Here is a 57671-nt window from a genome sequence, read left to right on the forward strand (position 1 = left end):
CCAGACGCAGGTCGCGGATGATCTCCATACGTTCCACCGTATCGATATCGGAGTGCAGATAGCGCACCTTCTCGCCATGCTCTGTCAGGTATTCGGTGAGATCTTCCGCCATGCGTTTGGTCAGCACCGTCACCAGGATACGTTCGTTGGCCGCCACGCGCTGACGGATCTCCGACAGCAGATCGTCAACTTGGGTGCCGACCGGACGCACTTCGATGATCGGATCGAGCAGACCGGTCGGACGCACCACCTGATCGACCACTTCATTGCCCGATTTTTCCAGCTCATATTTACCCGGCGTCGCCGACACGTAGATGGTCTGGGGCGCCAGCGCCTCAAACTCTTCAAACTTCATCGGACGGTTATCCAGCGCCGACGGCAGACGGAAGCCATACTCCACCAGCGTCTCTTTACGCGCCCGGTCGCCTTTATACATGCCGCCAATCTGCGGAATGGTGACGTGGGACTCATCCACCACCAGCAGGCCATCGGCAGGCAGATAGTCAAACAGCGTTGGCGGCGCTTCGCCCGGCCCGCGGGCAGAGAGATAGCGTGAGTAGTTTTCGATGCCGGAGCAGTAGCCCAGCTCGCTCATCATCTCCAGATCAAACTGGGTACGCTGGGTGATACGCTGCTCTTCCAGCAGTTTGTTGTTCTCCAGCAGCACCCGCCGGCGATCCGCCAGCTCCACTTTGATCTCTTCCATCGCCTGCAGGATGCGCTCGCGCGGCGTGACGTAGTGGGTTTTAGGGTAGATGGTGAAGCGCGGCACCACCGACTCGATCTGGCCGGTCAGCGGGTCGAATAGCGACAGCCGCTCAACCTCTTCGTCAAACAGCTCTACGCGCAGCGCAATGTCATCCGACTCCGCCGGGAAGATATCGATCACCTCGCCGCGCACCCGGAAGGTCCCGCGCTGGAACGCCTGGTCGTTTCGGGTGTATTGCAACTCTGAGAGACGACGCAGAATACTGCGCTGATCGATGATCATGCCGCGGGTCAGGTGCAGCATCATTTTCAGATAGAGATCGGGGTCGCCCAGACCGTAGATCGCGGAGACGGACGCCACCACGATCACATCCCGCCGCTCCAGCAGCGCCTTGGTGGCCGACAGACGCATCTGTTCGATGTGCTCATTCACCGAGGCATCTTTTTCGATAAAGGTGTCGGAGCTGGGCACATAGGCTTCAGGCTGATAGTAGTCGTAGTAAGAGACGAAGAACTCCACGGCGTTATCCGGGAAAAACTCTTTCATTTCGCCATAAAGCTGGGCGGCCAGCGTCTTATTGGGCGCCAGCACCATGGTCGGACGGTTGAGGTCGGCAATCACGTTGGCGACGGTAAAGGTTTTACCGGAGCCGGTTACCCCTAATAAGGTCTGATGGGCCAGTCCATCCTCCAGTCCCTCTTCCAGGCGACGGATCGCCTCAGGCTGATCGCCTGAAGGTTTAAAGGCAGAGTTTAATTTAAAGGCTTTGCTCATGAATGCATTTCCTGCTGGAGAAGTCGGCGGGCAGGCACTTATTTTACTCGGCTATGGTGATTTTGCCAGAAAATAATACTGGATATAAAAACAGTAATGGTGCAATGTTAACCCTGTTGCGGTTCCGCTCCCCTCTCTGGCGCGCGATGAAAATCCAGGCGAAGCGTGTTGCGCAAGGTTATCCCCAGGCAGAGATCGGATTTAACATTTGTCAATAGAGCGTCACAAAATTACAGTCTGGTTACCTGACAGAGAAATCGCAGGCTTGTTTTTTAATAAAATACTGATTTTACTGGCTTTAGCTTATGAGGCCAGAATCTCGTCATTATGTTACCAGGCCCCGTATTTCCTCGCTTCCAACTGGTTTTCATTACCTAATGCACAAGGTTATCCACAGGAATAGTGGATAAGTGATGGCAGCCCCGCCGCCATCAGCTGTGTATAGTTTTTCCCTGCCCTTCTGACACCGCGAAAATAATTTTTTTTCCGTTAAATTTCGCGCCCGCGGCTGGCGGAATAGTCTGCATTTTTAATCCTTCCCCCCGCTGGCCAGGCAAATTTCCCGGCGCCGACTAGAATTCTTAATCAGATTCGTTGCCTTCTCAGAGCACGCCTGCACCAGGAACAGCGCCGCCAGGCACTGCAAAAGTGCAGGTGCGTAATGACCGTGGGGAATTGATAAGTTTTTCTCACCTTTCCTTCCCCTAAAGCAGGCACAGCAGCAGAAAACAGGGCCGTTTTAAGATCTGGCCTGGGAATTGCAGGACTCTCTGGCACCAACGCGCACCAGGCGCACTGAGCTGCAACGGCGACAGGGCCGCTGCTGATGACTTGTTTGCCAGACGACAGAGAGCGGAAGCATTCAGGCTAATGATCGGGAAGGAGAGTGTCAGATGCTGAGTTTACGTTCGGTGAATCAATTTTATGGTCAGAACCACATTCTCTGGGATGTGGACCTCGATCTGGCGCCTGGCACCTGCACCGGCGTTCTGGGCCGGCCTGGCATGGGCAAAACCACGCTGGTGAACTGCATCATGGGCAGACTGCCTATCAACAGCGGCTCTATCTCCTGGAAGGAAGATGGCTCCCCGCCGGAAGATCTGCTGCTGCAACCGGCTGAACAGCGGGCACAGATGGGGATCGGCTACGTGCCGCAGGGCCGCCACATTTTTACCCAGATGAGCGTGGAAGATAACCTGCTGATCGCCCTGCTGGCGGGTGCCAGTCAGCACGATCGCCATCGCGCCATTCCTGAAATGGTCTTCGATCTCTTTCCGGCACTCTATTCGCTGCGCCAGCAGCGCAGCGGCGATCTGCCTGTCGATCAGCAGCAACAGCTGGCCCTGGCGCGTGCGCTGGTGCTGCAACCTAAACTGCTGATTCTCGATGAACCCACCGACGGCATGTCGCCGTGGCTGGAGGAGGAGATGGGCAATCTGATCCGGCGGCTTAACCTCGACTACGGGCTGACCATTCTCCTGCTGGAGCAGCGCCTGTCGCTAATCCGCCGCGTGGCAGACTACTTTCTGCTGCTGCACCGCGGTCGCAATGTGGCGCACGGCAGCATGGCGCAGCTTGACGACTACACCGTCGATAAATGGCTGACGGTGGCCTGAAGGCAAAACCGGATGCGGCGGGCAGAGCCGCCGCTGGCCGCAGTGACTGCCGGGCCGGGTCCGCTTATTCAGGCAGCGTCAGGTAGTGTCCACAGGCAGCCTGCTGCGCCTCATCCGTGAGATAGGGGATCGTGCCCAGACAGGGGGCAGGCAGGCGCTGTTTCAGGCTGGCGAGATAGTGCTGATAACGTTTGCCCGGTGGCTCGATGGTATTCGCGATCCAGCCTGCCAGGGGTAGCCCGCGCGCCCGTACCGCCTCTGCGGTGAGCAGCGCATGGTTGATGCAGCCCAGCTTAATCCCCACCACCAGAATCACCGGCAGCTGTTCGCTGACCACCCAGTCCGCATAGGTGTGCGTTTCCGACAGCGGGGTGTACCAGCCCCCGGCCCCCTCGACCAGAATCCAGTCCGCCAGCGGCTCCAGTGCCGCCAGACCGGCCGACAGCGCCAGATGGGTAATCGGTCTGCCCTCTTCCGCGCTGACGATGTGCGGCGATGTCGGTTCCATAAAGGCCAGCGGATTGACCTGCTGGTATGTTAACGCGACGCTGCTGTAACGCTGCAGGGCCAGCGCATCGCTGTTGCGGATGCCCTCCGGCGTCATCTCACAGCCCGACGCCACCGGCTTATAGCCCGCACAGCGGAAGCCTGCGGCGGCGGCGGCCTGCAACAGCGCGCCGCTGGCGACCGTTTTGCCGACTTCGGTGTCGGTGCCAGTGATAAACAGGCGTTTCATGATGCACTTACTCCATAAATTAAATGATAACTCAGGCGGTAGCCGTGCCGGTCGCACGGCCAGTGCGCCTCTAACCGGCTGAGGCGTTGCCGGGTTAACACCTGGCCGTCACGCCCCTGATGCAGATGGGTCGCGCCAATGCCCTTCAGTGAGCGCATGGCGCTGAGCGCATCGGGAAAATGGATCGTCACCCGCTCCGAGGTGCAGCGCAGCGGCCAGGCATGGCAGGCGGCGGCAATCTGCGCCTCGCTGAGAAAGCGATTGGCATGCGGCAGTGCGTCCAGATGTGACCAGGCTTCATGCACCTCCTGCAGCGAATCATCCCCCAGGGTGGAAAAGAGCAGCGTGCCGCCGGGCCGCAGCACCCGCCGGAACTGGGCCAGCGCCTGCGGCAGATCGTCACTCCACTGCACCGCCAGGTTGCTCCAGACCAGGTCAAAGCTGTTGTCCGCCAGCGGCAGCGCATCAATGTCCCCCGCCAGATAGTGCTGCGCCGCGTCGTTGCGGCGTGCCTGTTGCAGCATCTGCGGGGAGAGATCCAGCGCCGTAACCTGTTTGCCGCGCGCGCGCCAGAGCCGGCTGTACCAGCCGGTGCCACAACCGGCATCCAGCAGGTGCAGACCACTGTCGACCGGGGCGTGTGCCAGCAGGGCATCGCCGCTCAGACGCTGCAGGGCGGCATGCGCATCGTAGTGGCTCGCCGCCCGGCCAAAAGCGCGTGCGACCGCCTGTTTGTCAACCTGCAGCGTCATGCAGTGCCTCCAGTAGCCGATCGATATCCTCAGGGCGATGTGCCGCCGTCAGGGTGATGCGCAGCCGGGCGGTACCCGGTGGCACGGTAGGCGGCCGGATAGCGCTCACCCAGCAGCCCGCCTCAGCCAGCCGCGCAGAGAGCGCCACCGCCTCGCTGTTTTCACCCACCAGCAGGGGCTGAATCGCACTCTCTGAATCCATCAGCTGCCACGGCAGCGGCGCCGCGCCGCGCCGGAAATGGCGGATATTCTGCTGCAGGCGCTGGCGCAGCGCCTCGCCCTGCTGAACTTCATGCAGCGCCGCCTGCAGCGCAAAAGCCTGGGCCGCGGGCATGGCGGTGGAGTAGATCAGATGACGGCTGAACTGCAGAAAGTAGTCGGCGGTGTCGGCATCGCACAGCAGGGCCGCGCCGCTGACGCCAAAGGCTTTGCCGAAGGTGATCACCTGCAGTTCCGGCCGGACGCCCTGCTGCCAGCAGCTGCCGCGCCCCTGCTCACCCACCACGCCAATGCCGTGCGCATCATCCACCAGCAGCCAGCCTCCGGCCTGACGCGTCTGCTGCGCCAGTGCGGCCAGCGGCGCGCTGTCGCCATCCATGCTGAAGATGCCCTCGGTCACCACCAGCGTCTCCCCCTCACAGGGTAAGGCGAGCCGCGCCGCCAGACTCTCCGGCGCGTTGTGGCTGAACCGGCGCAGCTGCGCCGGGCTGTGGCTGGCCGCGTCAAGCAGTGAGGCGTGGCTGAGCTTATCAGCCAGGATGCGATCGTTTTTCTCCCCCAGCAGATGGATCACCGCCTGGTTGGCCGCGAAACCGGAGATAAAGAGCAGCGCACGGTCATAGCCGAGCCAGTCGGCCAGTTGCGCCTCCAGATCGGCATGCTGCCGGTGATAGCCGGTCACGTGCCCTGAGGCCCCCGCGCCCGCGCCGGTCAGCGCCGCCCCCTGCTGCCAGGCCGCGATTACCGCCGGATGGCGGGTCAGGCCGAGATAATCATTGCTGGAGAAGTGGTGATAGCAGCGACCGCCGCTGTGCAGCGTGCGGGTCGTCTGTTCGTCAATAATCCGTCGCTGCCGCCAGCCGTCGGCCGCACGACGCTGATCCAGCGCCTGCCGGAATCGTTGCTGCCAGCTCATTACAGCGCCGCGTTGTAGAACTGTTCCGTGTCGGCATGGAACAGCTGCTCGCTGAGATGCTCTTCCTGCTGCTGATCGCCGTGCTGCGTGTGCGTATGCTCCGGGTTCAGCCCCAGTTTGCGGAACAGCACCCGGTCGGTATCCTCTTCCGGATTGGGCGTGGTCAGCAGTTTGCAGCCGTAGAAAATGGAGTTCGCCCCGGCCATAAAGCACATCGCCTGGGTCTGTTCGTTCATCTGCTCCCGGCCTGCTGAGAGACGCACATGGGAGGTCGGCATCATGATGCGCGCCACCGCGATGGTGCGGATAAAATCGAACGGTTCCACATCGTCGTTATCCGCCAGCGGTGTGCCTTTCACCTTCACCAGCATGTTGATCGGCACGCTCTCGGGTGGCGTCGGCAGATTGGCTAACTGCACCAGCAGACCGGCGCGATCGTTCACGGTTTCCCCGAGGCCGACGATCCCGCCTGAACAGACTTTGATCCCGGCGTCGCGCACTTTGCCCAGCGTATCCAGGCGCTCCTGATAACTGCGGGTGGTGATGATGGAGCCGTAAAACTCCGGCGAGGTGTCGAGGTTGTGGTTGTAGAAATCGAGCCCCGCGACCGCCAGTCGCTGCGCCTGCTGCTCGCTGAGGGTGCCCAGCGTCATGCAGGTTTCCATTCCCATCGCCTTGACGCCTTCAACCATCTTTTCCAGATAGGGCATATCGCGCTCGTGCGGATTTTTCCACGCGGCCCCCATGCAGAAGCGGGTCGAACCCGCGGCTTTGGCCTGACGGGCGGAGGTCAGCACCTCTTCCACTTCCATCAGGCGTTCCGACTCCAGGCCGGTCTTGTAGCGCGCACTCTGCGGGCAATATTTGCAATCCTCCGGGCAGGCACCGGTTTTGATCGACAGCAGGGTACTGACCTGCACCTGACGCGGGTCGAAGTGCTGACGGTGCACCTGCTGCGCTTTAAACATCAGTTCAAGAAAGGGTTCATCAAACAGCGCTTGCGCCTGTGCAATTGTCCAGCGTTGAGCCATTACTTACTCCAAAAAGGGTGTCATCCCGACAGAAAGCAGGGGTATACTTGTAAACTATATTTTTTTATTTTGGTTTACAACTCCGATGACCCTCACCGCGTTCACCTCTGAAGATGCCCGTTTTGACCGCCAGCATATCTGGCACCCCTACACCTCCATGCAGGATCCCCTGCCCTGCTACCCCGTGGTGGCCGCCCACGGGGTTACGCTGCAACTTGCCGATGGCCGTGAACTGGTGGATGGCATGTCCTCCTGGTGGGCCGCGATCCATGGCTACAACCATCCGCGTCTGAACCAGGCGCTGACCGCGCAGGTTGCACAGATGTCCCACGTCATGTTTGGTGGCATCACCCACCCGGCAGCGGTGGCGCTCTGCCGCCAGCTGGTGGCGATGACGCCTGAGGCGCTGGAGTGCATCTTCCTGGCGGACTCCGGTTCGGTGGCGGTGGAAGTGTCGATGAAGATGGCGCTGCAATACTGGCTGGGCCGCGGTGAGACGCGCCAGACCTTTCTGACGCTGAAGCGCGGCTATCACGGCGATACCTTTGCAGCGATGTCGGTGTGCGATCCTGAGAACTCCATGCACAGCCTGTGGCGCGGCTATCTGCCGGAACATCGCTTTGCAGCGGCACCGGCCTGCGGCTTTGACGATGCGTGGCAGAGCCAGGACTTTGAGGATTTTGCCCGGCTGATTGAGACACACCATCAGCAACTGGCGGCGGTGATTCTGGAGCCGATTGTGCAGGGCGCTGGCGGCATGCGTTTTTATCATCCGCGCTACCTGCAGCAGGTGCGGGAGGCGTGCGACCACTACGGCGTGCTGCTGATTGCCGATGAGATCGCCACCGGATTCGGCCGCACCGGCAAGCTCTTTGCCTGCGAGCACGCGGGCATCACCCCGGATATTCTCTGCGTCGGCAAGGCGCTCACCGGCGGCATGATGACCCTGGCGGCCACCCTGACCACCCGCGAAGTGGCGGACACCATCAGCCGCAGTGCGGCAGGCTGTTTCATGCATGGCCCGACCTTCATGGGCAATCCGCTGGCCTGCGCGGTCGCGTCGGAGAGCCTGAAGATGCTGGCGGAAGGAGAGTGGCAATGCCAGGTGGCAAACATCGAACGGCAGCTGCGGGCTGAACTGCTGCCGCTGCGCCACTCGCCGCAGGTGGCCGACGTGCGCGTGCTGGGCGCGATTGGCGTGGTGGAAACGCATCAGGCGGTCAACATGGCGGCGCTGCAGCAGTTCTTTGTGGAACAGGGGGTCTGGATCCGCCCGTTTGGCCGCTTAATCTACCTGATGCCGCCCTACATCATCACGCCACCGGCGTTAAGCCGGCTGACCGCTGCTATTGCCGGCGCGCTGGATCATCCGCACCATTTTGTCTCCTGAGCAGGCTGACCGCTGGCACTGGCTGCGCTTTTGGTTATGATGAAAGGCTATTCATCGACAGTTAAGGAGATGTGATGCGCGTTTTTAGTCAGGATTTTAATGACGGCGAGAAGATGCCTGAGAAGCATGTTTTCAACGGCATGGGTTATCACGGCGAGAATATCTCTCCGCATCTGGCCTGGGAAGCGGCACCGGCGGGCACCAAAAGTTTTGTGGTGACCTGCTACGATCCGGATGCCCCGACCGGGTCCGGCTGGTGGCACTGGGTCGTGGCGAACATCCCGGCCAGCACCACCTCCCTGCCGCAGGGTGCCGGTTCCGGTAAAGCGGAGCTGCCTGCAGGCGCCGTGCAGACCCGAACCGATTTCGGTCAGGCGGGTTACGGTGGCGCAGCACCGCCGCAGGGCGAAACCCATCGCTACATTTTCACCGTGCATGCGCTGGATGTGGAGACGATTGAAGTGGATGAAGGCGCCAGTGGCGCGATGGTCGGCTTTAATGTGCATTTCCACGCTCTGGCGAGCGCCTCGCTGACCGCGAACTATCAGTAACAGAGAACGCTTCCCTCTTCTGACCGTGTTCCCTGCATGCTCTGAGCGGATTCATTGCGGTCAGAGGCACCCGGATTTGCGTTTTTCCGCCCTCTGAATGCCTCTCCTGCTCAGGAGAGGCGTTTTTCAGGAGGAGTTACGCCTGCAGCGGATGGATCACGACCCACATCGGACCCTGGCCCACGGCATAACGCCCCAGCGGCTTTAACAACCCTTTCGGTTCATTAATGGCATAGACTTCAATGTGATGCGACTTCTGCCCTGCCGCCACCAGATAGCGTCCGCTGTGGTCGATATTAAAGCCGCGCGGCTGCGTTTCGGTCGGCTGGAACCCTTCCAGCGTCAGCTCATCACCCAGTTCGCTGACGCTGAAGATCGCCAGCGTGCTGCTGGTGCGATCGCAGGCATAGAGGAAACGGCCATCCGGCGTCAGATGAATATCGGCTGCCCAGCGCGTGCCACTGAAGTCCGGCGGCATCATGTCCAGCGTCTGCACGCTCTCGGCCTCTCCCCCGCCCTGATTTAACGCCCAGACCTCAACCGTGCTGTCGAGTTCGTTCACGCAGTAGGCGTACTGCCCGCCCGGATGGAACTGCATGTGACGCGGACCGGCACCCTCGACCGTCGTCACCTGCGCCTGCTCACGCGGCGTCAGCTGACCGTCTGCGCCCAGCGCAAACAGACAGATGCGATCCTGCTTCAGGGCCGGCACGTAGAGCGTCTTATTGTCATTGTCGATGTTGGCGGAGTGACAGCCCTCCAGTCCGTTAATCACCTGCAGCGGCGCCTGCGGAATCCCATCCTCACCAATCGGGCTGACGCTGACGCAGGCATCGTTGTAGGAGCCACAGAAGAGGAATTTCCCCTGATGATCGGTGGAGATGTGGGTCGGACTGCCGGGCAGCGGAGCCTGGCCCGCTTCCGTCAGCGTGCCGTCTGCGGCAATACGGAATGCCAGCACGCGAAAATTGGGACGAACACCGACATAGAGAAAATCGCGCTTCGGACTCACCACCATCGGCTGAACCTGGCCGGCGACATCGGTCACCTGAAGCAACGTCAGCCCACCCTCATCATTCATCTGCCAGACGTGGATCTGCTGGCTCTCGGGACTGGCGGTGTAGACAACTTGTTTCATGCATTCTCCTTTTTTGCTGCCTGATCATGAACTGTCAATCACTGTAGCGCGTTTTATTGCCGGACGCTGGAATCATTTGTGCCCTGTTTTTTGTCTCCGGGCCGCGGTCAGGTGTAGACTTTAGCCCTCGCAAACCCGGATGAATGGAAGGATTAATGAGCTACCGTGTAATTGCCCTCGACCTCGACGGCACACTGCTGACCCCCGCCAAAACGATTCTGCCGCAGTCCATCGAGGCGCTGAACCAGGCACGCCAGGCGGGTATTCACGTCGTTATCGTGACCGGACGCCATCACTGCGCCATCCATCCTTTTTATCAGGCGTTACAGCTGGATACACCTGCGATCTGCTGTAATGGCACCTATCTGTACGATTATCAGGCGAAAAAGGTGCTGGCGTCCGACCCGCTCGATCCGCAACTCGCCCTTGAGGTGATCGACAGGCTGAACGCGCAGCGGATTCACGGCCTGCTCTATGTGGATGATGCGATGCTCTATCAGACGGCGACCGGACACGTGACGCGCACCCTGAAGTGGGCCGAATCACTCCCTGCCCACCAGCGCCCGCTGTTTCGTCAGGTGCCTGACCTCGCTCAGGCGGCGCGCGACGCCGGTTCGATCTGGAAGTTTGCGCTGTCGCATACCAACATTCCGGAACTGCAGCAGTTCGCCAGCCAGGTGGAAACGGAGCTGGGGCTGGCCTGCGAATGGTCGTGGCACGATCAGGTGGATATCGCTCGCGGCGGCAACAGCAAAGGCAAACGACTGGCGCAGTGGGTTGAATCACAGGGCCTGAGCATGTCGGATGTGATCGCCTTCGGTGACAACTACAACGATCTCAGCATGCTGGAAACGGCCGGACTGGGGGTGGCGATGGGCAACGCCGACGAGGCGATTAAAGCACGGGCGAAGAAGGTGATCGGCACGAACCTTGAAACCGCCATTGCCGATACCCTCCATCAGTACGTGTTGTAATCAGGGCGTCACCGAGACGCTTTTAATCTGGGCATAGAGCCACTGATCGGGCCGGATGCCCAGCTCATCCCGCGCCCACGGCGTGATGCGCGCCCAGAGTTCGCTGATGCCGATGCGCAGCTTCACCTCAACCTGATCGCCGACCTCCACCAGCTCCACCACCTGCGCGGGCAGAATGTTGCGGATGGAGCTGTGCTGGGGTGGCTGCAGCGCCAGCGAAACGTCGGCCGAGGCGATGCGAATGCGCAGCGGGGTCTTCACCGGCTGATTCACCCGGCTGACCCAGATATGCTGATCGCCCAGCGACAGCGCGGTCATCGGGTAGTCGGGATGCTGCTCCAGCACCTGCACCCGCAGCACGCTGGTCAGTTCACTCATCGGCAGCCAGGGACGCATCGCGCTGCTGCTCCAGACCCGCTCCAGCGGTCCGAAGGCTTTAACCCGCCCCGCATCCAGCACCAGCACGTTATCGGCCAGCTGCAGGATCTCCTCCAGGCTGTGCGAAACGTAGAGCATCGGAATATCGACCTGCTTTGCCAGCTTTTGCAGATAAGGCATCAGTTCGCGTTTGCGCGGCAGATCCAGTGACGCCAGCGGCTCATCCAGCAGCAGCATATCCGGTGCGGTCAGCAGCGCACGGCCAATGGCGACCCGCTGCTTCTCGCCGCCCGACAGCGACAGCGGAAAGCGTGGCAGCAGCGCCTCCAGCCCCAGCAGTGACACCAGGGTGTCGAACTGCGCTTTCATCGCGGGCGCCATGCCATATTGCAGGTTGCCGCGCACCCGGTAGTGGGGAAAGAGCCGGGCATCCTGAAAGACATAGCCGATACGCCGCTTTTCCGGCGGCAGCGATATCCCCTGCTCCGCATCGAACAGCAGCCGGTCATTCAGCGCTATCCGTCCGCGCTGGGGCTGAGTCAGGCCGCTGATCGCGTTGATCAGCGAAGTTTTACCGGCCCCGGAGACGCCGAAGATGGCCGTGATCCCGCTGGCCGGGATCTGCAGGTCGACCTCTAAGTGATGATCGCCCTGCTGCTGCATAAAATTGAGTGACAGCATCAGCTTCCCATCCGCTTACGACCGGCACGGGCCAGCCATTCCGACGTCAGCAACGACGCCAGCGCCAGTACAATGGCGATCACGCAGAGGCGCGCCGCCGCCCCTTCTGCACCCGGCGTCTCGATCAGGGTAAACATCGCCAGCGGCAGGGTGCGGGTCTCGCCCGGTATATTGGAAACAAAGGTGATGGTCGCGCCAAACTCACCCAGCGAGCGGGCAAAGGCGAGCACCGTCCCGACAATCACGCCAGGCAGGGTCAGCGGCAGCGTAATGGTGAAGAATACCCGCCAGCGTCCGGCCCCCAGCGTGCGCGCCGCCTGCTCCAGCCGGCTGTCGACCGCCTCCAGCGCCAGCCGGATGGCGCGCACCATCAGCGGAAAAGCGATCACCGCGGAGGCCAGTGCGGCCCCCCGCCAGCTGAAGGCGAAGCTGAAACCGAACCAGTCATAGAGCTTTTCGCCGATGATGCCGCGCCGGCCCAGGCTTATCAGCAGCAGATACCCCACCACCACCGGCGGCAGCACCAGCGGCAGATGGATCAGGCTGTCGAGCAGCGCTTTGCCGGGAAAACGGCAGCGCACCAGAATCCAGGCCATCAGGATGCCAAACGGCAGGCTGCCGAGCACGGCAATGCCAGAGACTTTGAGGCTGAGCAGTACCGCCTGCCATTCGGGATCGCTGAGTATCATTTCGTCGGTGTGAATCCGTAGTGTCTGAAGATAGCCGCCGCTTCCGGCCCTTTCAGGTAGTCATAAAACGCCTTAACGGCGGCGCGGTTGTGATCGTTAACGATCGCCATGGGATATTCCACTGGTTTGTGGCTGCTGGCCGGGAAATGCCCCACGACCTGCACTTTTTGGCTGGCCACGGCGTCGGAGCCATACACTATGCCATACGGCGTTTCGTTGCGCTCGACCAGCGCCAGCGCTGCCCGCACGTTGTTAGCCGGGGCTAATACCGGTGCGACCTGCGGCCAGGCCCCCAGGTTCTGCAGCGCCTCTTTGGCGTAGAGTCCCGCCGGCACATGATCCGGGTCGCCGACAGCCAGACGTTCACCGTGCAGCAGGTTTTTCCAGTCCGTCTGCTTGTCCAGCGTAACCGCTTTTGCCGCGGCGCTGCGCGGGGCGATTAACACCAGATCGTTGCCCAGCAGCGTATAACGGCTGCTCTTCATCATGCTGTTTTTAGCGACCGCATCGTCCATCCACTGCTGATCGGCAGAGATAAAAAGATCGGCAGGGGCCCCCTGTTCAATCTGGCGCGCCAGCGTGGAAGAGGAGGCGAACGAAGCGACGACGTTCACGCCCTTCTCCTGCTGATAACGGCTGGCAATATCCTGCAGGGCATTGGTCAGTGAGGCCGCCGCAAACACGGTAATATTATCGGCGGCAACCGCCTGACCGGCCAGTGAAAAAGTGACCAGCGCCGCGACGCCCCAGCGAGTGTAATGGTGTGACATGATCTTCTCCGGCTATTCGTTGTGTAGCGGATAATATAACGCATTATCACGGCATCCCGATAAATTATCGGCAGCGGAGAGAGAAGGATGAAGGGGGGCGGGATAAAAATGACCGCGCCCGCGCAGAGAGGCGGGCGGGGCAGAAATCAGTTGTGCGAACGGGCGGAGGATTTTTCGCGATGACCAAATTTTGAGATGACGTTAAACACTTCACCCAGGCCATAAATGATACCCAGCATCAGCGCCATCACCACAGGCACCATCAGGACGGCTACGGCGAGGCTTTTCAGTAATTCCAGCATCGGGAGTCTCACTCTGAGAATAAAAAAGTGATTGTAACGGGTCAGGAAAATTTTGCGCAGCCCTTTTCGTGCTTTTACTTTGGTCACGAAACGCCGCTATCATCGGCCTCCACACGCGTTAACCCTTTGCCGGAGCTGTCATGGAAGCCGAACTGTCCCTTCACATCCGTTTACAACAGAAACTGTTTGCCGATCCCCGTCGTATCGAGCTGCTGAAACGGGTCCGGGAAACCGGCTCAATCAGTCAGGGAGCAAAGCTGGCAGGCATCAGTTATAAAAGCGCCTGGGATGCGATTAACGAGATGAACCAGCTGGCGGATGAGACGCTGGTGGCGCGGGCCACCGGCGGCAAAGGTGGCGGCGGCGCGACGCTGACCCGCTACGGTGAACGCCTGATCCAGCTGTTTCAGCTGATGGAGCAGATCCAGCAGAAGGCCTTTGATGCCCTGCAGCAGGATGCCCTGCCGCTCGACAGCATGCTGGCGGCGATCGCCCGCTTCTCCCTGCAGACCAGCGCCCGAAACCAGCTGTTTGGCACCGTGATGAGCAATGACGCGCAGCAGGTGGTGCAGCATCTGCTGATTCAGCTGGCCGATGGGGTCACGCAGCTTAACGTGGCGCTGACGCAGCGCAGCGCCGATCGTCTTCAGCTGGCGGCGGGTAAAGAGGTGCTGGTGCTGATCAAAGCCCCCTGGATTCACATCAGCCGGGATGCCACCGGAGATGACAACCAGCTGGCGGCCACCGTCAGCGCTATTGAACCGGGCGACGGCAAAAGTGAAGTCCTGCTGCAGATCGCCAGCGGCGAAACCCTGTGCGCCACCCTGACCCGCGAGCGGCTTCAGCAGCTGAAGCTGCAGCCGGGCGACGCAGTGACCGCCAGCTTTAATGCGGAGAACGCCATCGTCGCCACCCTGCTCTAGCGGGGAATTTGACATCACTACCGGCAGAGGTTACAACGCAGTAACACGATGCAAAAAACGGAACAGATTATGGCTTCATTGCATATTTCGCAAGGCACGTTTCGTCTTAGCGATACCCGGTTACTGCGACTGAATCAGGTGGAACTGCAACGCGGCGAGAGCTGGGCGTTTGTCGGCGCCAACGGCAGCGGCAAATCCTCTCTGGCGCGTGCGCTCTCCGGGGAGCTGCCGCCGCTCTCCGGTTCGGTCAGCAGCACGTTCAGACGACCGGTCAGGCTGTCGCTGGAGCAGTTGCAGTCTCTGGTCGCACAGGAGTGGGAACGCAACAACACCGATATGCTCAGCGAAGGCGAAGAGGATACCGGGCTCACGGTGGCCGATGTCATCCAGATAGAGGGGCAGCAACCCGGACGGTGCGAACAGCTTGCCCGCCAGTTTGGCATTGAACCCCTCCTCTCACGTCGCTTTAAATATCTTTCTACCGGTGAAACCCGCAAGACGTTGCTCTGCCAGGCGCTGATGAGCCAGCCTGACCTGCTGATTCTGGATGAGCCGTTTGACGGGCTGGATGTGGCGTCGCGCGCCAGCCTGACCGACACCCTGCGCAGCCTGCAGCAGCCCGATTTCACGCTGGTGCTGGTGCTCAATCGCTTTGATGATATTCCCGATTTTATCGGGCAGGTGGGCGTGCTGGCGGAGTGTAATCTGACCCACAGCGGCGCGCGCCAGACGATTCTGACGGAAGCGCTGGTGGCACAGCTGGCGCACAGTGAACAGCTGCTGGGTATGGCGCTGCCGGAGGCGGATGTGCCGGATGCTCTGCCCGCCCTGGCCGATGATGCGCCGCGCGTCATTCTGCGCAACGGCACCGTCTCTTACCACGATCGGCCCATCATCAGCGGGTTGAACTGGCAGGTCAACCCAGGCGAACACTGGCAGATCACCGGTCCGAACGGTGCCGGTAAATCGACCCTGCTCAGTATGGTGACCGGCGATCATCCTCAGGGCTACAGCAATGACCTGACCCTGTTTGGCCGGCGCCGTGGCAGTGGTGAAACCCTCTGGGACATCCGGCAGCACATCGGCTATGTCAGCAGCAGCCTGCACCTGGATTATCGCGTCAGCACCAATGTGCGCACGGTGATCCTGTCGGGCTTCTTCGACTCTATCGGTCTCTATCAGGCGGCGTCTGACCGGCAGAAAGCGCTGGCCCAGCAGTGGCTGGCTCTGCTCGGCATGGACAACCGTCTGGCTGATGCCCCCTTCCACTCCCTGTCGTGGGGACAGCAGCGGCTGGTGCTGATCGCACGCGCGCTGGTTAAACACCCGACGCTGCTGATTCTGGATGAGCCTCTGCAGGGACTCGATCCGATTAACCGTCAGCTGGTGCGGCGCTTTGTCGATGTCCTGATTGGCGAAGGACGTACCCAGCTGCTGTTTGTTTCGCATCACGCCGAAGATGCGCCGGCCTGCATCACGCATCGCCTGAGTTTTGTGCCTCAGGAGGATGGCTATCGCTATCAGCAGGAAACGCTGCGCTAACGTTCTCTCCTCAGCCCTGACGCCGCGACAGCGGCGTTTTACAGCCCTCCTGTGTAAGCGTTACCATTCCTTCTCACCTTTCACCCTCCTGCACCGCACGCAATGCCACCAAATAAGAATTTTCAGCTTGTGTAAACGATACCATTTATCCAGACTTGATCACGCTTTCGGGCGCGCTGATGTGCTAATTTTTACCGATGCCTCTTTGGCTTTTGACGCTTACCAGGACCTCACATGGACAAATTCAACCCGGTCGATCATCCGCATCGCCGTTACAATCCACTGATTGATCAATGGATTTTAGTCTCTCCTCACCGGGCCAAACGGCCGTGGCAGGGCGCGCAGGAAACCCCGGCGGTTAACACGCTGCCGTCCCATGATCCGGACTGCTTCCTCTGTGCCGGAAATACCCGTATCACCGGCGACAAAAACCCGGACTATACCGGCACTTACGTCTTTACCAATGACTTTGCCGCGCTGATGACCGACACCCCCGACGCGCCTGAGAGTGACGATCTGCTGATGCGCTGTGAAAGCGCACGCGGCACCAGCCGGGTTATCTGCTTTTCGCCCGATCACAGCAAAACCTTGCCGGAGATGTCGCTGAGCGCGCTGGAAGAGGTGGTGCGCACCTGGCAGGAGCAGACCGCTGAGCTGGGTCAGCACTATCCCTGGGTGCAGGTGTTTGAGAACAAGGGCGCGGCGATGGGCTGCTCCAACCCGCATCCGCATGGTCAGGTCTGGGCCAACAGCTTCCTGCCGAATGAAGCGCAGCGTGAAGATGACCACCAGCGCGACTACTTCGCGAAAAAAGGTTCACCGATGCTGGTCGATTACCTGGCGCGTGAACAGCAGGATGGCAGCCGCACCGTCGTGGAAACCGAACACTGGCTGGCCGTGGTGCCCTGGTGGGCCGCCTGGCCATTTGAAACCCTGCTGCTGCCGAAGGCGCACGTCAGACGTCTGACCGATCTCAGCGCAGCACAGCGCACCGATCTGGCGCTGGCGCTGAAACAGCTCACCAGCCGCTACGATAACCTGTTCCAGTGCTCCTTCCCCTACTCTATGGGCTGGCATGGCGCACCGTTTAACGGCGAAGCCAACGATCACTGGCAGCTGCATGCCCACTTCTATCCGCCGCTGCTGCGTTCAGCAACGGTACGCAAATTTATGGTCGGCTATGAAATGCTGGCCGAAACCCAACGCGATTTAACGGCGGAACAGGCGGCGGAACGTCTGCGTTCTGTCAGCGACGTTCACTTCCGTGAGGCACAACAATGAGCTTAAAAACCATCACGCAGCAGCTTTTCTCAGATACCTTCGGTTACGCCGCCACCCATACCATTCAGGCACCGGGTCGCGTCAACCTGATTGGTGAGCACACCGATTATAACGACGGCTTTGTGCTGCCCTGCGCCATTGACTACCAGACGGTGATCGCCTGCGCCCGCCGTGACGATCGCCAGATTCGCGTGGTCGCGGCGGATTATGAGAATGCCCAGGACACCTTTTCGCTCGATGAAGAGATCGTCAGCGTGCAGGAGCCGATGTGGGCGAACTATGTGCGCGGCGTAGTGAAACATCTGCAACGGCGTCATGCCGATTTCGGTGGCATCGACATGGTGATCAGCGGCAACGTCCCGCAGGGTGCGGGCCTCAGCTCCTCTGCCTCGCTGGAAGTGGCGGTCGGCACCGTGGTGCAGCAGCTCTATAACCTGCCGCTGGATGGCGCGGCGATTGCGGTTAACGGTCAGGAAGCAGAAAACCAGTTTGTTGGCTGTAACTGCGGCATCATGGACCAGCTGATCTCCGCGCTGGGCCAGAAAGATCACGCCATGCTGCTCGACTGCCGCACGCTGGGCACCCGTCCGGTGTCGATGCCGGCAGATATCGCCGTGGTGATCATCAACTCCAACTTCCGCCGCACTCTGGTCGGCAGCGAATACAATACCCGTCGCGAGCAGTGTGAAGCGGGCGCGCGCTTCTTCAACAAAAAAGCGCTGCGTGATGTTGAGCTGGCGGAGTTTGAAGCGGCAGAGGCGAAGCTGGATCCGCAGGTGGCTAAGCGGGTGCGTCACGTTCTGACCGAGAATGCCCGCACGCTCGAAGCCGCCGATGCGCTGAGCCGGGGCGACCTCTCCCGTATGGGTCAGCTGATGGCCGAGTCGCACGCCTCCATGCGTGACGATTTTGAGATCACCGTGCCGCCGATCGACATGCTGGTGGAGATCGTAAAAGCGCAAATTGGTGAGCACGGTGGCGTTCGCATGACCGGCGGCGGCTTCGGCGGCTGTATCGTCGCGCTGATGCCGCTGGATCGGGTGGATCAGGTGAAAGCCGCCGTTGCGGAGAAGTATGAAGCGCAGACCGGCATCAAAGAGACCTTCTACGTCTGCAAAGCCTCTGAAGGAGCCGGTCAATGCTGAATGACGTCAACTCTCACGCGCCCGACGGTCAGCCGTGGCGCATCACGGTGCTGCGCAATGCCAACGGCATGCTGGCGACCTTTATGGACTGGGGCGCAACCTGGCTCTCCGCCCGCGTCCCGATGCAGGATGGCACGGTACGTGAAGCGCTGCTTGGCTGCGCCACCCCCTCTGACTATCTGCACCAGGATGCTTATCTCGGTGCCACGGTGGGCCGTTACGCTAACCGCATCGCCGGTGCAAAACTGACCACACTCAACCGTCAGCTGGTGCCGAACCAGGGCGCGCATCAGCTGCATGGCGGTCCGGAAGGGTTTGATAAACGTCGCTGGCAGATTGTCAGCCAGTCAGACAGCGACGTGCACTACCGCCTGGATTCGCCGGATGGCGATCAGGGCTATCCCGGTAACCTGATTGCCGACCTGCACTATCATCTGGACGATCAGAACTGCCTGAGCATCCGCTATGAAGCACGCTGCGACCAGCCCTGTCCGGTCAACCTGACCAACCACGCTTACTTTAACCTTGATGCGCATCATGGCGACGCCCGCCAGCATCGCTTACAACTGCACGCAGATCACTATCTGCCGGTCGACAGCGAAGGGATTCCCAATGCGCCGCTGAAAGCCGTGGCCGGCACCAGCTTTGATTTCCGGCAGGCGAAAACGGTCGCGCAGGATTTCATGACAGAGGACGACCAGCGGGCGGTGAAGGGGTATGACCATGCGTTTCTGCTCAACAGCGCAGGCGATGACAGCCAGCCTGCCGCAGAACTCTGGTCAGAAGATGGCAGACTGCAGCTCAGCGTCACCACCTCCGCTCCGGCCCTGCAGTTCTACTCTGCCAACTATCTGGCCGGTACCCGTGCCCGCGAGCAGGAGAGCTATACTGCATTTCAGGGCATTGCGCTGGAGAGTGAATTTTTACCGGATTCGCCCAATCATGCTGAGTGGCCTCAGCCCGATTGCTGGCTGCAACCGGGAGATCGCTGGGAATCGGTGACGCGCTATCGCTTCACGCCACGCTGATCTTCTGGCTGAAAAACGCGCAGTGCGTCACACACAGGCTTACGCGCTGCCCGCTTTTCCGCTATGGTATGGCGCAATCCGCTCGCGTGTCAGGCGGGCAGCAGCAGGTTTCCAATCTCACAGAAACATCACAGTATTAAGGAGTTAAGCTATGGCTGTAACTAAGCTGGTTCTGGTGCGACACGGCGAAAGCCAGTGGAACAACGAAAACCGCTTTACCGGTTGGTATGATGTTGACCTTTCTGAGAAAGGTCGTGGCGAAGCCAAATCAGCGGGTCAGCTGCTGAAAAAAGAGGGCTTTGTTTTCGATTTCGCTTACACCTCTGTACTGAAGCGCGCGATTCACACGCTGTGGAATGTGCTGGATGAGCTGGATCAGGCCTGGCTGCCGGTCGAGAAAACCTGGCGTCTGAACGAGCGTCACTACGGTGCGCTGCAGGGCCTGGATAAAGCGGAAACCGCGGCCAAATATGGCGATGAGCAGGTTAAGCAGTGGCGTCGCGGTTTTGCCGTTACCCCACCTGAGCTGGATCGTGCTGATGAGCGCTTCCCTGGCCATGACCCGCGTTACGCGAAACTGACCCCGGAGCAGCTGCCGACCACCGAAAGTCTGGCACTGACCATCGACCGCGTGATCCCTTACTGGAACGACACCATTCTGCCGCGCATCAAAAGCGGTGAGAAAGTGATCATTGCCGCACACGGCAACTCACTGCGCGCACTGGTTAAATATCTGGATAACCTGAGCGAAGATGAGATCCTCGAACTGAACATCCCAACCGGCGTGCCGCTGGTGTATGAGTTCGATGAAAACTTCAAACCGCTGAAACGCTACTACCTGGGCGACCAGGACGAGATTGCCGCGAAAGCCGCAGCCGTTGCGAATCAGGGTAAAGCGAAGTAATTTTTCGCTGAGAGGCAAAAAGGCCAGACAGAAGTCTGGCCTTTTTTATTGGGCTGCGTCCGGCAATGCTGTGTGTCATCTTTAATTGTCAGAGTAAAAGCCTGAATGTCCGTTCGTCCCGGACGAATCACATCGTCAAAGCCGTCTGAGTATGGCAGCAATAAATCAGCTCAATGTGCAGGGAACATGGTCAGAAGAGGAAAGCGTCCCGCGCCAGGGATGGCGCGGGCAGAGCGTGCCATGGATGGCGGTTGTTGCGTCTTTCCGATCTGACTGTGTTCCCTCAGCAGGCTCACTCTCCACCGCGTATTCAGACAGATCCGGCCAGTCGTCACGCCAGACAGCCAGCACTCAACCGCGGCGCTGTTTAACCGCTGCCGCCAGCTGACGCAGCACCTTGTCGGTATCATCCCAGCCGATGCAGGCATCAGTGACACTCTTGCCATAGACCAGCGGCTCACCGCTCTCCAGGCTCTGATTGCCCTCTACCAGATGACTCTCGATCATCACGCCGACAATCGCCTGCTCACCGTTGATGATCTGCTGCGCGACATCGTCCGCCACGACCATCTGACGCTGGAACTGCTTGCTGCTGTTGGCATGGCTGAAATCGATCATAACCTGCTGTGGCAGACCCGCTTTTGCCAGACCCTCTTTGACCTCAGCCACATGCTTCGCACTGTAGTTCGGCTCTTTGCCGCCGCGCAGAATAATGTGACAGTCGCCATTGCCGCTGGTTTCAACAATCGCGGAGTGGCCATATTTGGTCACTGACAGGAAGCAGTGCGGCGAACCGGCAGCGTTGATGGCATCGATGGCCACCTTGATGGTGCCATCGGTGCCGTTTTTGAAACCGACCGGACAGGAGAGACCGGAGGCCAGCTCACGGTGCACCTGGGATTCGGTAGTGCGTGCGCCAATCGCGCCCCAGCTCATCAAATCCGCCACATATTGCGGGGTGATCATATCCAGAAACTCGCCCGCCGCCGGTAAACCGCTGTCATTGATCTCCAGCAGCAGTTTACGCGCCAGACGCAGACCATCATTGAGCTGGAAGCTGTTATCCATGTAGGGGTCGTTGATCAGCCCTTTCCAGCCTACGGTAGTGCGCGGCTTTTCAAAATAGACCCGCATGACCACTTCCAGTTCGCCTTTCAGCTCATCCCGCAGCGCCAGCAGACGGCCGGCATACTCTTTGGCGGCCTCAGGATCGTGGATTGAGCAGGGACCAATCACCACCAGCAGGCGGTCGTCCTTGCCCTGCAGGATCTGATGAATCGCCTGACGCGCCTGGGAAACGGTCTGTGCAGCACGATCGGTCGCCGGGAATTTTTCGAGCAGCGCAACCGGGGGTAACAGCTCTTTAATCTCTTTGATGCGTAAGTCATCGTTCTGGTAATTCATACTGATTCCATATTATTTCTGGCCCGGCGCCCGCCGGACACAACCTGCCCAATGTAGCCCGAAGCGCCAGGGGTGTAAATTCCCGCTGCGGGTTAAATGTGCGGGTCATATTTGCATTAATCAGGTTAGCGACTAGACTTTTTAATGGTAAGCACTGAGGAACGTCCCGCTTACATGATTAAATCACCCTGTTTAAGCCAACTGGCGAATTTTATTTCGTCCGGGACTTTTTTATCCCCAATTTCACCTCTGGGCTTAAAACGTCTTCATTTATTAATGGGAGTATAATGATGAAAAAGTTTGCCTTACTCTTTTTGACAGCAGCAATGACATTAGGCAGTGGCGCGGCGCTGGCGGAAGGCAGCAACAACGGCACAGCTAACCAGGCAGCCAGTGCAGGTGCGGTCGCACCCGGCGCAAAAGAGAACCTGCCACCGAATAATGTCGATAACAGCAAAATTAATAACACCGGCACCAATACTAATCCGGCCACTTCTGGCAGCACCACCAGCAGCGGAAATATGTCTGCTAACGAAATTGACCAGAACAGCCAGTGTAAAGATGGCAAATGTCCGAACATCAACAAAAAAGTTGAAACGAAAGTGGGCGGCGGTGACGTTAATACTAAAACCGACGGCACGACCCAGTAATTCTGTCTGACCCGGAGAGCATCCGTTCTCCGGGTTTTTCTCCCCTCTGCCCCACTCTTCCGCTATGCTCATCCTGTGAAATTTACAGGGAAACCGTTCATGGCCGTTTTGCTCTTGATTGACGATCATCCGCTGGTCGAAGTGGCCCTTGAAGCCGCGCTCAGCCAGTCGCCCATTCCGGTTCAGCTCCTCTCTGCCAGTAGTGAACACGCCGCCCGTCCTTTTCTTCAGCAGCCGCTGGACATTATCGTGCTTGATATCGGGCTGCCGGAGAGCGACGGGCTGGAGATCCTGCGCCGCCTGAAAATCCATCGTCCCCACTGTCCGGTGCTGATCTATTCGGCCCAGCAGACCCGTCACTATATCCGGCGCGCTCAGGCGTTAGGGGCGTCCGGTTATGTGGTGAAAAGCCAGCGCATGACGCAGCTGCTCAGCGCCATTCTGGCCGTGCTCGGCGGACAGACCGCGTTTCCGGAAACCGAAGAGGAGCCTGAGCTGCCGCTGACGCACAAAGAGCGTCAGATTCTGGCGCTGCTCGCCAGCGGCCTCTCTAACCTGCAAATCGCCGCCCAGCTGCACATCAGCAACAAAACGGTCAGCACCCATAAAAAGAACATTCTGGAAAAAACCGGTGCCCGCTCTGTGGTTGAGCTGGCTGACCTCTGGAAGGCGCAGCAGTGAGATATGCGCTGCTGATCCTGCTGTGGCTGTGGGGCAGCGCGCTGGCTGAGGTGCGCCCGGTCAGCAGCCTGAACCTGCCGATGATGCTGCCGGTCACGCATGCCGAAACCATGCAGGGAAAGAGCCTGCGCGTCGGACTGCTGGAAGAGAACCACGCGCCCTGGACGATGCGGATCGGCAACGACCTGTATGGCATCAATGCCGACTATCTTGCTGCGCTGCGACAGCTGACCGGGGCGCAGTTTACCCTGCGCCTCTACAACGACGCGCCGCAACTGATGCAGGCCCTGAACCGCGGAGAGATCGATTTTGCGCTGGGCATGTGGAACACCCCGCTGCCTCAGGGCACGCTGAGTAGTGAAAGCTGGTTCAGCAGTCCGCTGCGGGTCTATCGCAATCAGCAGAACCAGCGTGCCGTGATGTTCAACAGCCAGAATGCGCAGCTTGCGATCAGCGACAGCACCCTGGCGCAGCTGCCACCCGCCCTGGCGGCCCGTCACCACTGGCGACGCTACAGCAGCGACCTGCAGGCGCTCTATACCCTGCTCAATCAGCAGAACGACTATGTGGTGGCGGACGAGACCAGCGCCGGTTTTCTGCTGAGTCAGCTGCAGCAGGGGCAGATTTATCAGATCGCCTCACATATTGAAGCGGGACAGCTTAACCTGCGTGCGCTCTCCCGCGATCCCGCGCTGATTGACTGGATAAATCAGAGCCTGCGTCAGTTACCGGCGGAACTGATGAACAGCCTGCAGGCGCGCTGGAGCAGCACGCTGCCGCGCTATCAGGATACGCAGACCCTGATGCTCAGCCCCGCTGAACGCGCGTGGATTGCCGACCACCCTCGCATTACGTACACCGCCGAGCCTGACAATTATCCCTGGAGCTATCGCGACGCCAGCGGTACCGCCAGAGGCTATGGCGTGGATTTACTGAAAGCGGTCGCCCAGAGCACGGGCCTGCAGTTTGAACCCGTGTGGGTCAGCAATCCCCATCAGGCCAGTGCGCTGATTCAGCAGCAGCAGGCGATGCTGCAACTGATGCAGCCCCTTAATGGCGATGCGATGCAGAGCACCTCACTGCCGGTATGGCGGGCGCTGTGGGGGATCTACAGCATTCACTCTGCCCCGCTGTCGCACTGGCAGGATCTGCGCGGCAGGCGGATCGGCGTATTGCAGGATGACCTGGCGCTGCGCCTGCTGCCGGAGGATCTGCATCCGGTGCCATTTGCCGACCGGAACAGCCTTTATGATGCGCTGGCAAAGGGGCAGATTGATGCGCTGGTCGATAATGTGCTCTCTGCCCGCTGGCGCATCGCCAGCCGTGATGACGCGCGTATCCACCTCGCCTTTGCCGCCAGCGACATCGCCTGGCCGATCGCGCTGGGTGTCACGCCCGAACAGCCCCTGCTGCGCAGCCTGCTGGATCGGGCGCTGCAGCAGATCCCGGCGGATACTCAGGGCAAAATGCGCGACAGCTGGTCAACACCGCCGCAGCCCGGCAGCGTGATGGTGATGCGATCGCTGCCGATGATGGTGCTGGCGGTAGCCGGGGCCGCCATTGTGCTGCTGCTCCTGCTACTGGCGCGCCGTTACTGGCAGCAGCGCCGCGAGCGTCAGCAGCGCGAACAGGCGGAGCGGGCCAACGCCATGAAAAGCCAGTTTCTGGCTACCGTCAGCCATGAGCTGCGTACGCCGATGCAGGCGATCCTCGGCCTGCTGGAGCTGGAGAAGCAGCAGCTCAACAGCCAGAACCTGACCCTGCTGCACAGCAGCGCACACTCCCTGCTGACCCTGCTGAATGACCTGCAGGATCACGCACGTATCGAGAGCAACAGTTTTACCCTGGCGCCCCGCCCGCTGGCGCTGGCGCAGTGGCTCGAACAGCAGCAGCATTTTTATCATCCGTTAATGCGGGCGGACGGCCCGCGTCTGATCGTCGCGGCACAGACGCCGCTGCCTGACACGGTGATGATCGATGCCGATCGCCTGCAGCAGGTAGTCAATAACCTGATAACCAATGCGCTGAAATTTACCCGTCACGGCACCATCCGCCTCACCCTGGCGGCAGAGCAGCAGCAGCTGGTGCTGACGGTCACTGACAGCGGCAGCGGTATTCCGCCAGAGGAGCAGCCGAAGCTGTTTGATCCCTGGTATCAGGCGCCGTCGGGCAAAACCGTGTCGGTGCAGGGCAGCGGTCTGGGCCTGTTTATCTGCCGCGAGATGGTGCTGCGGATGGGGGGCGATATCCGGCTCACCTCGCAGCCCGGCCAGGGAACGCAGGTCACGGTGACCCTGCCCCTGCAGATCGCGGAGCCGGTCAGCAGCACCGATGAGTCTGGCCTGCCCGGCTTTCCCCATCTGCGGGTGGCGATTGTCGATGACCATCCGGCCAATCTGCTGGTGATGCAGCAGCAGCTGGCGCGCTTTGCCATTCAGGCCGACATCTTCGAAGAGGGACGTGCGCTGCTGAAGGCCGATGCGCAGCAGCCTTTTGACCTGCTGTTTATCGACCAGATGATGCCGCGTCCTGACGGCACGCTGCTGCTGCGACTGCTGCGACGCCGTGACCGGCAGCGGGGACGGCAGGCGATGCGGGTGCTCTGCTCCGCAGACGCCCAGCTGCTGTCACGACCGGCTGAGGCGCAGGAGCGGGTTCTGATTAAACCGGTGCAGCTGGCCGATCTCCGCGCACTGCTGGCGGAGTGGCAGCCCGACCCGCTGGCACCGCTGGATGAGAACCTGTGGCAGCTGGCACAGCAGAATGACAAATTTCTCAGCCGGCTGAGCCAGACGCTGCACAGCACGGTGACCCAGGATCTGGCCGTGATGCGTGAGGCGCGCGCACGCGCGGACTGGAACCAGTTTGCCGACGCGGCACACCGGATGAAAGGCAGCTGGTTGCTGGTGGGGCTGGAGCAGGGTGCACAGCTGAGTCAGCAACTCGCAGAGCAGGCAAAACAGCATCAGGACACGTCTGAGACGTGGCAATTACTGATATTATTAGCAAACAGGTTACTGAAAAAACTGGAATCTTATGGCACATACCCACACTCATAGCGGGCAGGATAGTAATCGCACGCGTCTGGCGGCCGCCTTTGGCGTGACCGTCCTCTTCATGGTTGCCGAGGTGATTGGCGGCTGGCTTTCAGGTTCACTGGCGCTGCTGGCAGATGCCGGGCATATGCTCACCGATGCCGCCGCCCTGCTGATGGCGCTGCTGGCGGTCCACTTCTCGCGCCGTAAACCCAATGCGCGTCATACCTTTGGCCTGCTGCGCCTGACCACCGTAGCAGCCTTTGTCAATGCCATCGCCCTGCTGGGTATTACCGCGCTGATCGTCTGGGAGGCAGTGCGTCGCTTCAGCGATCCGCAGCCGGTGACCGGCGGCCTGATGCTGGGCATCGCGATTGGCGGCCTGCTGGCCAACCTGCTCTCATTCTGGCTGCTGCACCACGGCAGCGAAGAGAAGAACCTCAACGTGCGGGCAGCGGCACTGCACGTCATGGGTGACCTGCTCGGTTCGGTGGGGGCGATTGTGGCGGCAGCCATCATTATGCTGACCGGCTGGACGCCGATCGACCCGATTCTCTCGCTGCTGGTGTCACTGCTGGTGCTGCGCAGTGCCTGGGCGCTGCTGCGTGAGAGCCTGCAGGAATTACTTGAAGGGGCACCCCACTCCCTGGATGTGAACCGGCTGATGCGGGACCTCACCCTGAACATCGCTGAAGTGCGCAATGTTCACCATGTGCATCTGTGGCAGGTGGGTGAAAAGCCGCTGCTGACGCTGCATGTGCAGGTGATCCCGCCCTATGACCACGATGCGCTGCTGCACCGCATTCATGACTATCTGCGCCAGCACTATCAGATTGACCATGCGACCGTGCAGATGGAGTATCAGCCCTGTGCCGGTGCTGAGTGTGAGCTGAGCTTCAGCAGCGCGGCTGAGGCTGGTCACGGTCACAGCCATTCCCATTCCCACGACCATACTCACGCCAGAGGCGACGAGCACGCTCACTAAACGACAGCGCGCGGTAACCCGGTTACCGCGCGCTGTGACCGCCCCTTACTGGCCTGTCTGCTGCGCCGACAGTGCCCGTGACCCCTGCTCCCGGGCACTGCGGATCCACATGCGTGAGCCATTAAGCGCAATCAGCGTCAGAATCACATACTCCAGCGACATCGCATAAACCCCCTGACGGGCAAAAATCATGACGCTGATGACGTTAATGATCACCCACAGCAGCCAGTTCTCAACATACTTGCGCGTCATCAGGATCATCGCCGCAATCGACAGCACCATCATGCAGGCGTCCCAGAACGGGAAGGCATCCGGCTGCAATGCCGGCATCGCCACTGACAGGCCAATCGCGTTCATCAGCGTCACCGCCGCGCGGGTCAGCATGGCAAACACAGGGTCAATGTAGAGCGTCATCAGCGCAATCGCGACGACGCAGCTCACCGCCCAGGCGATCGCTTTCGGCAGCGGCAGCCAGCGAATCTTCAGCGCCGCCTGGTGATCGCTGGTCTGCCGGCTCCAGGCGTACCAGCCGTAAATATTGGCGGCAAAAAAGAAGAGCTGCAGTAACAGACTGGCGTAGAGCTGAATCTGAAAGAAGATCACCGCAAACAGCGTGACGTTAATCAGGCCAAAGGGGTAGTTGATGATTTTTTCCAGGCTGGCAAACCAGATACAGAGTAAGCCCGCCAGGGTGCCGATAGCCTCAATCCATGAGAGATCGTAGCCGCCTGCACCCAGAGGAATGTGAACCAGAATATTATGCGTGCTGAAAAAGTCCATGCAGAGCACCTGTCAGGAAAACGGCTAGGCGTTTCCCTTCACGTTGAGTTTAAGTTCCGCTGCAAAGGATAGCATGCGATTCAGGGGCAGTAACGCCGCCTCTCGCAGCGTCTCGTCCACCTGAATCTCATGTTCCGCGCCGCCCGTCTCCAGCGCGTCTGCGATGGCTTTGAGACCGTTCATCGCCATCCACGGACAGTGCGCGCAGCTGCGGCAGGTGGCGCCCTCCCCGGCTGTCGGCGCTTCCAGCAGCTCTTTGTCCGGCACCGCCTGCTGCATTTTGTAGAAGATGCCGCGATCGGTCGCCACAATCATCTGCGGATGCGGCAGGGATTTGGCGGCCTGAATCAGCTGGCTGGTCGAACCCACCGCATCGGCCAGATCCACAATCGCCTGCGGCGACTCGGGATGAACCAGCACCGCCGCATCGGGATAGAGCGCTTTCATGCGCTGCAGCGCCTGAGTCTTGAACTCATCATGGACAATGCAGGCGCCCTGCCAGCACAGCACATCGGCGCCCGATTTCTGGGTGACGTAGCGGCCGAGGTGACGATCCGGTGCCCAGATAATTTTCTCGCCCAGGCTGTCGAGGTGCTCAATCAGCTCAACCGCAATGCTGGAGGTGACGACCCAGTCAGCGCGCGCTTTTACCGCCGCCGAGGTGTTGGCGTAGACCACCACGGTGCGATCGGGATGGGCGTCGCAGAAGGCGTTGAACTCTTCAATCGGACAGCCCAGATCCAGCGAGCACTCCGCCTGCAGTGTCGGCATCAGGACGGTTTTCTCAGGGCTGAGGATTTTGGCCGTCTCCCCCATAAAGCGCACGCCCGCCACCAGCAGCGTGGTTGCCGGATGGTTGCTGCCAAAACGGGCCATCTCCAGTGAGTCGGAGATACAGCCGCCGGTCTCTTCGGCCAGCGCCTGAATTTCCGGGTCGGTGTAGTAGTGCGCGACCATCACGGCATTTCGCGCCTTCAGCAGGGTTTTGATTTTCTCACGATAAAACGCCTTCTCGTCGTCACTCAGGCGGGCGGGCTTGGGGGGAAAGGGGTAAACGGTGCTTTCAGGATCGAACATCACACTCATGACACAGCTCTCGTTTTATCTAATTAACGAAAATCGCCAGAAGAGGCGAAATATGGCGTTGAATCCGCCGTCGTGTTTTATATGCTAAACACGATAGCGGAAAAGCCCGACTGTGTCGTGTGATTTTTTAATCGGCCTGCATGACCGCACCGCCAGCCCGACCCTGTGCGCCTTGTTCGCCCGGCTGCGGCAGGGGTTGTGACGTTTCCAGCGCCAGCAGAAACGCTTTAACCGTCAGCCCGCCGGCAAACCCGGTCAGCTTGCCGTTGGCCCCTATCACCCGGTGACACGGCGCGACAATCGAAAGCGGATTACGACCGTTGGCCGCGCCAACCGCACGCACCGCCAGCGGATGCCCGATCTCGCGGGCAATCTGGCTGTAGCTGCGCGTTTCACCAAACGGGATCGCCACCAGTGCCTGCCAGACTTTTTTCTGAAAGTCAGTGCCGGCAAAATCGAGCGGCAGTTCAAAGCCGCGTCGCGCACCGGCAAAGTACTCGCCGAGCTGACGTGCCGTTTCGACCAGAATGGGATGGTCGTCATCGCGCGTCTGCGGTAAAAAGCGGGTGCGATGAGGATCGTCGTTCTCCCACAAAATACCCACCAGGCCGCGCTCGCTGGCCACCAGTTTCAGTTCGCCCACCGGGGTAACAGTCAATTTGAAGTAATACATGGTGATTCTCCCGTCACGGTTTCGACACGCATTATCGCACTTTTCCTCAGCCTGACTGGCTGTTTTCGGTCATGGCGATAAACTGATGTGTTGTCCGAAAACAGCCAGTCTGCCGGGAATCACCGGTGTAGGCTCCGCATATTTACCGGAGAAATACCATGCTTAATCCCGACATTGCCTATCAGGCGCTGACCTCCCGTGATACCCGTTTTGACGGCGTATTTTTTGTTGGGGTGACCTCAACCGGTATCTATTGTCGTCCGATCTGCCCGGTCAAAGCGCCGATGCAGAAGAACTGCCTCTTTTTCAGCAGCGCCGAAGCCGCCGAAAAAGCGCGCTTTCGTCCCTGCCTGCGCTGCCGGCCTGAACTGGCGCCGGGCAATGCGCCGGTGGATCAGCCGCACCGCGTGGCGGAACGGCTGATTCAGCGCATCGAAGAGGGAATGCTGGAGGAGCGCGAAGGGCTGGAGGCGATAGCCACTGAGTTCGGTTTAAGCCTGCGTCAGCTGCGGCGTATCGTGCAGCAGGAGCTGGGGGTCTCACCGCTTGAGCTGAGGCAGACGCGACGGATGCTGCTGGCAAAGCAGCTGCTGACGGAGACGCAACTGCCGATTACGGAGATCGCCTACGCCAGCGGTTTTGGCAGCCTGCGCCGCTTTAATGATGTGTTTCAGGCGCGCTATCGCATGACGCCAGGCGCCCTGCGCCGGAACGAGGCGGGTGACGGGCGCACGCAGCCCGGTGACCGCGTGACGCTGCGGCTCGCCTATCGCCCGCCCTACGACTGGGCAGCCATGCTCTGGTTTTTACAGACTCACCTGATGAAAGAGGTCGAAGCGGTGGAGGATGGCACCTGGCGACGCACGGTGGCGATGGGCCGATATCGGGGCTGGGTCAGTGTCGCGCATCTGCCGCAGAAGAATGCGCTGCAGGTGACGCTCTCCACCTCGCTGACGCCGGTTCTGCCTCTGCTGCTGCGCCGCCTGCGTGACCTGTTCGATCTTGATGCTCAGCCGCAGCGAATCGCCGCCTGTCTGTCACAGGATCCGCTGCTGGCGCCCAGCCTGATCGCCCACCCGGGCCTGCGTGTTCCGGGTGCCTTTGACGCCTTCGAGCTGGGCGTGCGCGCGATCATCGGGCAGCAGGTGACGGTCAAAGCCGCCACCACCGTCAGCAGCCGCTTTGCCGCCGCCTTTGGCGAGCCCTGTGAAACACCGTTTGCCGACCTGACCCGCTACGCCGCGCCGCCGGCACGTATCGCTGGCCTGACGGTCGACGAGGTTGCGCCGATGGGTATTGTCAGCGCCGCGCGCTCACGCGCCATCATCGCCTTCGCTGAAGCCTGCGCCAGCGGGGATCTGCGCCTCAGTGCCGCTCAGCCGCCTGACGAGGTGATCAAAAAGCTGATCAGCCTGCCTGGCATCGGTCCCTGGACCGCCCACTACATCGCGATGCGTGCCCTGCGCTGGCCGGATGCCTTTCCCAAAGAGGATATCGCCATCCGGAATAACCTGGGCGGCATGTCATCCAGGGAAGCAGAGGCACGCTCGCAATCCTGGCGTCCCTGGCGCAGCTATGCGGTGATGCATATCTGGGAGAGCCTGGCAGTGGCGAAAGCGAAGAAAAAGGCGTAACGGCGGATACAGGCCTGCTCTTCTCATAATGCAGAAGCAGCCCGCGCCAGTAGCGCGTTCAGACAGCTGAGAAAGCTAAATCGAGCTAATCTCACAGCGCACCACAGAAGCTTAACGTGCAGGGAGCAGGGTCAGAGGAGGAAAGCGTCCCGCGCAATGACGCCAGTAGTGCTTTCTGACAGCTGAGAAAGCCAAATCGAGCTAATCTCACAGCACCACAGAAGCTTAACGCGCAGGGAGCAGGGTCAGAGGAGGAAAGCGTCCCGCGCCTGGGACAAAAACGCCGGGAGCGTTTTTGAACAACGCGAAGCGTTGGCCCGGCTACGGGCGCACCTCAGGGATGAGGTGCGTAATCGCGCGGGCCGAGCGGGTCATGGATGACGGCTTTTGCGTCTTTCCGATCTGATCCAGCTCTCTGCGCAGTCTCGATCTCACAGCGATCCCGAACAGACTTCCTGGCCAACCCAGAGTCATGAGACGTTTTGTGCCGACTCAGCCGAAACCGCGCCGTAAAGTTCGTGCTCTGGAAACGAAAAAAGCGCCCTGAGGGCGCTTTTTTCTTAATTGGTGGGTCGTGCAGGATTCGAACCTGCGACCAATTGATTAAAAGTCAACTGCTCTACCAACTGAGCTAACGACCCGCTGGGGGCTTACAACCGTTCAGCACGCCAGGCGGCTGAAGTAAGATGGTGGGTCGTGCAGGATTCGAACCTGCGACCAATTGATTAAAAGTCAACTGCTCTACCAACTGAGCTAACGACCCATCTTAGGTTGTGAAGCAATCCTGAACTCTTCTTCACGCGTCGCACTGATGCGCGACTGAGAGAAGATGGTGGGTCGTGCAGGATTCGAACCTGCGACCAATTGATTAAAAGTCAACTGCTCTACCAACTGAGCTAACGACCCATCTTCAGGCTTGCCAGACACTTTGCATTGTGTCCCGGCAACGGCGGCATATATTACTGATTTAGCGGGGTAGCGCAACTCTTATTTCTGCTAAATGCTTCAGTTGCTTACCTTTCATACGGCAAGACCAGAAATCACACGATATCTGGCCGAACCGTACCCATTACAGACCTGACAGACGTTTTTGCGCCTGTTTTGCAGATTCGCTATCAGGATAAAGTTTGATCACCTGCTGGAAGACCGCTTTGGCTTTCGCCGTGTCTTTCTTCTCCTGCATGATCACACCCACCTTCAGCAACGCCTCTGCGGCTTTCGGCGACTTCGGATAGTTTTTCACCACCGTGGCGTAATAATAAGCCGCGTCGTCCTTTTTGCCTTTGTTGTAGTTCAGCTGCCCCAGCCAGTAGTTGGCGTTGGGCTGATAGGTCGAATCGGGGTAACGCTTAACCCATGCCTGAAGCGCACTGATCGCCTGATCATACTGTTTCTTTTCCAGAATCAGCGCCACAGCCGCATTGTAATCGCTGTTGGCGTCACCGGTCTGCGCAGGTGCGCTCTCCGTTGATGCCGCTGCGCCTGTGCTGGCTGTTGCACCGGTATCGGCTGCGGCATCGCCGCCCGCCGCCTGCTGGCCGCCGCTGCTGCTGGCGCTGCTCAGGCTGTCGATCTGCTGGTAAAGCTGCTTCTGGCGCTCAACCACCTGATTCAACTGATACGTATTTTGCTGGATTTGCCCACGCAGCGCGTCGATATCACGCTGATTGTCGCTCATCTGCTGCTGCAATTGCTGCATCAGCTGCGCCTGGGCATTAGAGATTCGTTCGAGAGTGGTGACACGGTCTTCGACCGAGCCGGAGCCAACGCTACTGATTGACGCTTGGGCATTAGCGGCCCAGGGGGCCGCTACGCCAATCAGTAACGACAGACTCAACAGATGACGTCTGAAGTTACTAACCATGTGATTCTCTTAGTAGACCAGTACGGCACGACGGTTTTTAGCATACGCTGCTTCGTCATGACCCAGAACGGCTGGCTTCTCTTTACCGTAAGAAACGATAGACATCTGATCAGCTGACACGCCTTTGCCCTGCAGGTACATTTTAACCGCGTTAGCACGACGTTCGCCCAGGGCGATGTTGTATTCCGGCGTACCGCGCTCATCCGCGTGACCTTCGATGGTCACTTTGTAGGATGGGTTGCTGCGCAGGAAGGAAGCGTGCTGATCCAGCATCTGTGCGTAATCAGACTGAACGTCATACTTGTCCAGACCGAAGTACACGATGTTGTTCTGCTGCAGCTGCTGCATCTGCAGACGCGCCTGCTCGTCAGAAGACATGTTGCCGCCGTTGCCGTTCATGCCAGAGTTTGCACCGTAAGCGCCATCAGCGCCCATGCCAGTCTGGTCATTGTTGTTGTTTTTGTGTGAGCTACAAGCCGCTACTGCCAGAACCGGCAGAGCCAGCATCAAACCCTTCAGCATTTTGTTCAGTTGCATTTCAAAAATCCCATTATTGTTTATTGTTTGCGATGTCTGATCGATCAGACATTACAGATACGGCGACCAGGCAGGAAATTTGACCTGTCCATCGGTTGCCGGAAGACGCGCTTTGAAACGGCCGTCGGTTGAAACCAACTGCAGCACGGAACCCATCCCCTGAGTAGAGCTATAGATTACCATTGTGCCGTTTGGTGCCAGGCTCGGCGTTTCATCCAGGAACGTGTCCGTTAACGTTTGAACGGCTCCCGTTTCCAGATCCTGTTTGGCGACGTGCTGCGATCCACCGCTGGTGCTGATCATCACCATGGATTTGCCATCGGTTGCGACATCCGCATCCTGGTTCTGACCGCCTTCCCAGGTAATACGTTGTGGCGCGCCGCCATTAATGCCTACTTTATAAATCTGAGGTGCACCCGCCTGATCCGAGGTATAAGCCAGCGTCTGGCTGTCCGGGAACCAGGTCGGTTCTGTACTGTTATAACGGCCATCGGTGACCTGACGCGTCTGACCTGAAGCCAGATCCATCACATAGAGGTTCAGGCTGCCGGTTTTAGAGAGCGCGAAAGCCAGCTTAGAGCCATCCGGTGAGAACGCCGGGGCACCGTTGTGGCGCGGGTACGAGGCGACCTGACGGATAGCACCGTTCGACAGCGTCTGAACCACCAGCGCAGACTTGCCGCTTTCAAAGGTCACGTAAGCCACTTTGCTGCCATCCGGAGACCAGGCTGGCGACATCAGAGGCTGTGGTGAACGATGAACCACAAACTGGTTGTAACCATCGTAATCCGCTACGCGCAGCTCATACGGGAACTGGCCGCCGTTGGTCTGCACGACATAGGCGATACGGGTACGGAAAGCGCCCTTGATGCCGGTCAGCTTCTCGAAGGTTTCATCACTGGCGGTGTGACCGGCATAACGCAGCCACTGTTTGGTGACTTTATAGGTGTTCTGCGCCAGCACAGTTCCCGGTGCACCACCGGTATCGACCAGCTGATAAGAAACCTGATAGCTGCCATCCGGGTTAGCGGCGACCTGACCGACCACAACCGCGTCGATGCCCAGGGCGCTCCAGGCCGCAGGCTGAACTTCCTGTGCGCTGCCAGGCTGCTGAGGCAGACGTGAGCGATCCAGCGGATTAAATTTGCCACTGTTGCGCAGGTCAGCGGCCACGATGCCGCCGATATCTTCCGGCGCGGCACCTGCACCCGTCCACTTAAATGGCACAACGCCAATCGGGCGAGCGGTGTTGACGCCCTGGGTAATCTCAATTCGAACTTCTGCATGCAGCATGGCTGCCCACAGCAGGATAAAAAAGCCTAACGTAACGCGAAGAGCTTGCTTCATTTTATCTCCCTTATCTGAACCTCAGTCCACGATAATTGGCACTGTTCCTGGAAACCACGAGTAGAACTTAAGTACGGCAAGCTAAACATAGATCAACTTGCCGCCCGTTACTGCATTATTGCGGTTTAAAACGCATAGGGGCGTTCTTAAACACTTCGTAGACCGCCTGGGAAGGCGGCTTCGGAATACGTGCCTGTCGGGCGGCGGTAATCGCGGCCTGACAGAGCGCGGGGTCCCCACCTTCTGACTTAACATCAATCAACAGGCCATCCGGCGCAAGTTTAATCCGCAAATCACAGGTTTTTCCGCGATACAGATCGGCATCATAGAAGCGGCTTTGAATCGCACTGACCACCTGCCCCATGTAGGAGTTGATTTCCGCGCCAGACGCACCCGCTTTCTTCTGGTTTCCCTGCCCTGCTGCGCCGCCGCCAGCGGCCCCGCTTTTCGGTGCATTTTTACCGGAAGCCAGTCCACCCAGCAGATCGTCGACATCGCTGTCGTTGGCCGCATCGGCGGCGGCTTTCGCTTTCGCGTCGGCTTTGGCCTTCGCGGCGGCATCGGCTTTCGCTTTGGCAGCCGCGTCCGCTTTGGCTTTCGCTGCCGCATCGGCTTTCGCTTTGGCCGCGGCTTCTGCTTTCTCTTTCGCCGCTTCTTTAGCCGCCTCTTTCGCGGCTTCCGCTTTGGCTTTTGCGGCTTCCGCCGCTTTCTCTTTCGCTGCCTCTGCGGCTTTTTCTTTGGCTTCTGCGGCTTTCTCTTTCGCCTCTTCAGCCGCTTTCGCTTTGGCCTCGGCAGCCGCTTTCACTTTAGCTTCCGCTGCCGCTTTGGCCTCCGCGTCAGACTTTGCCTTCGCTTCGGCGACGGCTTTCTCTTTTGCCGCCGCCGCCGCAGCGGCTTTCGCCTGCTGATCAGCCTGCTTCTTCGCTTCGGCAGCAGCCTGTTTCGCCTGCTCAGCCGCGGCTTTCGCCTGGGCATCCGCCTGCGCTTTAGCTTCAGCCTTCGCTTTTGCGGCTGCCGCTTCAGCGGTTTTCTGCTGCTCAGCCGCCTGTTTAGCGGCCTGTTCGGCCGCTTTCTGCTGCTCAGCCTGCTGTTTAGCCTCTTCTTTTGCCGCTTCCTGCGCAGCTAAGCGCTCTTTTTCCAGCGCTTTCAGACGCTGCTGTTCGGCGGCCTGCTTCTCCTGCAGCTCTTCAGCCTGCTGCTGCGCCTGCTTTTTACGCTGCTGCTCAGCACGCTGGCTGTCGCTCTGCTGGTTCTGCTGACGGTTATACTGGCTGACGACGGCGCCGGGATCGACCATCACCGCATCGATATCACTGCCGCCACCACCCGCACTGCTGGGGTCAACATGCTCATTAAACGAGCTCCATACCAGCAGCGCGATCAGCACGATATGCAGAATCACCGAAATGATTATCGCGCGCTTTAACTTCTCGTTTTGCTCGGTTGCCTTCGACACACTCGGTTCCCAAAAAACGGTTCGATTTTAAATCGGCTGCGTCATCAAACCGACAGATTTAACACCCGCCTGGTGCAGCAGGTTGAGCGCTTTAATAATTTCATCGTAAGGCACCTCTTTCGCGCCCCCGATCAAAAAGACCGTCTTAGGATTCGCTTCCAGTCGACGCTGCGCTTCGCTGATCACCTGCTCGGGCGGAAGCTGATCCATGCGATCGTGATCCACCACCAGGCTGTACTGACCCACGCCCGCCACCTCAACAATCACCGGCGGATTGTCGTCGCTGGAAACGGTTTTGGAGTCGGTCGCGTCCGGCAGATCCACTTCCACGCTCTGGGTAATAATGGGTGCGGTTGCCATGAAGATCAGCAACAGCACCAGCAGGACGTCCAGCAGCGGAACGATGTTGATTTCCGACTTCAGGTCGCGGTGTTTGCGACCACGTACTCTGGCCATCATTAACCTCTGTTTACTTAGCGTTATCGCTGGAGAAAGCCTGGCGATGCAGGATGGCCGTGAACTCTTCCATAAAGTTGTCGTAGCCCTGCTCCAGTTTGTTGACGCGCTGGTTCAGGCGGTTGTACGCCATCACCGCCGGAATCGCGGCAAACAGACCGATCGCAGTCGCAATCAGTGCTTCAGCAATACCTGGCGCCACCATCTGCAGCGTCGCCTGCTTCACCGCTCCCAGCGCGATAAAGGCGTGCATGATCCCCCAGACGGTGCCGAACAGCCCGATGTAGGGGCTGATTGAACCGACGGTGCCGAGGAAAGGAATGTGGTTTTCCAGCGTTTCCAGCTCGCGGTTCAGCGAGATGCGCATCGCACGGCTGGCGCCATCAATGACCGCTTCCGGCGCATGATTATTGGCGCGATGCAGACGGGCAAACTCTTTAAAGCCGGCGTAGAAAATCTGCTCAGAACCAGCCAGTTCGTCCCGACGCTCCTGACTCTCCTGATAGAGACGCGAAAGCTCGATACCCGACCAGAACTTGTCTTCAAACGCCTCCGCTTCTCTTCCGGCCGCATTCAGAATACGTGTGCGCTGAATAATGATGGCCCAGGAGGCAATAGAAAAGCCGATCAAAATCAACATGATAAGTTTGACCAGAAGGCTCGCCTTCAGGAACAAATCAAGAATGTTCATGTCAGTCACTGCTTGAACTCCGCGACAATAGACTTGGGAAGCGCAATCGGCTTCATCAGATGTGGGTTAATGCAGGCAATCAGGACTTCTGCCTCATTGAGCACTTTGCCTTCAGTATTCACGATACGCTGCGTGAACGTCATCGTGGCCCGTGTCATTGATGTCACTTCACTCTGGATCTCCAGAAGGTCATCAAGACGCGCCGCCGACAGGTAGTCCACCGTCATACGTCGTACCACAAAAGCGACCTGCTGCTCTAACAGCGTCTGCTGATTGAAATGGTGCTGTCGCAACATCTCGGTACGTGCTCGTTCATAAAAAGCGATATAGCTGGCGTGATAAACCACGCCACCGGCATCAGTGTCTTCGTAGTAGACCCGAACCGGCCAGCGAAACAGCGTTGTACTCACTCTACATCCCGGCCTCGTTTTAAACGATGCTACTATACGCAAGAGAATTGGGGTTGGGAATGGGTCGCCAGAGCCAGGCGAAAATAATTATCGCTCCGTAACAAACGGAACGATTTCAGGGAGATTTATTGACCGTACGCTGACAAATATTCACTGACAGCGCCGGAAAGGCGGGGGCTAAACGTAAAAACGGTAAAGGGCAATCATTAACACCAGCACGGCGGGTAACGGCGTAAACAGCGCCTGCCATCGGGTTTTTCGTGGCCGGAAACCCACGCCGTGGATCACCCCGCAGCAGACCGCCCAGATCAGCACCAGCGCCTGCAGCGCAGGTAACTCCCCTGTCTGATTGGCAAAACGTGCAGGATCCCACATCACCCCGCCCGCCGTCAGCAGTGCCAGCAGCAGAGAGAGGGCCCGTAACGGGCCCTTATCCATCAGATCATACAGCATCCGAATCAGCGTTCGCATCAGTGAGACTCATCCTGCGCTTCAATGTGCTCAATCGCCAGCGCGGTGATGATACCAAAGGCACAGGCCAGCAGAGTGCCGAGAATCCAGGCAAAATACCACATGCGACATCTCCTTAATCAGTAGAGTGAGTGACTGTTGCTTTCAATATGCTCTTTGGTGATACGACCAAACATCTTCCAGTAGCACCAGGTGGTGTAGGCCAGAATGATCGGCACAAAGATAACGGCGGCAATGGTCATGGTTTGCAGCGTCAGCAGGCTGGACGTGGCGTCCCACATCGTCAGGCTGGTGCCCGGCACGGTGCTGGACGGCATGATGAACGGGAACATCGCAATACCCGCCGTCATGATGACGCAGGCCAGCGTCAGCGAGGAGAACAGGAACGCCCAGGCCCCCTTCTCCACTCGTGAGCAGAAGATGGTCAGCAGCGGCAGGAGCACACCCAGCAGCGGGAACAGCCACAGCACAGGATGCTGCTGGAAATTCACAAGCCAGGCTCCCGCTTCGCGCACCACGGTTTTACCCAGCGGGTTGGAGGCGGCGAAGTGATCCAGAGGGCTGGTCACCACATAGCCATCAATGCCATATTTCACCCAGACACCCGCCAGGATGAAGCAGACCATCATCACCAGCGCGGCAAGCTGTGCGGCGGTGCGTGAACGCAGATGCAGTTCACCGGTGGTGCGCATCTGCAGATAGGTCGCACCCTGCGCCAGAATCATCGCCACACTGACCACACCCGCCAGCAGACCAAATGGATTCAGCAGCTGGAAGAAGTTACCGGTGTAGAACAGACGCAGATACTCGTCGGCATGGAACGGCACGCCCTGTAACAGGTTGCCAAACGCCACGCCAATCACCAGCGGCGGGACAAAACTGCCAATGAAAATGCCCCAGTCCCAGGCACCGCGCCAGCGGTTGTCTTCAATCTTTGAGCGGTAGTCGAAACCGACCGGACGGAAGAATAGCGACGCAAGCACGAGGATCATCGCCACATAGAAGCCCGAAAAGGCGGCCGCGTAGACCATCGGCCAGGCGGCAAACAGCGCCCCTCCGGCGGTGATCAGCCAGACCTGGTTGCCGTCCCAGTGCGGGGCGATGGTGTTAATCATGATGCGACGTTCGGTATCGGAGCGTCCCAGAATGCGTGTCAGCATACCGACGCCCATATCGAAACCATCGGCGACGGCAAAGCCGATCAGCAGCACGCCAATCAACAGCCACCAGACAAAGCGCAGAACTTCGTAATCAAACATGGTCGCTCTCCTTATCCCTGTACCGGCTGAGGGGTTGCCGTGATCTGCTCGTGGTGATAACGCCCGGTTTTCAGACTGCTCGGCCCGAGGCGGGCGAATTTGAACATCAGGTACATTTCAGCCACCAGGAACAGGGTATAGAGGCCACAGATCAGAATCATTGAGAACAGCAGATCGCCTGTGGTCAGGGAGGAGTTAGCCACCGCCGTCGGCAGAATTTCACCGATGGCCCAGGGCTGACGGCCATACTCCGCGACAAACCAGCCTGATTCCACCGCAATCCACGGCAGCGGAATCCCCAGCAGTGCCGCTTTCAGCAACCCACGGTTCTTACCGATGCGATTACGTATCACGCTCCAGAAGGAAAGCGTGATGATGGCCAGCAGCAGCACGCCGCAGAGCACCATGATGCGAAACGCGAAGTAAAGTGGCGCCACACGCGGGATAGAATCCTGCGTCGCCTGCCTGATCTGCGCGTCCGTCGCATCCGCCACGTTGTCGGTATAGCGTTTCAGCAGCAGACCGTAGCCGAGATCCTGTTTGTGACTGTTAAAGGCGTCACGTACTGCCGGATCCTGGCTGCCGCTGCGCAGCTCATTCAGCAGGGTGTAGGCCTTCATACCGTTGCGGATGCGCACCTCATGCTGTGCCATCAGATCTTTCAGGCCGGTGACGGGCGTATCGGTGGATCGGGTGGCGATCAGGCCCAGCAGCCAGGGGATCTGAATCGCATAGCGGTTCTCCTGAGTCACCTGATCCGGCAGGCCAAACAGCGTAAATGAAGCCGGTGCCGGCTGGGTCTCCCACTCGGCTTCAATCGCGGCGAGTTTGGTTTTCTGCACGTCACCCATTTCATAGCCGGACTCATCGCCCAGCAGGATCACTGACAGCACCGCCGCCATGCCAAAACTGGCGGCAATGGCGAACGAGCGTTTTGCAAAGGCGAGATCACGCCCTTTCAGCATGTACCACGCGCTGATGCCGAGAATAAACATCGCACCGGTGGTATAACCCGCCGCCACGGTGTGCACGAATTTGACCTGCGCGACCGGGTTCAGCACCAGTTGCGAGAAGCTGACCATCTCCATACGCATGGTTTCGAAGTTAAATTCAGAGGCGATCGGGTTCTGCATCCAGCCGTTAGCGACCAGAATCCAGAGCGCCGACATGTTCGATCCCAGCGCCACCAGCCAGGTGACCGCCATATGCTGCACTTTGCCCAGCCGATCCCAGCCAAAGAAGAACAGGCCGACAAAGGTCGATTCCAGGAAGAACGCCATCAGACCTTCAATGGCGAGCGGCGCACCGAAGATATCGCCGACGTAGTGAGAGTAATAGGACCAGTTAGTGCCGAACTGAAATTCCATCGTCAGTCCGGTGGCCACACCCAGCGCAAAGTTAATACCAAATAACTTGCCCCAGAACTTCGTCATATCTTTATAAATCTGTTTGCCGCTCAGCACATAGACCGTTTCCATAATCGCCAGCAGAAACGCCATACCCAGCGTTAAAGGGACGAACAGAAAATGGTACATCGCCGTTAAGGCAAACTGTAATCGCGACAGCTCGACGATATCTAACATAAGGACTCCTTGCTCCTCGCTTTCTCTCGATTACGTGCGCGAATCGCGAACGTAATCGGGGTCAGGAACGACTGTTTATTGATTCCAGTTTTTTTATTACCCGCAGACCCGGCCTGTAAGCTGCCGGGACAGGTCATTCACGCATGCAGCAGCTCTGAATTGTCAATCCGCGCTTTCATTAACGCGTGCTATAACAGGAGAAAAGTGGGTGTCATCCCGGGTTGAGCAGACGTTTGAAAATGTGTGTAAAAGGCTGGATTGATGCAGCGCAATTTACGCCCTTAGCGTTGCGCTTTGCCAGAGAAATAGTTGGATATAAGTCGCGATTAATTGATCTGAAATAACGCAATAAGTTTCCAGATAAGGTCAGGTAGGGTTCTTGTTAATAAGATGTCATTACTTAAATCAGGAGTGAGAAAATAGATCACGTTTGCCATTATTTATTAACCTGGCAGGCGCCCGGACGACATGATCATGCAGCCTGTTTCCCTTCCCGCTGACGGTCCTCTCCCCCGGGTTAATCGCAAAAAAAAAGCCACCCGAAGGTGGCTGAGTCTCAGATGACGCTGGCTTATTTAGCCGGTAATACTGCTTTCACGGCGTCACCGATGTCCGCCAGACTGCGAACGGTCTTCACGCCTGCCGCTTCCAGCGCCGCAAACTTCTCATCAGCGGTGCCTTTACCACCGGCAATGATGGCGCCCGCATGGCCCATACGTTTGCCTTTAGGCGCCGTCACACCCGCGATGTAACCCACGACAGGCTTGGTCACGTGCTCTTTGATGAAGGCTGCCGCTTCTTCTTCTGCGCTGCCGCCGATCTCGCCGATCATCACGATCGCTTCCGTCTGCGGGTCATCCTGGAACAGTTTCAGGATGTCGATGAAGTTAGATCCCGGGATCGGGTCGCCGCCGATACCCACACAGGTCGACTGGCCGTAACCGATATCGGTGGTCTGCTTAACCGCTTCATAGGTCAGCGTACCGGAACGTGAGACGATACCCACGCGGCCCGGCTGGTGAATGTGGCCCGGCATGATGCCGATTTTGCATTCGCCTGGGGTGATGACACCCGGGCAGTTTGGACCGATCATCCGCACGCCCGCTTCATCCAGCTTCACCTTCACGGTCAGCATATCCAGCGTCGGGATACCTTCGGTGATGGTGATGATCAGTTTGATGCCCGCTTCAATCGCTTCCAGGATGCCATCTTTGCAGAACGGTGCCGGAACGTAGATCACGGTTGCCGTTGCGCCGGTCGCTTCTACCGCTTCACGCACGGTGTTGAACACCGGCAGACCGAGGTGAGTCGTGCCGCCTTTGCCTGGCGTGACGCCGCCAACCAGTTGGGTACCGTAGGCCAGCGCCTGTTCAGAATGGAAAGTTCCCTGGCCACCGGTGAAACCCTGGCAAATGACTTTGGTGTTTTTGTCGATCAGAATGGACATTATTTACCCTCCGCGGCAGCAACAACACGCTGTGCGGCGTCTGTCAGGCTGGTTGCTGCAATGATGTTCAGACCGCTGTCCGCCAGTTTCTGGGCGCCCAGCTCGGCGTTGTTACCTTCCAGACGTACCACCACTGGCACGTTCACACCCACTTCAGCAACTGCGCCGATGATGCCGTCGGCAATCAGGTCACAGCGTACGATACCGCCGAAGATGTTAACGAAGACGGCTTTCACCGCATCGTCAGAGAGGATGATTTTGAAGGCTTCGGTTACGCGCTCTTTGGTTGCGCCGCCGCCGACATCAAGGAAGTTTGCTGGCTGGCCGCCGTGGTGCTTAACGATGTCCATGGTGCCCATCGCCAGACCTGCGCCGTTAACCATACAGCCGATGTTGCCTTCCAGCGCAACATAGTTCAGTTCCCACTGTGTCGCGTGCGCTTCACGGGGATCTTCCTGGCTTGGATCGCGCATTTCGCGCAGCTCTGGCTGGCGGAACAGGGCATTGCCATCGGCACCCAGTTTGCCATCCAGGCAGATCAGGTCGCCCTGCTTCGTGATCACCAGCGGGTTGATCTCAACCATCGCCAGATCGCGCTCCAGGAACAGTGTCGCCAGACCCATAAAGATCTTGGTGAACTGGCCGACCAGCTTACCGGTCAGGCCGAGTTTGAATGCCAGCTCGCGGCCCTGGTACGGTTGCGGACCGGTCAGCGGATCCAGCGCCATTTTGTGGATCAGATGCGGGGTCTCTTCCGCTACTTTTTCGATTTCCACGCCGCCTTCGGTTGAGGCCATGAAAATCACACGACGGGTAGCACGATCCACCACCGCACCCAGGTAGAGTTCCTGGTCGATGTCGGTCGCGGCTTCAACCAGAATCTGGTTAACCGGCTGGCCGTTCGCATCTGTCTGATAGGTCACCAGGCGTTTGCCCAGCCAGTTTTCAGCAAAAGCACGGATATCTTCTTTGCTGTTAACCACTTTCACACCGCCCGCTTTACCGCGGCCACCGGCATGAACCTGACATTTAACTACCCACGGGCCTGCGCCAATTTTAGAGGCTGCTTCTTCCGCTTCACGTGGTGTAGTACAGGCGTAACCCGTTGGTGCCGGCATGCCATACCGTGCAAACAGCTGTTTCGCCTGGTATTCGTGTAAGTTCATGATGTTCTATCCATTCAGGTCTGAAAAGAGTAATGAGGTTGGGCGCACGCGAAGGTGCGCCCGGTGAAAATCAGACATCCAGCAGCAGACGTGCTGGATCTTCCAGCATCTCTTTCACTGCAACCAGATAACCCACAGATTCACGGCCATCGATCAGGCGGTGGTCGTAGGAGAGCGCCAGATACATCATTGGCAGCACCACAACCTGACCATTGACCGCCATCGGGCGATCTTTGATAGCGTGCATGCCCAGAATGGCGCTCTGCGGTGGGTTGATGATCGGCGTAGACATGAGTGAACCAAAGACGCCGCCGTTGGTGATGGTAAAGTTACCGCCGGTCAGATCCTCAACCGTCAGCTTACCGTCACGGCCTTTCACGGCCAGCTCTTTAATTTTCTTCTCGATGTCGGCCATGCTCAGCGCATCGACGTCACGCAGCACTGGCGTCACCAGACCGCGCGGCGTGGAGACCGCAATGCTGACGTCGAAGTAGTTGTGGTAAACCACATCTTCGCCATCGATAGAGGCGTTCACTTCCGGATAGCGTTTCAGCGCTTCAACGACCGCTTTCAGGTAGAAGGACATGAAGCCCAGACGGACACCGTGACGCTTCTCAAAAGCCTCACCATACTGCTTGCGCAGATCCATGATGGGCTTCATGTTGATTTCGTTGAAGGTGGTCAGCATCGCGGTGCTGTTTTTCGCTTCCAGCAGACGCTCAGCAACACGCTTACGCAGACGGGTCATCGGCACGCGTTTTTCGCTGCGATTTGCGATCGGCTGCGGCGCGGCAGCGGCTTCAGCGGCCGGTGCGGCAGCTTTGGTATCCTGCGGCTTGCTGGCAAGATGTTTTTCAACATCTTCACGGGTCAGACGTCCGCCCACACCGCTGCCTTTGATCTGCGAGGCATCCAGGTTGTGCTCAGCAATCAGACGGCGGATAGCCGGGCTGAGCGCATCGTTGCTCTCTTCTTCCAGCGACGCGGTCTGACGCTGAGCCGGAGTCGACTCTTTGCTTTCAGACTTCGCGCTGGTCTCTTTACCGGCGCTGTTGCCCTCTTTCAGGCGGCCCAGGATCTGGCGTGAAGTGACGGTGGCGCCCTCTTCTTCCAGCACGGCTTCCAGAATACCGTCAGCCGCCGCAGGCACTTCCAGCACCACTTTGTCGGTTTCGATTTCAACCAGCACTTCATCGCGAGTGACGGCATCGCCTGGTTTTTTGTGCCAGGTTGCCACTGAGGCATCGGCAACCGATTCAGGCAGGTCGGGAACGAGAATATCTACGCTACTCATTATCTTTCCTTTTAATTAATTAACGTTCAGCGCGTCATTAACCAGGTCTTGCTGCTGTTGTTGGTGTACGGACATGTAACCCACGGCCGGTGAGGCGGATGCCGGGCGGCCTGCATAACGTAAGGTCGCGCCAAACGGCACAACTTCACGGAAGTGATGCTGGCTGCAATACCAGGCGCCCTGATTCAGCGGCTCTTCCTGACACCAGACAAAATCCTGCACGTGAGAATACGCTTTTAATGCTTCCTGTACCGCCTGATGCGGGAAAGGATAGAGCTGCTCGATGCGCACGATGGCCACATCGGTCTGCTCGTTTTTACGACGCTGCTCCAGCAGGTCGTAATAGACTTTACCGGAACAGAGCACGACGCGTTTCACGCCCTGCGGATCGAGATCGTCAATTTCACCAATCGCCGGCTGGAAACTGCCGTTTGCCAGTTCATCCAGCGTTGAGATTGCCAGCGGATGACGCAGCAGTGATTTCGGTGACATCACAATCAGCGGACGACGCATACCGCGCAGCGCCTGACGACGCAGCATGTGGTAAACCTGCGCCGGGGTTGAAGGCACGCAGACCTGCATGTTCTGCTCAGCGCAGAGTTGCAGATAACGCTCCAGACGCGCAGAGGAGTGCTCCGGTCCCTGACCTTCATAGCCGTGCGGCAGCAGCATCACCAGACCACACATGCGGCCCCATTTCTGCTCACCGGAGCTGATGAACTGATCGATAACCACCTGTGCGCCGTTGGCGAAGTCACCAAATTGCGCTTCCCAGATGGTCAGGATGCGGGGTTCAGCCGTCGCGTAGCCATATTCAAAGGCCAGCACCGCCTCTTCGGACAGCACGGAGTCCCAGACTTTAAACTGGCCCTGACCACTGTGCACATGGTGCAGCGGGGTGTAGGTGGAGCCGTTCGCCTGGTTATGAATGACAGCGTGACGGTGGAAGAAGGTGCCGCGACCGGTATCTTCGCCCGACAGGCGCACCGGAATGCCTTCATCGACCAGTGTGGCGTAGGCCAGGTTCTCTGCCCCGCCCCAGTCGAAGGCTTTTTCACCTTCGGCCATCAGGCGACGGTCGTTGTAGATCTTGGCGACACGCGACTGAACTTCCACCTCTTCAGGCACCTGGCTGATACGCAGCGCCAGCTCCTTCAGACGTTTCAGCTCAACCTGCGCCGGATAAGGCTCATCCCACTCATGGTTCAGGTAAGGTGACCAGGTAAAGGAGTGCAGGCTCATCGGACGCCATTCCGGCACCACACACTCGCCCGCATCCAGCGCGTCACGGTAAAGATTGACCATCTCGGTCGCATCTTCCTGCGTGGCAACGGCTTCACCTTCCAGACGGTCAGCGTAGATTTTGCGTGGCGTCGGGTGTTTTTTGATTTTCTGGTACATCAGCGGCTGGGTCGCGCTTGGCTCATCCGCCTCGTTGTGACCATGACGGCGATAGCAGACCAGATCGATAAACACATCACGCTTAAAGGTGTTGCGGTAATCGAGTGCCAGACGGGTAACAAAGGCCACCGCTTCCGGGTCGTCAGCGTTGACGTGGAAGATCGGCGCCAGCACCATTTTGCCGATGTCGGTGCAGTATGGCGTAGAGCGCGCATCTTTCGGGTTAGAGGTGGTAAAGCCCACCTGGTTGTTGATCACGATGCGAACCGTGCCACCCACTTCATAACCGCGCGCCTGAGACATGTTCAGGGTTTCCTGAACCACGCCCTGACCAATGACGGCCGCATCACCGTGAATGGTGATCGGTAAAACTTTATTGCTGGCTGGCTCATCGAGACGATCAAGACGGGCGCGAACCGACCCCATCACCACCGGGCTGACGATCTCCAGATGTGACGGGTTAAACGCCAGCGCCAGATGCACCAGGCCGCCTTCCGTTTCCACGTCAGAAGAGAAGCCCATGTGGTACTTCACGTCACCGGTGCCCAGATGCTCTTTGTGTTTACCGGCGAACTCGTCGAACAGATCCTGCGGCTTTTTACCCAGCACGTTGATCAGCACGTTGAGACGGCCGCGGTGCGCCATACCCAGCACCACTTCACGGGTTCCGCTCTTACCGGCATGACGGATCATTTCGCGCAGCATCGGAATCAGCGCGTCGCCACCTTCCAGCGAGAAGCGTTTCGCACCCGGGAATTTCGCTCCCAGATATTTCTCCAGCCCTTCTGCGGCGGTCAGCTCTTTCAGGAAACCTTTTTTCTCTTCGTTGCTGAACGCTGCACGGCCCGCCACGGACTCAAGACGCTGCTGGATCCAGCGTTTCTCATCGGTGTTGTTGATGTGCATATATTCCGCACCAATCGAGCCGCAGTAAGTCTGGGTCAGCGCCTCGAAGAGATCGGCCAGCTTCATGGTCTCTTTGCCGATGGCAAAAGAGCCGACGTTAAAGCTTTCCTGAAAATCGGCCTCGGTCAGATCGTGAAAAGCGGGATCAAGATCGGCCACCCGGTCCTGTTTCCACAGGCCAAGCGGATCGAGGTTGGCGTGCTGATGACCGCGAAAACGGAACGCGTTAATCAGCTGCAACACTTTCACTTGCTTGGAGTTGGTTTCCGGATCGGAGAGAGATGAGGTGTAACGAGATGCGTCTTTCGCCAGGCGACGGAAGTACTCACGTGTGGTGGAGTGAAACTGCTCAGGTTTCATTCCGGTGCCCGGTAACTGCTGGAACATCGAGCGCCACACTGCATCGACAGAGTCAGGATCGGTCAGGAAATCCTCATAGAGCTGCTCTATGTAAGACTGATTCGCGCCGGCCAGCCAGGAAGAGTCCAGCCAGGGTTTCATCGCGCTGTTCTGCATTGTGATCCCTTAAGCATTGCTATGCTTTTTTGAGGTTTCATTTGTTGCCGCTTTCGCGGTTTGCCGTAGTGAGTTCAGCGATACGAGCACTCTGCGCAGCGCGCGTGGCCCGTAAGGGAACCTTTGTAAACGTGGTCATCACCGCGCTTACAGAGGCTTCCGTAAAACACCGGGAACCTGAGGTTCCCGGCAAGTACACATCATGCACCGCGCTGCAGCAGCATCGACTTGATATGGCCGATGGCGCGCGTCGGGTTCAGCCCTTTCGGGCATACGCTCACACAGTTCATAATGCTGTGACAGCGGAATACGCTGAAAGCATCATTCAGATTGTCGAGGCGCGACTCGGTTTCGGTGTCGCGGCTGTCAATCAGGAAGCGGTATGCGGCCAGCAGACCGGCTGGACCAATGAACTTCTCCGGATTCCACCAGAATGACGGGCAGGAGGTTGAGCAGCAGGCACAGAGAATACATTCGTACAGGCCATCCAGATGTTCACGCTCATCCGGTGACTGCAGATGTTCACGTGCTGGCGGATTTTCCCCATTATTCAACAGGAAAGGCTTAATTTTCTCATATTGTGCATAAAACTGGCTCATGTCTACTACCAGGTCACGCACGACCGGTAAGCCCGGCAGCGGACGGATAACAATTTTCTGTTTTCCGTTGCCCAGTGCCGATACCGGCGTGATACAGGCCAGACCGTTTTTACCGTTCATGTTGAGGCCGTCAGAGCCGCAGACACCTTCACGGCAGGAGCGACGGAAGGCCAGGGTCGGATCTTTCTCTTTCAGGCGGATCAGCGCATCCAGCAGCATCATGTCACGACCATCTTCCGATTCCAGCGTGTAATCCTGCATACGCGGTTTGTCGTCGACGTCTGGATTGTAGCGATAAATTGAAAACTCGAGTCTCATCGTCGTCTCCGGAATTAGTAGGTGCGCACTTTCGGCGGGAAGGCCGCGCGCAGTTTCGGCTGCATGTTCACCTCACGGCGCGTCATGCTTTCGGTTTCCGGGACATAAAGACTGTGGCACAGCCAGTTTTCATCATCACGATCCGGGAAGTCGAAGCGACTGTGCGCACCGCGGCTCTCGGTGCGGTAGTTAGCCGCGACCGCCGTGGCAAAGGCCGTCTCCATCAGGTTATCCAGCTCCAGACACTCAATACGCTGGGTGTTGAAATCGGGTGAGCGGTCATCCAGACGCGCTGACTTCAGGCGCTGGCGAATCTCTTTCAACTCTTCCAGACCCTGCGCCATCGCATCACCTTCACGGAAGACCGAGAAGTTGTTCTGCATGCAGCGTTGCAGCGCTTTGCGAATCTCAACCGGGTCTTCACCGGTGGTGTTGTTTTCCCAGCGGTTGAAACGCTCCATCGCCACGGCGATTTCATCTTCAGTCGCATCACGCAGGTCGCCCTGCTCCTGGATGCTCTCCAGCAGATGCAGACCCGCCGCGCGGCCAAAGACCACCAGGTCCAGCAGGGAGTTACCACCCAGACGGTTGGCTCCGTGCACCGAAACACAGGCGATTTCGCCGACGGCGAACAGGCCAGGAATCACCACGTCTTCGCCCTGCTCGTTCACGCGCAGCGCCTGACCGGTTACTTTGGTCGGAATGCCGCCCATCATGTAGTGGCAGGTCGGGATAACCGGGATAGGCTCTTTGATCGGATCGGCGTGGGCAAAGGTGCGCGACAGCTCCAGGATACCCGGCAGACGCGATTCCAGCACCTCTTTACCCAGATGATCGAGTTTCAGTTTGATGTGCGGGCCCCACGGACCGTCACAGCCGCGACCTTCACGGATTTCAATCATCATCGAGCGCGCAACCACGTCGCGGCCCGCCAGGTCTTTGGCGTTTGGCGCATAACGCTCCATGAAGCGTTCGCCATGTTTGTTCAGCAGGTAGCCACCTTCACCACGGCAGCCTTCCGTGACCAGCACACCCGCACCCGCGATGCCGGTTGGGTGGAACTGCCACATCTCCATATCCTGCACCGGCACGCCTGCGCGCAGCGCCATACCGACACCGTCACCGGTGTTGATGTGGGCATTGGTGGTGGACTGATAGATACGGCCTGCACCGCCGGTCGCCAGAATGGTCGCCTTCGCTTTGAAGTAGACGGTTTCGCCGGTTTCGATGCAGATAGCGGTACAACCCACTACCGCGCCATCGGCGTTTTTCACCAGATCCAGCGCGTACCACTCCGAGAAGATGGTGGTTTTGTTTTTCAGGTTCTGCTGATAGAGCGTATGCAGCAGGGCGTGACCGGTACGGTCAGCGGCCGCCGCCGTACGTGCCGCCTGCTCGCCGCCGAAGTTTTTCGACTGACCACCAAACGGACGCTGATAAACACGGCCATCTTCCAGACGGGAGAATGGCAGGCCCATATGCTCCAGCTCCAGAATCGCTTCCGGGCCGGTTTTGCACATATATTCAATCGCGTCCTGGTCACCGATATAGTCGGAACCTTTGACGGTGTCATACATATGCCATTCCCAGTTATCTTCGTGGGTATTACCCAGCGCAACGGTGATACCGCCCTGCGCAGATACCGTGTGGGAACGGGTCGGGAAAACTTTGGATAACAGGGCACAGCTCTGGCCGCCCTGGGAGATTTGCAGTGCGGCGCGCATTCCTGCGCCACCTGCGCCGATCACCACGGCATCAAATTCTCTGATTGGCAAACTCATTTACACACCCCACACCACAACAAAGCCATAAATCGCATACCACAACAGCGCCACGACAATCACAAACTGCAGCAACAAACGGGTTGGCAGCGATTTAACGTAGTCTGTTAACACCTGCCACATCCCGATCCAGCCGTGGATCAGAATGGAGAAGAGCGTCAGCAGCGTGAACACTTTGGTGAAGGCGGAGGCGAAGAAGCCACGCCACAGGTCATACGTCAGCGTGTCTGTCATCACCACGAAACCGAGGATGTAGACGATGTAGAGCGTAATGAGAATTGCAGTTGCGCGCAGCAGCAGCCAGTCCTGAATGCCGTTGCGACCCAATGCGGATGCATTGCTTACCATACGAGGACTCCCGCCAGAATTGCCAGCACGACAGTGATCACAAAAGTTATATGTGCTGAGCGCTTACCGACCTGCAGCGTTTCAGCCAGATAACCAAAATCCATCAACATATGACGAATCCCGCTCACCGCGTGATAGGCCAGCGCCGTTAAGATGCCCCACATGATAAACTTCGCGAAGAAGCCATCCATAATGGACGCAGCGTGCTGGAAACCTTCAGGAGAGGAGAGAGAGAGACCGAGTAGCCACAGCAGGATGCCAATGGCAACCAGGGTGATTACGCCGGAGACGCGGTGAAGAATGGATGATATTGCAGTAACGGGAAACCGGATCGTCGAGAGATCCAAGTTGACAGGTCTTTGTTTTTTCACGGTTTTGCCCACACAGCTCTTTTTTATTTTGCTTCCTCCGGACCTGAGGCGGAGTCTAATCACAACGCGTGGCAGACTTTAACCGTCACCAAACAAGCAACATCCAGTGTTAATTGACGCGGTAGTAAACGCTGGGTGGCTCCTGGTGTCAGGGTGTTCCGGAGACCTGCCTGGAGTATAGGAGGATCACATTCTGATTACAATTCCCCTACAAACTCTTTGGTATATTTTAGGTAGAACAGTGATCATACTCACGATTTTCACAATTGATACAATTTTAATTATCTGATTTGACAATAGTTCAACAATTCAGTTACAAACTAAGCCTGTAAATTCCTATGATGCACAAAAGTTATGGGGATACACTTTCCCCTAAGCGCAAGTTATGTAACATTGCGATAATGAGCATTAAAAAGCATCAGGTTATTGGTTACCAAGAAGTTATGTCCTGACCGGATCTTTAACAACCGCGATATGCAGCATGTCCATGGCTCACAGGTTCCCGCTGGGAACGCGCCGCTCACTCTGTACCCTGCACCGGCCTGATCGCCGCAGAGTGATACTGTGTTGTTTTGCCAACCGCAACATGAACGCGTTTCAGGTGTCTAAAGATCCTTACCTACATAAGGCGCTATGGAGACGAAAATGACAGATAAAAAAGTAACGCTAACCCTGCAAGATGGAACATCTATTGAACTGGACGTGCTGAAAGGCTCGCTGGGCCAGGATGTGGTTGATGTCCGCTCTCTGGGTGCAAGTGGCCTGTTCACCTTCGATCCCGGTTTCACTTCTACAGCGTCCTGCGAATCGCAAATCACCTTTATTGATGGTGACGAAGGTATCCTGCTGCACCGTGGTTTCCCTATTTCTGAGCTGGCGACCCACTCTAACTATCTGGAAGTGTGCTACATCCTGCTGAATGGCGAAGCGCCGGATCAGAAGCAGTTTGATGAGTTCCGCACCACCGTTACCCGTCATACGATGATTCATGAGCAGATTACCCGTCTGTTCCACGGCTTCCGTCGTGACTCGCATCCGATGGCGGTGATGTGCGGTGTGACCGGTGCACTGGCGGCGTTTTACCACGATTCGCTGGATGTAAACATTGAGCGCCACCGCGAAATCGCGGCATTCCGTCTGCTCTCCAAGATGCCGACCATGGCAGCGATGTGTTACAAATATTCCATCGGCCAGCCATTTGTTTATCCGCGCAACGACCTCTCCTATGCCGGTAACTTCCTGCACATGATGTTCGCTACGCCATGCGAAGAGTACAAAGTTAACCCGGTGCTGGAACGCGCCATGGACCGTATTCTGATTCTGCATGCTGACCATGAGCAGAACGCCTCTACCTCAACAGTACGTACCGCCGGTTCAAGTGGTGCGAACCCGTTTGCCTGTATCGCCGCCGGGATCGCCTCCCTGTGGGGACCGGCGCACGGCGGTGCAAACGAAGCGACGCTGCGTATGCTGGAAGAGATCAGCAGCGTTGAGCACATTCCTGAGTTCGTTAAACGTGCCAAGGATAAGAATGACTCCTTCCGCTTGATGGGCTTTGGTCATCGCGTTTACAAAAACTACGATCCACGCGCGACCGTGATGCGTGATACCTGCCATGAAGTCCTGAATGAGCTGGGTATGAAAGATGACCTTCTGGAAGTGGCGATGGAGCTGGAACACATCGCGCTGAACGACCCGTACTTCATCGAGCGTAAGCTCTATCCGAACGTCGACTTCTACTCCGGTATTATTCTGAAAGCGATGGGGATTCCTTCCTCCATGTTTACGGTGATCTTCGCGATGGCCCGGACCGTTGGCTGGATTGCACACTGGAAAGAGATGCACGACGAAGGCATGAAGATTGCCCGTCCGCGTCAGCTATACACCGGTTACACTGAGCGTGAATTCAGCTCTAAGCTGGAGAAGTAAGTTCGTGATGGCGGGGAGCGATCCCCGCCTGGCGACGTGATTCTGATCTGGCGCGGCGAGCGGTTATGCCGTGCCTGCATAGCAAACCTTTCCTCTGCGAAGCCCTTCTTTCCCTCTGTAATTCCCTTCACATGCCTGATGAAATGAGGTCTGCACAGTCACTGCTGCTGCGGGACCGAGCCTGCTCAGGGAACAGGGTCAGATCGGAAAGTCGCTCAGGCCATCCATGGCCGCTCGGCCCGCGCCTTCCCTGGCGCGGGACGCTTTCCTCTTCTACCCCTGTTCCCTGCGCTTTTGACCTGTTTGCCGCGGCCGGACTCAACCTGCTTTTGCTTATGATGGCGCCGCAGGAATCCCTCTCTCTACCTCTGACAGCCCGGACACCAGTAAAAAGGCCGCGATGAGAGCGTGCCCTTCTCAATGGTTGTGCCACATCGCCGGCACGTCTTGCCCTGGCGGTGAAACACCTCAAACTGAAAGGCCGCTTCCTCATGATATTTCTTCATGGTTCCGCGCATCCGGTAGGCGTGACGCGGTACCGACAGCAGTGCTTCGCTGAAAGCAGTCAGCTGATCGTCGCTCAGCTCCTGAGCCTTATGGTGAGGCAGCAGCTGTGCCAGCCAGAGAATTTCAGCGCGCAGGTAGTTGCCCAGCCCGGCCAGAAACGCCTGATCCAGCAGCAGACCGCTGAACTGGCGTCGCCGGAAGCGGGGTGAGAGCAGCCTTTCCCTGACCTCATCCACCGTCACACCGCTACTCAGCACATCCGGCCCGATACGATTCAGGAACGGGTGGGCCGCCAGCGTATCCGCGTTGAGCAGTTCAATGTCGGAGGCGCTGTAGAGCAGAATCGCTTTATCCGCCGTCGCCAGCCGCACCCGCAGCTGACGTGTGGTGTTAAGTTCGGTGTCAGGTTTGACGATGCGCCAGACGCCGTAGAGCTGGTTGTGGCTATAGAGCGTCAGGCCATTGCTGAAGTGCGTCAGCAACGCCTTTCCGCGCGTCTCAATCGCCTGCACCTGCTCGCCAATCAGGGCCGGTTCGTAGGTTTTCAGCTGAGGAAATGCAAACCACGCCTCTGTCAGCGGCTGCCCCACAATCGCGACTTCAAGTTTATCCGCCACACGGCGGATTTCCGGTCCTTCAGGCATCCTTCATCCTCTTAATGGGTGGCTCCGCCCACCTGTTTTATGTCGTCGCCGGTTTCCAGCGTCACCTGCACTGCAATTTCCAGCGCCCTGATAATCGTTGCGACCGCCATGCTCGGCACACCGGGATGCTGCGCCGCCTGCTCGGGCAGATAAGGGATATGGATAAAACCACCCCGCGCCGGGCGCTCCTGCTGCGCCAGCCAGTGCAGCAGGCCATACATCACCCGGTTGCAGGTAAAGGTGCCGGCGGTTTGTGAAACCGAGGCGGGAATGCCCGCTTCGCGCACGGCCGCAACGATCGCTTTGATTGGCAGACGGGAAAAGTAGGCTGCCGGGCCGCCCGCGACCACGGGCTCATCCACCGGCTGATGACCGGCATTGTCCGGGATACGGGCGTCATCCACATTAATGCCGATACGTTCAACGCTGATATCGCTACGGCCCCCCGCCTGCCCCACGGACAGAATGAGATCCGGTTTAACCTCATCCAGTGCCTGATAGAGCACCGTCAGCACATCGCGGAAGACGACAGGTAACTGGCGGATAACGATGGTGGCGTCACCGATCTGTTTGCCCTCCAGTGCGCGGACCGCTTCCCATGACGGGTTAATCGTTTCACCGCCAAAAGGTTCAAAGGCGGTCATCAGAACAGTTTTCATGCGGCCTCACAGAAACATCAGGAAATAGAGCAGGAAAATGTTAACAATTAACAGTAGCACACCGGTTGGAATCTGAGCCCTGATCACCGCGTTACGGTCCGGCAGTTCCAGCAGCGCGGCCGGGACGATATTGAAGTTGGCCGCCATCGGCGTCATCAGGGTGCCGCAGTAGCCGGAGAACATGCCAATCGCGGCCATCACCGCCGGATTACCGCCGTGCTGCAGCACTAAGATCGGGATGCCGACACCTGCGGTAATAATCGGAAACGCGGCAAAAGCGTTACCCATGATCATGGTCAACAGCGCCATTCCGACGGCATAAACGGTGACCGCGACAAAGCGGTTGTCTACCGCCAGCCAGGTCTCAGTCAGATGCGAAATCGCACCGCCCACGCCCGCGCTGGTAAAGAGCAGTCCCAGGGTGGCGAGAATTTGCGGCAGAATAAAGGCCCAGCCAACCGAATCCAGCAGACGGCGGGTCTCCTGCATCGACTGCACCGGTGTTTCATGAGTCAGTTTTAACGCCACCAGCCAGCCGATCAGACAGCCCACCATCATGGAGAAAAGCGTCACCAGCGTGGCGTGGTTGCCGGGTCCGAAAACCGCATCCTGCAGACCGGGAATATGGTTAAACGCCAGCACACCGATCACAGTCACGACCGGGATCGCCAGCGCGGGCAGAAACAGTTTATTGCCCAGACGCCCTGCGCTGGCCTGCTTCTCTTCATCACTGCGCTGATGATAACGACCCAGCCGGACACCCCCGAAACCGGCGATCAACGCCATCACCACCACAATGACACCGATGGTGATGTGCAGCATTCGGGTGCCCGCAGCATCCGAGCCCATCAGGCTGCTCATCATCTGCGTCGTCCAGTCCCCCACCAGAAATACCAGGCCATACAACGCCCAGAAGAGTCCGGTGGTAAAACGGCGCGGATTTGCGCTGTCGCGCCAGGAGAGGATCGCAACCACCAGCAGGATAATGCCCGCCAGCCACATCAGATATTGTTGCTGGAACATTATTCACCTCCCCGGGCTTTCAGCGCTTGGTTGTTCAGCTGCTGCAGTTCCCGCGCCAGCTGACGATCCAGACGCATCAGACGGGTCGAGTGGATCAGAAAGGCGGCAAGCGCGGTCGGAATGCCCCATAACGCAATGTGCAGCGGTTCGGTCTGAATCCCGGCCGACTCCTGCATAAAGTTATGCATAAAGATAATCGCGCCAAATGCCACGAAGATATCCTCACCAAAGAAGAGGCCGACATTATCGGTGGCCGCAGACATGGCGCGCAGCCGGTAGCGCAGTTCAGGTGTGATCTCACCATAGCGGTTTTCCGTTGCCCCCTCTGCCATCGGGGCCAGCAACGGACGTACCATCTGCGGATGGCCACCCAGGCTGGTTAATCCCAGCGCGGCGGTGATTTCACGGACAAACAGATAGACGATCAGCAGACGTCCGGCGGTGGCCGTTTTTATCTGTGCGATCCATGCCTGTGCCCGCTCCTTCAGCCCGTGACGCTCCAGCAGGCCGATGACCGCCAGCGGCAGCAGCAGAATCAGCGGCAGGTTACGGGTGTTCAGAAAACCGGCGCCGAGCTTTTCCAGAATGTCCGCCAGCGGCATCATCGCCGCCAGACCGGTGACGAATCCGGCGACGATCACGACCAGCACCGGATTGAAACGTAACACGAAGCCGATAACGATGGCGGCAATGCCCAGTAACGGCCAGAGATTGACTGCACTTTCCATGGTTTTCCCTCAGAGTTGAAAAACCCGGCATAAGCCGGGCTAAATGTTATTCAGGCGCTGGTAACCGCAATCTGCTGAGCGGCGAAGGCATCACGCAACCGCCGGGCAAACTGCAGCGCGTGTGCGCCGTCGCCATGTAAGCAGACGGTCTGCGCATTCACCGCGACCCATTCACCACTGATACTTCTGACTTTGCCCTGCCGGACCATCGTCAGCGTCTGATCAATGGCCTGCTGTTCATCCTCAATCAGTGCGCCCGGTTCGCTGCGCGGCACCAGTGCCCCGCTGCTCAGGTAACCCCGGTCAGCAAAAACCTCTTCCCGGGTGCGTAAGCCGTAGTGCGCCGCGGCGCGGATCGATTCGCTGCCAGCCAGCCCTGTCACGATCAGCTGGCTGTCAACCGCCCTGATGGCGCGGGCGATGGTGTCAGCCAGCACCGGATCGGCTGCGGCCTGGTTGTAGAGCATGCCGTGCGGTTTGACGTGGACCAGCCGCGCCCCTTCACTTTCCGCCAGGCTTTTCAGCGCGCCAATCTGGTAGATCATCTGGGCGTAAAGCGTCTCCGGCGGCAGCTGCATGGCGT

General features: G+C 58.5%; 54 protein-coding genes and 3 tRNA genes (2 of these 57 only partly in view). 16 read left to right on the top strand and 41 right to left on the bottom strand.

What is annotated here, in order from left to right; all coding sequences use genetic code 11:
• Positions 1-1483 carry the 5' portion of an excinuclease ABC subunit UvrB gene (gene uvrB / locus FJW00_RS14050; RefSeq protein ID WP_009091335.1) on the bottom strand. The gene continues 539 nt to the left of window position 1, outside the view, so 1483 of the gene's 2022 nt are visible here — the first part of the coding sequence; the start codon lies at positions 1481-1483; the stop codon falls past the left edge of the window.
• A gap of 893 nt (positions 1484-2376) precedes the next feature.
• Here uvrB and FJW00_RS14060 point away from each other — a divergent pair.
• Entirely contained in the window at positions 2377-3099 is a 723-nt protein-coding gene (locus tag FJW00_RS14060) for an ABC transporter ATP-binding protein (RefSeq protein ID WP_009091339.1), read from the top strand.
• A 64-nt stretch (positions 3100-3163) separates the two neighbouring features.
• On the opposite strand, the gene bioD is transcribed toward FJW00_RS14060, so the two are convergent.
• From bioD to bioB, 4 genes are read right to left on the bottom strand one after another with little or no spacing between them, the layout of a single operon-like run.
• Positions 3164-3835 (bottom strand): dethiobiotin synthase, encoded by a 672-nt coding sequence (bioD, locus tag FJW00_RS14065; protein ID WP_046101450.1) that lies wholly within the window; start codon positions 3833-3835, stop codon positions 3164-3166.
• Complete coding sequence (bioC, locus tag FJW00_RS14070; protein ID WP_140924536.1) at positions 3832-4587, bottom strand: malonyl-ACP O-methyltransferase BioC; 756 nt, start codon at positions 4585-4587, stop codon at positions 3832-3834. Before bioC ends, bioD begins: the two co-directional genes overlap by 4 nt.
• The gene (bioF, locus tag FJW00_RS14075) at positions 4571-5722 is read right to left on the bottom strand and encodes an 8-amino-7-oxononanoate synthase (protein WP_140924538.1); all 1152 of its coding nucleotides are present in this window, start codon (positions 5720-5722) and stop codon (positions 4571-4573) included. The genes bioC and bioF overlap by 17 nt, the downstream gene beginning before the upstream one ends.
• Positions 5722-6753 (bottom strand): biotin synthase BioB, encoded by a 1032-nt coding sequence (gene bioB / locus FJW00_RS14080; RefSeq protein WP_140924540.1) that lies wholly within the window; start codon positions 6751-6753, stop codon positions 5722-5724. Before bioB ends, bioF begins: the two co-directional genes overlap by 1 nt.
• Before the next feature lie 85 nt (positions 6754-6838).
• On the opposite strand from bioB, the gene bioA reads away from it, so the two are divergent.
• Both bioA and FJW00_RS14090 read left to right on the top strand, forming a co-directional pair.
• The gene (bioA, locus tag FJW00_RS14085) at positions 6839-8143 is read left to right on the top strand and encodes an adenosylmethionine--8-amino-7-oxononanoate transaminase (RefSeq protein ID WP_140924542.1); all 1305 of its coding nucleotides are present in this window, start codon (positions 6839-6841) and stop codon (positions 8141-8143) included.
• Positions 8144-8217: 74 nt separating this feature from the next.
• Complete coding sequence (locus tag FJW00_RS14090) at positions 8218-8694, top strand: kinase inhibitor (RefSeq protein ID WP_009091345.1); 477 nt, start codon at positions 8218-8220, stop codon at positions 8692-8694.
• Between the two features lie 136 nt (positions 8695-8830).
• On the opposite strand, the gene pgl is transcribed toward FJW00_RS14090, so the two are convergent.
• The gene (gene pgl, locus FJW00_RS14095) at positions 8831-9832 is read right to left on the bottom strand and encodes a 6-phosphogluconolactonase (protein ID WP_009091346.1); all 1002 of its coding nucleotides are present in this window, start codon (positions 9830-9832) and stop codon (positions 8831-8833) included.
• A gap of 155 nt (positions 9833-9987) precedes the next feature.
• Between pgl and FJW00_RS14100 the strand changes: the two genes are divergently transcribed.
• The gene (locus tag FJW00_RS14100) at positions 9988-10806 is read left to right on the top strand and encodes a pyridoxal phosphatase (protein WP_140924544.1); all 819 of its coding nucleotides are present in this window, start codon (positions 9988-9990) and stop codon (positions 10804-10806) included.
• On the opposite strand, the gene modC is transcribed toward FJW00_RS14100, so the two are convergent.
• From modC to FJW00_RS14120, 4 genes are all read right to left on the bottom strand, one after another.
• Positions 10807-11865 carry a molybdenum ABC transporter ATP-binding protein ModC gene (gene modC, locus FJW00_RS14105; protein WP_046101443.1) on the bottom strand — a complete coding sequence of 353 codons (1059 nt, stop codon included), beginning with the start codon at positions 11863-11865 and terminating at the stop codon, positions 10807-10809.
• Entirely contained in the window at positions 11865-12554 is a 690-nt protein-coding gene (gene modB, locus FJW00_RS14110; protein WP_140924546.1) for a molybdate ABC transporter permease subunit, read from the bottom strand. The genes modC and modB overlap by 1 nt, the downstream gene beginning before the upstream one ends.
• Positions 12551-13324, bottom strand: coding sequence for a molybdate ABC transporter substrate-binding protein (gene modA, locus FJW00_RS14115; RefSeq protein WP_140924549.1), 774 nt, complete (start codon positions 13322-13324; stop codon positions 12551-12553). The genes modB and modA overlap by 4 nt, the downstream gene beginning before the upstream one ends.
• Positions 13325-13470: 146 nt before the next feature.
• The gene (locus FJW00_RS14120; RefSeq protein WP_009091356.1) at positions 13471-13626 is read right to left on the bottom strand and encodes an AcrZ family multidrug efflux pump-associated protein; all 156 of its coding nucleotides are present in this window, start codon (positions 13624-13626) and stop codon (positions 13471-13473) included.
• 140 nt (positions 13627-13766) lie between these two features.
• Here FJW00_RS14120 and modE point away from each other — a divergent pair, with 140 nt between their 5' ends.
• The 6 genes from modE (at position 13767) to gpmA (ending at position 20449) form a co-directional block, all read left to right on the top strand.
• Positions 13767-14549, top strand: coding sequence for a molybdenum-dependent transcriptional regulator (gene modE, locus FJW00_RS14125; RefSeq protein WP_009091358.1), 783 nt, complete (start codon positions 13767-13769; stop codon positions 14547-14549).
• A gap of 69 nt (positions 14550-14618) precedes the next feature.
• Entirely contained in the window at positions 14619-16091 is a 1473-nt protein-coding gene (gene modF, locus FJW00_RS14130; protein ID WP_140924551.1) for a molybdate ABC transporter ATP-binding protein ModF, read from the top strand.
• Between the two features lie 234 nt (positions 16092-16325).
• Entirely contained in the window at positions 16326-17372 is a 1047-nt protein-coding gene (gene galT / locus FJW00_RS14135) for a galactose-1-phosphate uridylyltransferase (protein ID WP_009091362.1), read from the top strand.
• Positions 17369-18517, top strand: a complete 1149-nt coding sequence (galK, locus tag FJW00_RS14140; RefSeq protein ID WP_140924553.1) for a galactokinase — start codon at positions 17369-17371, stop codon at positions 18515-18517. Before galT ends, galK begins: the two co-directional genes overlap by 4 nt.
• The gene (galM, locus tag FJW00_RS14145; RefSeq protein WP_140924556.1) at positions 18511-19545 is read left to right on the top strand and encodes a galactose-1-epimerase; all 1035 of its coding nucleotides are present in this window, start codon (positions 18511-18513) and stop codon (positions 19543-19545) included. The genes galK and galM overlap by 7 nt, the downstream gene beginning before the upstream one ends.
• A 151-nt stretch (positions 19546-19696) precedes the next feature.
• Entirely contained in the window at positions 19697-20449 is a 753-nt protein-coding gene (gene gpmA, locus FJW00_RS14150) for a 2,3-diphosphoglycerate-dependent phosphoglycerate mutase (RefSeq protein WP_009091367.1), read from the top strand.
• 351 nt (positions 20450-20800) lie between these two features.
• Here gpmA and aroG read toward each other — a convergent pair whose 3' ends face one another.
• On the bottom strand, positions 20801-21853 hold the full coding sequence (aroG, locus tag FJW00_RS14155) for a 3-deoxy-7-phosphoheptulonate synthase AroG (RefSeq protein WP_009091369.1): 1053 nt from the start codon (positions 21851-21853) through the stop codon (positions 20801-20803).
• Between the two features lie 287 nt (positions 21854-22140).
• Here aroG and FJW00_RS14160 point away from each other — a divergent pair, with 287 nt between their 5' ends.
• The 4 genes from FJW00_RS14160 (at position 22141) to zitB (ending at position 27204) form a co-directional block, all read left to right on the top strand.
• A complete protein-coding gene (locus FJW00_RS14160; RefSeq protein ID WP_033736370.1) occupies positions 22141-22503 on the top strand; it encodes a YbgS-like family protein in 363 nt (120 codons plus the stop codon).
• Positions 22504-22602: 99 nt separating this feature from the next.
• A complete protein-coding gene (locus FJW00_RS14165) occupies positions 22603-23184 on the top strand; it encodes a response regulator transcription factor (RefSeq protein WP_140924558.1) in 582 nt (193 codons plus the stop codon).
• Positions 23166-26243: a hybrid sensor histidine kinase/response regulator gene (locus tag FJW00_RS14170; protein WP_140924560.1), complete on the top strand. Its 3078-nt coding sequence runs from the start codon at positions 23166-23168 to the stop codon at positions 26241-26243. The genes FJW00_RS14165 and FJW00_RS14170 overlap by 19 nt, the downstream gene beginning before the upstream one ends.
• Entirely contained in the window at positions 26221-27204 is a 984-nt protein-coding gene (zitB, locus tag FJW00_RS14175) for a CDF family zinc transporter ZitB (protein ID WP_009091376.1), read from the top strand. The genes FJW00_RS14170 and zitB overlap by 23 nt, the downstream gene beginning before the upstream one ends.
• A 45-nt stretch (positions 27205-27249) precedes the next feature.
• On the opposite strand, the gene pnuC is transcribed toward zitB, so the two are convergent.
• The 3 genes from pnuC to FJW00_RS14190 form a co-directional block, all read right to left on the bottom strand.
• Positions 27250-27984 carry a nicotinamide riboside transporter PnuC gene (gene pnuC / locus FJW00_RS14180; RefSeq protein ID WP_058958453.1) on the bottom strand — a complete coding sequence of 245 codons (735 nt, stop codon included), beginning with the start codon at positions 27982-27984 and terminating at the stop codon, positions 27250-27252.
• Positions 27985-28008: 24 nt separating this feature from the next.
• Entirely contained in the window at positions 28009-29070 is a 1062-nt protein-coding gene (gene nadA / locus FJW00_RS14185) for a quinolinate synthase NadA (RefSeq protein WP_009091379.1), read from the bottom strand.
• 127 nt (positions 29071-29197) lie between these two features.
• Positions 29198-29743 (bottom strand): methylated-DNA--[protein]-cysteine S-methyltransferase, encoded by a 546-nt coding sequence (locus tag FJW00_RS14190; RefSeq protein WP_140924562.1) that lies wholly within the window; start codon positions 29741-29743, stop codon positions 29198-29200.
• 158 nt (positions 29744-29901) lie between these two features.
• Here FJW00_RS14190 and FJW00_RS14195 point away from each other — a divergent pair, with 158 nt between their 5' ends.
• Positions 29902-31377: an AlkA N-terminal domain-containing protein gene (locus FJW00_RS14195; protein ID WP_009091384.1), complete on the top strand. Its 1476-nt coding sequence runs from the start codon at positions 29902-29904 to the stop codon at positions 31375-31377.
• Positions 31378-31942: 565 nt separating this feature from the next.
• On the opposite strand, the gene FJW00_RS14200 is transcribed toward FJW00_RS14195, so the two are convergent.
• From FJW00_RS14200 to sdhC, 22 genes are all read right to left on the bottom strand, one after another.
• A tRNA-Lys gene (locus FJW00_RS14200) sits at positions 31943-32018 on the bottom strand.
• A gap of 46 nt (positions 32019-32064) precedes the next feature.
• Positions 32065-32140 (bottom strand) — tRNA-Lys (locus FJW00_RS14205).
• A 67-nt stretch (positions 32141-32207) separates the two neighbouring features.
• Positions 32208-32283 (bottom strand) — tRNA-Lys (locus FJW00_RS14210).
• A gap of 163 nt (positions 32284-32446) precedes the next feature.
• Entirely contained in the window at positions 32447-33241 is a 795-nt protein-coding gene (gene cpoB / locus FJW00_RS14215; protein ID WP_140924565.1) for a cell division protein CpoB, read from the bottom strand.
• 9 nt (positions 33242-33250) lie between these two features.
• Positions 33251-33778 (bottom strand): peptidoglycan-associated lipoprotein Pal, encoded by a 528-nt coding sequence (pal, locus tag FJW00_RS14220; protein ID WP_009091388.1) that lies wholly within the window; start codon positions 33776-33778, stop codon positions 33251-33253.
• A 51-nt stretch (positions 33779-33829) separates the two neighbouring features.
• The gene (gene tolB, locus FJW00_RS14225; RefSeq protein ID WP_046101431.1) at positions 33830-35125 is read right to left on the bottom strand and encodes a Tol-Pal system beta propeller repeat protein TolB; all 1296 of its coding nucleotides are present in this window, start codon (positions 35123-35125) and stop codon (positions 33830-33832) included.
• Positions 35126-35240: 115 nt separating this feature from the next.
• On the bottom strand, positions 35241-36581 hold the full coding sequence (gene tolA, locus FJW00_RS14230) for a cell envelope integrity protein TolA (protein WP_009091391.1): 1341 nt from the start codon (positions 36579-36581) through the stop codon (positions 35241-35243).
• A gap of 27 nt (positions 36582-36608) precedes the next feature.
• Positions 36609-37037 (bottom strand): colicin uptake protein TolR, encoded by a 429-nt coding sequence (tolR, locus tag FJW00_RS14235; protein WP_009091394.1) that lies wholly within the window; start codon positions 37035-37037, stop codon positions 36609-36611.
• 13 nt (positions 37038-37050) lie between these two features.
• Positions 37051-37737, bottom strand: coding sequence for a Tol-Pal system protein TolQ (gene tolQ, locus FJW00_RS14240; protein ID WP_009091396.1), 687 nt, complete (start codon positions 37735-37737; stop codon positions 37051-37053).
• Positions 37734-38138: a tol-pal system-associated acyl-CoA thioesterase gene (gene ybgC / locus FJW00_RS14245; RefSeq protein WP_009091398.1), complete on the bottom strand. Its 405-nt coding sequence runs from the start codon at positions 38136-38138 to the stop codon at positions 37734-37736. The genes tolQ and ybgC overlap by 4 nt, the downstream gene beginning before the upstream one ends.
• A gap of 177 nt (positions 38139-38315) precedes the next feature.
• Positions 38316-38609, bottom strand: a complete 294-nt coding sequence (gene ybgE, locus FJW00_RS14250; protein WP_140924567.1) for a cyd operon protein YbgE — start codon at positions 38607-38609, stop codon at positions 38316-38318.
• Entirely contained in the window at positions 38609-38713 is a 105-nt protein-coding gene (cydX, locus tag FJW00_RS14255) for a cytochrome bd-I oxidase subunit CydX (RefSeq protein WP_009091402.1), read from the bottom strand. The genes ybgE and cydX overlap by 1 nt, the downstream gene beginning before the upstream one ends.
• Before the next feature lie 15 nt (positions 38714-38728).
• On the bottom strand, positions 38729-39868 hold the full coding sequence (gene cydB, locus FJW00_RS14260) for a cytochrome d ubiquinol oxidase subunit II (RefSeq protein WP_046101429.1): 1140 nt from the start codon (positions 39866-39868) through the stop codon (positions 38729-38731).
• Positions 39869-39879: 11 nt separating this feature from the next.
• A complete protein-coding gene (cydA, locus tag FJW00_RS14265) occupies positions 39880-41451 on the bottom strand; it encodes a cytochrome ubiquinol oxidase subunit I (RefSeq protein ID WP_140924569.1) in 1572 nt (523 codons plus the stop codon).
• Positions 41452-42022: 571 nt separating this feature from the next.
• Positions 42023-42898, bottom strand: a complete 876-nt coding sequence (sucD, locus tag FJW00_RS14270; RefSeq protein WP_009091407.1) for a succinate--CoA ligase subunit alpha — start codon at positions 42896-42898, stop codon at positions 42023-42025.
• The gene (gene sucC, locus FJW00_RS14275; RefSeq protein WP_009091408.1) at positions 42898-44064 is read right to left on the bottom strand and encodes an ADP-forming succinate--CoA ligase subunit beta; all 1167 of its coding nucleotides are present in this window, start codon (positions 44062-44064) and stop codon (positions 42898-42900) included. Before sucC ends, sucD begins: the two co-directional genes overlap by 1 nt.
• 70 nt (positions 44065-44134) lie before the next feature.
• A complete protein-coding gene (odhB, locus tag FJW00_RS14280) occupies positions 44135-45358 on the bottom strand; it encodes a 2-oxoglutarate dehydrogenase complex dihydrolipoyllysine-residue succinyltransferase (RefSeq protein ID WP_009091410.1) in 1224 nt (407 codons plus the stop codon).
• Positions 45359-45373: 15 nt separating this feature from the next.
• On the bottom strand, positions 45374-48181 hold the full coding sequence (sucA, locus tag FJW00_RS14285) for a 2-oxoglutarate dehydrogenase E1 component (RefSeq protein WP_009091412.1): 2808 nt from the start codon (positions 48179-48181) through the stop codon (positions 45374-45376).
• Between the two features lie 200 nt (positions 48182-48381).
• On the bottom strand, positions 48382-49098 hold the full coding sequence (locus FJW00_RS14290) for a succinate dehydrogenase iron-sulfur subunit (protein ID WP_009091413.1): 717 nt from the start codon (positions 49096-49098) through the stop codon (positions 48382-48384).
• 14 nt (positions 49099-49112) lie between these two features.
• Positions 49113-50879: a succinate dehydrogenase flavoprotein subunit gene (sdhA, locus tag FJW00_RS14295; protein WP_009091415.1), complete on the bottom strand. Its 1767-nt coding sequence runs from the start codon at positions 50877-50879 to the stop codon at positions 49113-49115.
• Positions 50880-51227, bottom strand: a complete 348-nt coding sequence (gene sdhD, locus FJW00_RS14300; protein WP_009091417.1) for a succinate dehydrogenase membrane anchor subunit — start codon at positions 51225-51227, stop codon at positions 50880-50882.
• The gene (gene sdhC, locus FJW00_RS14305) at positions 51221-51610 is read right to left on the bottom strand and encodes a succinate dehydrogenase cytochrome b556 subunit (protein ID WP_009091418.1); all 390 of its coding nucleotides are present in this window, start codon (positions 51608-51610) and stop codon (positions 51221-51223) included. The genes sdhD and sdhC overlap by 7 nt, the downstream gene beginning before the upstream one ends.
• A 633-nt stretch (positions 51611-52243) precedes the next feature.
• Between sdhC and FJW00_RS14310 the strand changes: the two genes are divergently transcribed.
• Positions 52244-53527, top strand: coding sequence for a citrate synthase (locus tag FJW00_RS14310; RefSeq protein WP_009091420.1), 1284 nt, complete (start codon positions 52244-52246; stop codon positions 53525-53527).
• Between the two features lie 362 nt (positions 53528-53889).
• Here FJW00_RS14310 and nei read toward each other — a convergent pair whose 3' ends face one another.
• The 5 genes in view from nei to pxpA are tightly spaced (at most 50 nt apart) and all read right to left on the bottom strand, a layout consistent with a single transcriptional unit that may run on beyond the window.
• Positions 53890-54678, bottom strand: coding sequence for an endonuclease VIII (gene nei, locus FJW00_RS14315; RefSeq protein WP_058956303.1), 789 nt, complete (start codon positions 54676-54678; stop codon positions 53890-53892).
• Between the two features lie 11 nt (positions 54679-54689).
• Positions 54690-55337 (bottom strand): pyroglutamyl-peptidase I, encoded by a 648-nt coding sequence (pcp, locus tag FJW00_RS14320; RefSeq protein WP_009091423.1) that lies wholly within the window; start codon positions 55335-55337, stop codon positions 54690-54692.
• A gap of 6 nt (positions 55338-55343) precedes the next feature.
• A complete protein-coding gene (locus FJW00_RS14325) occupies positions 55344-56363 on the bottom strand; it encodes a DUF979 domain-containing protein (RefSeq protein WP_140924572.1) in 1020 nt (339 codons plus the stop codon).
• The gene (locus FJW00_RS14330) at positions 56360-57088 is read right to left on the bottom strand and encodes a DUF969 domain-containing protein (protein WP_058956305.1); all 729 of its coding nucleotides are present in this window, start codon (positions 57086-57088) and stop codon (positions 56360-56362) included. The genes FJW00_RS14325 and FJW00_RS14330 overlap by 4 nt, the downstream gene beginning before the upstream one ends.
• A gap of 50 nt (positions 57089-57138) precedes the next feature.
• On the bottom strand, positions 57139-57671 hold the 3' portion of the coding sequence (pxpA, locus tag FJW00_RS14335) for a 5-oxoprolinase subunit PxpA (protein WP_140924574.1). Its footprint extends 205 nt past the window's final position; the window shows 533 of its 738 coding nt (coding positions 206-738); the start codon falls outside the window, past its right edge; its stop codon occupies positions 57139-57141.

The sequence above is a fragment of the Pantoea anthophila genome, from assembly GCF_006494375.1.
Taxonomy (GTDB): domain Bacteria; phylum Pseudomonadota; class Gammaproteobacteria; order Enterobacterales; family Enterobacteriaceae; genus Pantoea; species Pantoea anthophila.

Coding starts and splice junctions, on each gene's coding strand:
- FJW00_RS14060 (WP_009091339.1), top strand. CDS start 2,377: ATGCTGAGTTTACGTTCGGTGAATCAATTTTATGGTCAGAACCACATT.
- bioD (WP_046101450.1), bottom strand. CDS start 3,835: ATGAAACGCCTGTTTATCACTGGCACCGACACCGAAGTCGGCAAAACG.
- bioC (WP_140924536.1), bottom strand. CDS start 4,587: ATGACGCTGCAGGTTGACAAACAGGCGGTCGCACGCGCTTTTGGCCGG.
- bioF (WP_140924538.1), bottom strand. CDS start 5,722: ATGAGCTGGCAGCAACGATTCCGGCAGGCGCTGGATCAGCGTCGTGCG.
- bioB (WP_140924540.1), bottom strand. CDS start 6,753: ATGGCTCAACGCTGGACAATTGCACAGGCGCAAGCGCTGTTTGATGAA.
- bioA (WP_140924542.1), top strand. CDS start 6,839: ATGACCCTCACCGCGTTCACCTCTGAAGATGCCCGTTTTGACCGCCAG.
- FJW00_RS14090 (WP_009091345.1), top strand. CDS start 8,218: ATGCGCGTTTTTAGTCAGGATTTTAATGACGGCGAGAAGATGCCTGAG.
- pgl (WP_009091346.1), bottom strand. CDS start 9,832: ATGAAACAAGTTGTCTACACCGCCAGTCCCGAGAGCCAGCAGATCCAC.
- FJW00_RS14100 (WP_140924544.1), top strand. CDS start 9,988: ATGAGCTACCGTGTAATTGCCCTCGACCTCGACGGCACACTGCTGACC.
- modC (WP_046101443.1), bottom strand. CDS start 11,865: ATGCTGTCACTCAATTTTATGCAGCAGCAGGGCGATCATCACTTAGAG.
- modB (WP_140924546.1), bottom strand. CDS start 12,554: ATGATACTCAGCGATCCCGAATGGCAGGCGGTACTGCTCAGCCTCAAA.
- modA (WP_140924549.1), bottom strand. CDS start 13,324: ATGTCACACCATTACACTCGCTGGGGCGTCGCGGCGCTGGTCACTTTT.
- FJW00_RS14120 (WP_009091356.1), bottom strand. CDS start 13,626: ATGCTGGAATTACTGAAAAGCCTCGCCGTAGCCGTCCTGATGGTGCCT.
- modE (WP_009091358.1), top strand. CDS start 13,767: ATGGAAGCCGAACTGTCCCTTCACATCCGTTTACAACAGAAACTGTTT.
- modF (WP_140924551.1), top strand. CDS start 14,619: ATGGCTTCATTGCATATTTCGCAAGGCACGTTTCGTCTTAGCGATACC.
- galT (WP_009091362.1), top strand. CDS start 16,326: ATGGACAAATTCAACCCGGTCGATCATCCGCATCGCCGTTACAATCCA.
- galK (WP_140924553.1), top strand. CDS start 17,369: ATGAGCTTAAAAACCATCACGCAGCAGCTTTTCTCAGATACCTTCGGT.
- galM (WP_140924556.1), top strand. CDS start 18,511: ATGCTGAATGACGTCAACTCTCACGCGCCCGACGGTCAGCCGTGGCGC.
- gpmA (WP_009091367.1), top strand. CDS start 19,697: ATGGCTGTAACTAAGCTGGTTCTGGTGCGACACGGCGAAAGCCAGTGG.
- aroG (WP_009091369.1), bottom strand. CDS start 21,853: ATGAATTACCAGAACGATGACTTACGCATCAAAGAGATTAAAGAGCTG.
- FJW00_RS14160 (WP_033736370.1), top strand. CDS start 22,141: ATGATGAAAAAGTTTGCCTTACTCTTTTTGACAGCAGCAATGACATTA.
- FJW00_RS14165 (WP_140924558.1), top strand. CDS start 22,603: ATGGCCGTTTTGCTCTTGATTGACGATCATCCGCTGGTCGAAGTGGCC.
- zitB (WP_009091376.1), top strand. CDS start 26,221: ATGGCACATACCCACACTCATAGCGGGCAGGATAGTAATCGCACGCGT.
- pnuC (WP_058958453.1), bottom strand. CDS start 27,984: ATGGACTTTTTCAGCACGCATAATATTCTGGTTCACATTCCTCTGGGT.
- nadA (WP_009091379.1), bottom strand. CDS start 29,070: ATGAGTGTGATGTTCGATCCTGAAAGCACCGTTTACCCCTTTCCCCCC.
- FJW00_RS14190 (WP_140924562.1), bottom strand. CDS start 29,743: ATGTATTACTTCAAATTGACTGTTACCCCGGTGGGCGAACTGAAACTG.
- FJW00_RS14195 (WP_009091384.1), top strand. CDS start 29,902: ATGCTTAATCCCGACATTGCCTATCAGGCGCTGACCTCCCGTGATACC.
- cpoB (WP_140924565.1), bottom strand. CDS start 33,241: ATGGTTAGTAACTTCAGACGTCATCTGTTGAGTCTGTCGTTACTGATT.
- pal (WP_009091388.1), bottom strand. CDS start 33,778: ATGCAACTGAACAAAATGCTGAAGGGTTTGATGCTGGCTCTGCCGGTT.
- tolB (WP_046101431.1), bottom strand. CDS start 35,125: ATGAAGCAAGCTCTTCGCGTTACGTTAGGCTTTTTTATCCTGCTGTGG.
- tolR (WP_009091394.1), bottom strand. CDS start 37,037: ATGGCCAGAGTACGTGGTCGCAAACACCGCGACCTGAAGTCGGAAATC.
- ybgE (WP_140924567.1), bottom strand. CDS start 38,609: ATGCGAACGCTGATTCGGATGCTGTATGATCTGATGGATAAGGGCCCG.
- cydX (WP_009091402.1), bottom strand. CDS start 38,713: ATGTGGTATTTTGCCTGGATTCTCGGCACTCTGCTGGCCTGTGCCTTT.
- cydB (WP_046101429.1), bottom strand. CDS start 39,868: ATGTTTGATTACGAAGTTCTGCGCTTTGTCTGGTGGCTGTTGATTGGC.
- cydA (WP_140924569.1), bottom strand. CDS start 41,451: ATGTTAGATATCGTCGAGCTGTCGCGATTACAGTTTGCCTTAACGGCG.
- sucD (WP_009091407.1), bottom strand. CDS start 42,898: ATGTCCATTCTGATCGACAAAAACACCAAAGTCATTTGCCAGGGTTTC.
- sucC (WP_009091408.1), bottom strand. CDS start 44,064: ATGAACTTACACGAATACCAGGCGAAACAGCTGTTTGCACGGTATGGC.
- odhB (WP_009091410.1), bottom strand. CDS start 45,358: ATGAGTAGCGTAGATATTCTCGTTCCCGACCTGCCTGAATCGGTTGCC.
- sucA (WP_009091412.1), bottom strand. CDS start 48,181: ATGCAGAACAGCGCGATGAAACCCTGGCTGGACTCTTCCTGGCTGGCC.
- FJW00_RS14290 (WP_009091413.1), bottom strand. CDS start 49,098: ATGAGACTCGAGTTTTCAATTTATCGCTACAATCCAGACGTCGACGAC.
- sdhA (WP_009091415.1), bottom strand. CDS start 50,879: ATGAGTTTGCCAATCAGAGAATTTGATGCCGTGGTGATCGGCGCAGGT.
- sdhD (WP_009091417.1), bottom strand. CDS start 51,227: ATGGTAAGCAATGCATCCGCATTGGGTCGCAACGGCATTCAGGACTGG.
- FJW00_RS14310 (WP_009091420.1), top strand. CDS start 52,244: ATGACAGATAAAAAAGTAACGCTAACCCTGCAAGATGGAACATCTATT.
- nei (WP_058956303.1), bottom strand. CDS start 54,678: ATGCCTGAAGGACCGGAAATCCGCCGTGTGGCGGATAAACTTGAAGTC.
- pcp (WP_009091423.1), bottom strand. CDS start 55,337: ATGAAAACTGTTCTGATGACCGCCTTTGAACCTTTTGGCGGTGAAACG.
- FJW00_RS14330 (WP_058956305.1), bottom strand. CDS start 57,088: ATGGAAAGTGCAGTCAATCTCTGGCCGTTACTGGGCATTGCCGCCATC.